At 38.1% G+C, this 57,671-nt stretch carries 56 protein-coding genes (1 of these 56 cut by a window edge); 41 read left to right on the forward strand and 15 right to left on the reverse strand.

From position 1 onward, the window contains the following. The 4 genes from FJR04_RS00060 to FJR04_RS00075 form a co-directional block, all read right to left on the reverse strand. A partial coding sequence (locus tag FJR04_RS00060) for a TolC family protein (RefSeq protein WP_168490674.1) occupies nt 1-1,995 on the reverse strand: 1,995 nt, incomplete at its 3' end. A gap of 109 nt (nt 1,996-2,104) precedes the next feature. Beyond that, nucleotides 2,105-3,664, reverse strand: a complete 1,560-nt coding sequence (gene kaiC, locus FJR04_RS00065; RefSeq protein ID WP_168490675.1) for a circadian clock protein KaiC — start codon at nt 3,662-3,664, stop codon at nt 2,105-2,107. A gap of 86 nt (nt 3,665-3,750) precedes the next feature. Then, the gene (gene kaiB / locus FJR04_RS00070; RefSeq protein ID WP_168490677.1) at nt 3,751-4,065 is read right to left on the reverse strand and encodes a circadian clock protein KaiB; all 315 of its coding nucleotides are present in this window, start codon (nt 4,063-4,065) and stop codon (nt 3,751-3,753) included. Nucleotides 4,066-4,168: 103 nt separating this feature from the next. Further along, nucleotides 4,169-4,741 carry a KaiA family protein gene (locus FJR04_RS00075; RefSeq protein ID WP_168490679.1) on the reverse strand — a complete coding sequence of 191 codons (573 nt, stop codon included), beginning with the start codon at nt 4,739-4,741 and terminating at the stop codon, nt 4,169-4,171. 604 nt (nt 4,742-5,345) lie between these two features. Here FJR04_RS00075 and FJR04_RS00080 point away from each other — a divergent pair. Continuing rightward, entirely contained in the window at nt 5,346-8,588 is a 3,243-nt protein-coding gene (locus FJR04_RS00080) for an ATP-binding protein (RefSeq protein ID WP_217359191.1), read from the forward strand. A gap of 215 nt (nt 8,589-8,803) precedes the next feature. Here the strand turns inward: FJR04_RS00080 and FJR04_RS00085 are convergent, their stop codons facing one another. After that, nucleotides 8,804-10,630: a glycosyltransferase family 39 protein gene (locus tag FJR04_RS00085; RefSeq protein ID WP_168490680.1), complete on the reverse strand. Its 1,827-nt coding sequence runs from the start codon at nt 10,628-10,630 to the stop codon at nt 8,804-8,806. 270 nt (nt 10,631-10,900) lie between these two features. After that, nucleotides 10,901-11,545 carry a hypothetical protein gene (locus FJR04_RS00090; RefSeq protein WP_168490681.1) on the reverse strand — a complete coding sequence of 215 codons (645 nt, stop codon included), beginning with the start codon at nt 11,543-11,545 and terminating at the stop codon, nt 10,901-10,903. Between the two features lie 179 nt (nt 11,546-11,724). On the opposite strand from FJR04_RS00090, the gene FJR04_RS00095 reads away from it, so the two are divergent. Together FJR04_RS00095 and FJR04_RS00100 are read left to right on the forward strand one after the other, a co-directional pair. Then, nucleotides 11,725-12,057, forward strand: a complete 333-nt coding sequence (locus FJR04_RS00095) for a DUF565 domain-containing protein (RefSeq protein WP_168490682.1) — start codon at nt 11,725-11,727, stop codon at nt 12,055-12,057. Between the two features lie 4 nt (nt 12,058-12,061). Further along, the gene (locus FJR04_RS00100) at nt 12,062-13,102 is read left to right on the forward strand and encodes a glycerate kinase (protein ID WP_168490683.1); all 1,041 of its coding nucleotides are present in this window, start codon (nt 12,062-12,064) and stop codon (nt 13,100-13,102) included. A gap of 88 nt (nt 13,103-13,190) precedes the next feature. On the opposite strand, the gene FJR04_RS00105 is transcribed toward FJR04_RS00100, so the two are convergent. Both FJR04_RS00105 and FJR04_RS00110 read right to left on the reverse strand, forming a co-directional pair. After that, a complete protein-coding gene (locus FJR04_RS00105) occupies nt 13,191-14,648 on the reverse strand; it encodes a YdiU family protein (protein ID WP_168490684.1) in 1,458 nt (485 codons plus the stop codon). A gap of 199 nt (nt 14,649-14,847) precedes the next feature. Further along, nucleotides 14,848-15,420 carry a GNAT family N-acetyltransferase gene (locus tag FJR04_RS00110; protein ID WP_168490685.1) on the reverse strand — a complete coding sequence of 191 codons (573 nt, stop codon included), beginning with the start codon at nt 15,418-15,420 and terminating at the stop codon, nt 14,848-14,850. Between the two features lie 84 nt (nt 15,421-15,504). Between FJR04_RS00110 and bioB the strand changes: the two genes are divergently transcribed. The 8 genes from bioB to FJR04_RS00150 all read left to right on the forward strand — a co-directional run bounded on the left by bioB (nt 15,505) and on the right by FJR04_RS00150 (nt 24,660). Continuing rightward, on the forward strand, nt 15,505-16,506 hold the full coding sequence (gene bioB / locus FJR04_RS00115) for a biotin synthase BioB (RefSeq protein WP_174763483.1): 1,002 nt from the start codon (nt 15,505-15,507) through the stop codon (nt 16,504-16,506). Nucleotides 16,507-17,164: 658 nt separating this feature from the next. Continuing rightward, nucleotides 17,165-17,677 (forward strand): flavodoxin FldA, encoded by a 513-nt coding sequence (gene fldA, locus FJR04_RS00120; RefSeq protein ID WP_168490687.1) that lies wholly within the window; start codon nt 17,165-17,167, stop codon nt 17,675-17,677. A gap of 91 nt (nt 17,678-17,768) precedes the next feature. Further along, nucleotides 17,769-18,521 carry an alpha/beta fold hydrolase gene (locus FJR04_RS00125; RefSeq protein WP_168490688.1) on the forward strand — a complete coding sequence of 251 codons (753 nt, stop codon included), beginning with the start codon at nt 17,769-17,771 and terminating at the stop codon, nt 18,519-18,521. 623 nt (nt 18,522-19,144) lie between these two features. Beyond that, on the forward strand, nt 19,145-19,906 hold the full coding sequence (locus FJR04_RS00130; protein WP_168490690.1) for a DUF502 domain-containing protein: 762 nt from the start codon (nt 19,145-19,147) through the stop codon (nt 19,904-19,906). 87 nt (nt 19,907-19,993) lie between these two features. Then, nucleotides 19,994-20,635, forward strand: a complete 642-nt coding sequence (nusB, locus tag FJR04_RS00135; RefSeq protein WP_168490692.1) for a transcription antitermination factor NusB — start codon at nt 19,994-19,996, stop codon at nt 20,633-20,635. 109 nt (nt 20,636-20,744) lie between these two features. Further along, on the forward strand, nt 20,745-22,229 hold the full coding sequence (ftsY, locus tag FJR04_RS00140) for a signal recognition particle-docking protein FtsY (RefSeq protein ID WP_168490694.1): 1,485 nt from the start codon (nt 20,745-20,747) through the stop codon (nt 22,227-22,229). 500 nt (nt 22,230-22,729) lie between these two features. After that, entirely contained in the window at nt 22,730-22,894 is a 165-nt protein-coding gene (locus tag FJR04_RS00145; RefSeq protein WP_168490696.1) for a hypothetical protein, read from the forward strand. Nucleotides 22,895-23,274: 380 nt separating this feature from the next. Next, nucleotides 23,275-24,660: a PP2C family protein-serine/threonine phosphatase gene (locus tag FJR04_RS00150; protein ID WP_168490698.1), complete on the forward strand. Its 1,386-nt coding sequence runs from the start codon at nt 23,275-23,277 to the stop codon at nt 24,658-24,660. Nucleotides 24,661-24,664: 4 nt separating this feature from the next. On the opposite strand, the gene FJR04_RS00155 is transcribed toward FJR04_RS00150, so the two are convergent. Then, nucleotides 24,665-25,114 carry a DUF29 domain-containing protein gene (locus FJR04_RS00155; protein ID WP_168490701.1) on the reverse strand — a complete coding sequence of 150 codons (450 nt, stop codon included), beginning with the start codon at nt 25,112-25,114 and terminating at the stop codon, nt 24,665-24,667. A gap of 183 nt (nt 25,115-25,297) precedes the next feature. Here FJR04_RS00155 and FJR04_RS00160 point away from each other — a divergent pair, with 183 nt between their 5' ends. Both FJR04_RS00160 and FJR04_RS00165 read left to right on the forward strand, forming a co-directional pair. Then, nucleotides 25,298-26,224: a hypothetical protein gene (locus FJR04_RS00160; RefSeq protein ID WP_168490703.1), complete on the forward strand. Its 927-nt coding sequence runs from the start codon at nt 25,298-25,300 to the stop codon at nt 26,222-26,224. 53 nt (nt 26,225-26,277) lie between these two features. After that, nucleotides 26,278-27,258 carry a protein rep gene (locus FJR04_RS00165; protein WP_371418249.1) on the forward strand — a complete coding sequence of 327 codons (981 nt, stop codon included), beginning with the start codon at nt 26,278-26,280 and terminating at the stop codon, nt 27,256-27,258. 6 nt (nt 27,259-27,264) lie between these two features. Here FJR04_RS00165 and FJR04_RS00170 read toward each other — a convergent pair whose 3' ends face one another. Continuing rightward, nucleotides 27,265-27,585, reverse strand: coding sequence for a hypothetical protein (locus FJR04_RS00170; RefSeq protein ID WP_168490704.1), 321 nt, complete (start codon nt 27,583-27,585; stop codon nt 27,265-27,267). A 569-nt stretch (nt 27,586-28,154) separates the two neighbouring features. Between FJR04_RS00170 and FJR04_RS00180 the strand changes: the two genes are divergently transcribed. The 8 genes from FJR04_RS00180 (at nt 28,155) to FJR04_RS00220 (ending at nt 35,961) form a co-directional block, all read left to right on the forward strand. Next, nucleotides 28,155-28,430, forward strand: a complete 276-nt coding sequence (locus FJR04_RS00180; RefSeq protein WP_168490705.1) for a hypothetical protein — start codon at nt 28,155-28,157, stop codon at nt 28,428-28,430. A gap of 134 nt (nt 28,431-28,564) precedes the next feature. Further along, nucleotides 28,565-29,362, forward strand: a complete 798-nt coding sequence (locus FJR04_RS00190) for an Rpn family recombination-promoting nuclease/putative transposase (RefSeq protein WP_168490706.1) — start codon at nt 28,565-28,567, stop codon at nt 29,360-29,362. 295 nt (nt 29,363-29,657) lie between these two features. After that, on the forward strand, nt 29,658-30,203 hold the full coding sequence (gene psbP / locus FJR04_RS00195) for a photosystem II reaction center PsbP (RefSeq protein ID WP_168490707.1): 546 nt from the start codon (nt 29,658-29,660) through the stop codon (nt 30,201-30,203). Nucleotides 30,204-30,278: 75 nt separating this feature from the next. Next, nucleotides 30,279-30,872, forward strand: a complete 594-nt coding sequence (locus tag FJR04_RS00200) for a nucleoside triphosphate pyrophosphatase (protein WP_168490708.1) — start codon at nt 30,279-30,281, stop codon at nt 30,870-30,872. A gap of 137 nt (nt 30,873-31,009) precedes the next feature. Further along, nucleotides 31,010-31,738 (forward strand): phycocyanobilin:ferredoxin oxidoreductase, encoded by a 729-nt coding sequence (locus FJR04_RS00205; protein WP_217359192.1) that lies wholly within the window; start codon nt 31,010-31,012, stop codon nt 31,736-31,738. A 774-nt stretch (nt 31,739-32,512) separates the two neighbouring features. Then, a complete protein-coding gene (locus FJR04_RS00210; RefSeq protein ID WP_168490710.1) occupies nt 32,513-33,931 on the forward strand; it encodes an HlyD family efflux transporter periplasmic adaptor subunit in 1,419 nt (472 codons plus the stop codon). Between the two features lie 65 nt (nt 33,932-33,996). Beyond that, nucleotides 33,997-35,151, forward strand: a complete 1,155-nt coding sequence (gene devC / locus FJR04_RS00215; RefSeq protein ID WP_168490712.1) for an ABC transporter permease DevC — start codon at nt 33,997-33,999, stop codon at nt 35,149-35,151. 90 nt (nt 35,152-35,241) lie between these two features. Continuing rightward, complete coding sequence (locus FJR04_RS00220) at nt 35,242-35,961, forward strand: DevA family ABC transporter ATP-binding protein (protein WP_168490715.1); 720 nt, start codon at nt 35,242-35,244, stop codon at nt 35,959-35,961. A gap of 90 nt (nt 35,962-36,051) precedes the next feature. Here the strand turns inward: FJR04_RS00220 and FJR04_RS00225 are convergent, their stop codons facing one another. Then, nucleotides 36,052-36,837, reverse strand: a complete 786-nt coding sequence (locus FJR04_RS00225; RefSeq protein WP_174763484.1) for a hypothetical protein — start codon at nt 36,835-36,837, stop codon at nt 36,052-36,054. 102 nt (nt 36,838-36,939) lie between these two features. Here FJR04_RS00225 and FJR04_RS00230 point away from each other — a divergent pair, with 102 nt between their 5' ends. From FJR04_RS00230 to FJR04_RS00245, 4 genes are all read left to right on the forward strand, one after another. After that, nucleotides 36,940-37,755: an HAD-IIB family hydrolase gene (locus tag FJR04_RS00230; RefSeq protein ID WP_168490716.1), complete on the forward strand. Its 816-nt coding sequence runs from the start codon at nt 36,940-36,942 to the stop codon at nt 37,753-37,755. A 471-nt stretch (nt 37,756-38,226) separates the two neighbouring features. After that, nucleotides 38,227-38,565: a Mo-dependent nitrogenase C-terminal domain-containing protein gene (locus FJR04_RS00235; RefSeq protein ID WP_168490717.1), complete on the forward strand. Its 339-nt coding sequence runs from the start codon at nt 38,227-38,229 to the stop codon at nt 38,563-38,565. A 23-nt stretch (nt 38,566-38,588) separates the two neighbouring features. Then, entirely contained in the window at nt 38,589-38,861 is a 273-nt protein-coding gene (locus FJR04_RS00240) for a cupin domain-containing protein (protein WP_168490718.1), read from the forward strand. Between the two features lie 57 nt (nt 38,862-38,918). Next, the gene (locus FJR04_RS00245; protein ID WP_168490719.1) at nt 38,919-39,191 is read left to right on the forward strand and encodes a hypothetical protein; all 273 of its coding nucleotides are present in this window, start codon (nt 38,919-38,921) and stop codon (nt 39,189-39,191) included. A gap of 1 nt (nt 39,192) precedes the next feature. Here FJR04_RS00245 and FJR04_RS00250 read toward each other — a convergent pair whose 3' ends face one another. From FJR04_RS00250 to FJR04_RS00260, 3 genes are read right to left on the reverse strand one after another with little or no spacing between them, the layout of a single operon-like run. Next, nucleotides 39,193-39,624, reverse strand: coding sequence for an NUDIX hydrolase (locus tag FJR04_RS00250; RefSeq protein WP_168490721.1), 432 nt, complete (start codon nt 39,622-39,624; stop codon nt 39,193-39,195). Nucleotides 39,625-39,632: 8 nt separating this feature from the next. Continuing rightward, entirely contained in the window at nt 39,633-40,085 is a 453-nt protein-coding gene (locus tag FJR04_RS00255; RefSeq protein WP_168490722.1) for a DUF3531 family protein, read from the reverse strand. A 52-nt stretch (nt 40,086-40,137) separates the two neighbouring features. After that, nucleotides 40,138-41,067 carry a Sll0314/Alr1548 family TPR repeat-containing protein gene (locus FJR04_RS00260; RefSeq protein ID WP_168490724.1) on the reverse strand — a complete coding sequence of 310 codons (930 nt, stop codon included), beginning with the start codon at nt 41,065-41,067 and terminating at the stop codon, nt 40,138-40,140. Nucleotides 41,068-41,188: 121 nt separating this feature from the next. Here FJR04_RS00260 and FJR04_RS00265 point away from each other — a divergent pair, with 121 nt between their 5' ends. The 16 genes from FJR04_RS00265 (at nt 41,189) to FJR04_RS00335 (ending at nt 56,919) form a co-directional block, all read left to right on the forward strand. After that, entirely contained in the window at nt 41,189-41,881 is a 693-nt protein-coding gene (locus tag FJR04_RS00265) for an ABC transporter ATP-binding protein (protein ID WP_254445171.1), read from the forward strand. Between the two features lie 26 nt (nt 41,882-41,907). Beyond that, nucleotides 41,908-42,663 (forward strand): 16S rRNA (guanine(527)-N(7))-methyltransferase RsmG, encoded by a 756-nt coding sequence (rsmG, locus tag FJR04_RS00270; RefSeq protein ID WP_168490726.1) that lies wholly within the window; start codon nt 41,908-41,910, stop codon nt 42,661-42,663. A 180-nt stretch (nt 42,664-42,843) separates the two neighbouring features. After that, the gene (locus FJR04_RS00275) at nt 42,844-43,893 is read left to right on the forward strand and encodes a bifunctional riboflavin kinase/FAD synthetase (protein ID WP_168490727.1); all 1,050 of its coding nucleotides are present in this window, start codon (nt 42,844-42,846) and stop codon (nt 43,891-43,893) included. A 178-nt stretch (nt 43,894-44,071) separates the two neighbouring features. Further along, complete coding sequence (locus FJR04_RS00280) at nt 44,072-44,980, forward strand: MoxR family ATPase (RefSeq protein WP_168490728.1); 909 nt, start codon at nt 44,072-44,074, stop codon at nt 44,978-44,980. Between the two features lie 46 nt (nt 44,981-45,026). Next, on the forward strand, nt 45,027-45,470 hold the full coding sequence (locus FJR04_RS00285; protein WP_168490730.1) for a hypothetical protein: 444 nt from the start codon (nt 45,027-45,029) through the stop codon (nt 45,468-45,470). Nucleotides 45,471-45,558: 88 nt separating this feature from the next. After that, entirely contained in the window at nt 45,559-47,664 is a 2,106-nt protein-coding gene (locus FJR04_RS00290) for an NACHT domain-containing NTPase (protein WP_168490732.1), read from the forward strand. 56 nt (nt 47,665-47,720) lie between these two features. Continuing rightward, nucleotides 47,721-48,260 carry a cytochrome C gene (locus FJR04_RS00295; protein WP_168490734.1) on the forward strand — a complete coding sequence of 180 codons (540 nt, stop codon included), beginning with the start codon at nt 47,721-47,723 and terminating at the stop codon, nt 48,258-48,260. 311 nt (nt 48,261-48,571) lie between these two features. Continuing rightward, nucleotides 48,572-51,364 (forward strand): preprotein translocase subunit SecA, encoded by a 2,793-nt coding sequence (gene secA / locus FJR04_RS00300; RefSeq protein ID WP_168490735.1) that lies wholly within the window; start codon nt 48,572-48,574, stop codon nt 51,362-51,364. Between the two features lie 138 nt (nt 51,365-51,502). After that, nucleotides 51,503-51,757 carry a type II toxin-antitoxin system Phd/YefM family antitoxin gene (locus tag FJR04_RS00305; protein WP_168490736.1) on the forward strand — a complete coding sequence of 85 codons (255 nt, stop codon included), beginning with the start codon at nt 51,503-51,505 and terminating at the stop codon, nt 51,755-51,757. A gap of 73 nt (nt 51,758-51,830) precedes the next feature. Beyond that, entirely contained in the window at nt 51,831-52,910 is a 1,080-nt protein-coding gene (locus FJR04_RS00310; RefSeq protein ID WP_168490737.1) for a DUF4238 domain-containing protein, read from the forward strand. A gap of 162 nt (nt 52,911-53,072) precedes the next feature. Further along, complete coding sequence (locus FJR04_RS26430) at nt 53,073-53,207, forward strand: hypothetical protein (RefSeq protein ID WP_256366785.1); 135 nt, start codon at nt 53,073-53,075, stop codon at nt 53,205-53,207. Continuing rightward, nucleotides 53,191-53,508: a helix-turn-helix domain-containing protein gene (locus tag FJR04_RS00315; RefSeq protein ID WP_168490738.1), complete on the forward strand. Its 318-nt coding sequence runs from the start codon at nt 53,191-53,193 to the stop codon at nt 53,506-53,508. Before FJR04_RS26430 ends, FJR04_RS00315 begins: the two co-directional genes overlap by 17 nt. 19 nt (nt 53,509-53,527) lie before the next feature. Then, nucleotides 53,528-53,863 carry a low molecular weight protein tyrosine phosphatase family protein gene (locus tag FJR04_RS00320; RefSeq protein WP_168490739.1) on the forward strand — a complete coding sequence of 112 codons (336 nt, stop codon included), beginning with the start codon at nt 53,528-53,530 and terminating at the stop codon, nt 53,861-53,863. Nucleotides 53,864-53,951: 88 nt separating this feature from the next. Continuing rightward, a complete protein-coding gene (locus tag FJR04_RS00325) occupies nt 53,952-54,416 on the forward strand; it encodes a hypothetical protein (RefSeq protein ID WP_168490740.1) in 465 nt (154 codons plus the stop codon). A 92-nt stretch (nt 54,417-54,508) separates the two neighbouring features. After that, complete coding sequence (locus FJR04_RS00330) at nt 54,509-56,389, forward strand: ABC transporter ATP-binding protein (RefSeq protein WP_168490741.1); 1,881 nt, start codon at nt 54,509-54,511, stop codon at nt 56,387-56,389. A gap of 314 nt (nt 56,390-56,703) precedes the next feature. Further along, nucleotides 56,704-56,919: a hypothetical protein gene (locus tag FJR04_RS00335; RefSeq protein ID WP_168490743.1), complete on the forward strand. Its 216-nt coding sequence runs from the start codon at nt 56,704-56,706 to the stop codon at nt 56,917-56,919. Nucleotides 56,920-57,045: 126 nt separating this feature from the next. On the opposite strand, the gene rnhA is transcribed toward FJR04_RS00335, so the two are convergent. After that, a protein-coding gene (gene rnhA / locus FJR04_RS00340) for a ribonuclease HI (RefSeq protein WP_168490745.1) crosses the window boundary here: on the reverse strand, nt 57,046-57,671 show its 3' portion. The gene runs 283 nt beyond the window's last position; the window shows 626 of its 909 coding nt (coding positions 284-909); its start codon lies beyond the right edge, outside the window — the gene reads right to left on this strand; its stop codon occupies nt 57,046-57,048.

Below are 57,671 nucleotides of genomic sequence, written 5' to 3' on the forward strand. Positions count from 1 at the left end.
CCTGTCACCTTCCCCCTCTAACTGATTCAAGCCTCTAGAGGTAACAAATCTTTGCAATTCGGTGAGAGCGCGGTTGTACTCTAAAATTGCTCTGATGCGATTACCTTCGGAACGGGTGAGGTCATTTTCTGCGTTAATAACATCAGTTTGAGTCCCTACACCAGCTTGGAATCTTAACCGGGCTAATCGTAGAGATTCTCTAGCTTGTTCTAAAGCTGCATTAGCAGTTTGTACATTCTCTAGGTTTGATGCCTGGGTGGAATATGCTTGTTCTACTTGGAAGCGGATTTGGTTGCGTTGTTCAGAAAATTGAGTTTCAGCGATCGCAATGTTAGTTTTAGATTGGGCTGCTCTTGCTCTTGCTGCTCCCCCGTCATATAAATTCAGGGTTGCTTGTACTCCTACTGAATAACCATCACTGACGCTAGTTCCATCATCAAACTGATCTAACAAGTTATATCTAGCCACTAAACTTACTTGTGGACCCAAAGTTGCTAATGCTTGTCTTCTTTGTGCTTCACTAATATTGCGTTGTGCTAAGTTTTGTTGTAGTTCAGGACGATTTTGATAGGCTAAGACGATACTTTTTTCTAGGGGATGTTGCCATAAACCTGCTAGTTTGACTGGATCAGCGGCGCTAATACTGACTGACTGCGGTAAATTTAATAGGGGTGCTAACCGACGGCGGGCAATTTGTTGTTGAGAAAAGGCGGTAGTTAAGTCTTGTTGAGCGTTGGCTAAATTTACCTGCGATCGCAACACATCAAAACGAGTTCCCACACCAGCCCGTTCTAAAGCCACTGCATCTCGCAAACTCGCCTGAGCATTCTCCACTGCTGACTGAGAAATCCTTACCTGCTCATCAGCTTGTTGCAAGTCATAATAAGACCTGGACACATTTAAACGAATTTCTTCAGACTGCCTTTCTACATCCAACTCCTGCACACGTATCCGTTCTTCAGCCTCTTTAATAGCCCCATTGCGTCTACCAGAAGTGTATAAATCATATCTTAACTGTGCAGTTCCACTGAATGCCGTATTAGATGGAGGATCACCTACCAGAGGATTTGTCTGCCTAGCTTGATCAAATTGTAGTGTACTACCAACACTACGACTATTTGTAATATCAGCACTCAAATCCACACTGGGCAATAAAGCCGCCTGAGCTTCACGGAGAACCGATTTACTCCGTTCCAGTTGCAATATAGACACCTGTAAATCATTATTATTTCGTTTAGCCAATTCCAAAGCCTGAGACAAACTAATTGGCTGATTTCCCTGAACCTTTACTTCTTCTGCCTGTGTCGGAAATAGTAGTGGATTAGGGCTAGGATTCAAATTATCTGGAATATTAGAGAAATCTACAGACTGATTAGGTGCAACTGGTACATTTTCCTCAGGAGTAGGTGCAACTGAATCTGATGTAGTCGGCACAGTTGTTTGCGCCAGCCAACCAGTAGTATTTTTAGATAGACAGCGATTAGAAGCCAGTAGCAAAGTTGCCTGACTCTTGTTTTGTGGACACTGATTAGCTTCTAGTAACTTTGTCACCATCACATCACTGCTGGCTAATTGCTGTTCACCTTCTGGGAGCGTGAGCCATTCAGAACTAACTAATTTTTGATCATTAACACTCGGTAAATTACTATTTGATAAAGCTGAAAAATTTACAAATCTGACTTCATCTTGTTTAGATAATTTTTTTTGCTCAATGCTGAGATTATTTTCAGCCATGACTATAGGTAAACTGTTGTTGGCAACAGGTTTTACCCTACCTTGACTGAAATAATTAGCAGGTAATAATGCTGGGTTACTTTTGGGTAAGAAGCTATTGTCTGTCAGGGAATTTTTACCATTGGTAGAAACCACCGCACTAGAAGAAGACACTAGCTGTACACCATTCACTTTCACAACATTAGCCCAAGCGGGCTGGGTTGTTAATACCGCTGCTGTAACACCAGGTAAAATACTATGGAATAATTGCTGTCCTTTCACCGCATCCCCTCACACAAAAAAAATCAATTTGGCGGCAGAATACTTGTCTTCACCACAGAATATAGCACGATACTAAGATTTGGGAAGGAATATCGCACCATACTCTATTTTAAACATCAGAACTCGATTTGTCTTCAAAACGTTTGACAATCCGAGAAAGTTCTGCCTTTTCATCTATACTAACGCGAGTAGGCGCACCACTGATAATTCGTTCATAGTTACGGAATGAATCTTTAATATCAGGTCCATCTGCCGTAATGTTATATTCACGAATTCCCTTATCATGCCAAGAACCCCGCATTTTAAATACGTTAATTGCCCGCGACATTTCGCCCCGAATCTCTACGTATTGCAACATCAAAATTGTGTCTGTAATTGTTGAAATATGGGAATCAGTAATAGAATGAGAACCCATAAATTGGTCTGTGGTATTAGTGAAGAAACCAGTAATTTCTTCTTGTTTGGCATAACCTGTAACACCAATTACAAACTGACGAAAAGCATTATTACTAACACCTCTAGCCATTGCTGACAGTGAATCAATTGCAATACGGCTGGGTTTAAAATGAGATATTTCTGATTTAATAATTTGTAAATGATCTTCTAAACCAGTAGATTCTGGATAGGTACAAATTATTTTCAATAACCCTTGATGTTCTAATTCTTCAAAATCAATCCCCCAGGAAGAAGCATTGCGCGAAAGTTGGGCGCGAGATTCTTCATAGGCAAATAATATTGCTCTTTCACCACCAATGCAGCCATCTTGAAGAAACTTACTTACTAATAAAGTTTTCCCCGTACCTGTTGCTCCTGTGGCTAAAATAATCGAGTCTTTAAAGAAACCACCGCCACACATTTGATCGAGAATTTTCACCCCAGAAGATACCCGCACATTGGAAGAACGCTGTGTTAAGCGCATTGCACCCAAGGGGAATATATTTACGCCTTCATTAGTAATAGTGAAGGGATATTCGCCTTTCATGTGAGTTGTCCCTCGTAATTTGAGAATCTCAATAGTTCGACGACGGCGTTCTCCTTCTAAAACGTTGCGAACAATGACTACATTATCGGAAACAAATTCTTCGACTCCAAAAGATGCTACTGCTCCATATTCTTCACCCCGTTCTGTTGTGATGATTGTCGTCACATTCAATTGTTTAAGACGTGCTACTAACCGAAAAATCTCGCGGCGGACTACTCCTACAGCTTCATATTGTTGAAATACCGCCGTCATGGAATCAATGGAAACCCGTTTGGCTTTATATTTACGAATGGCATACTGTAACCGTTCAATTAGGGCAGATAAATCAAAATTACCGACAATATCTTGACCTTCGGGATCAGGAGATGCGTCCAGAATAAATAATTTACCTTCATCAATTAAATGTTGTAAGTTCCAATCGAAACTACGAGCATTTTTAATAATGTCAGTAGGTGATTCTTCAAAGGTGACAAATACTCCTGCTTCATCAAAACAAGTGATGCCATTAAAAAGAAATTGAAGCGATAATAAAGTTTTGCCTGTCCCAGAAGTACCGCTGACTAAGGTAGTTCTACCAACAGGCAACCCGCCATGACTGATATCGTCAAAGCCCTCGATCATTGTGCGAATTTTTTCTACACCACCAATAGATATATTTTTTTGTTCAGGTTGCTCTTTTTTAGTCATGGTTTATCTAATATGGATATTCAACCCAGTTTTTTAAAATCAAGAAATTTTTTAATCATTTTTAATAATTAAATAAATATTTTATGCTAATCTTTGTCATCTTCTTCACTCAGTTCTTCATAAAGCAGATCCAATCCAATTAATACTCTTTCTCTATCTGTTAAATCACCAATAATTTTTCGCACCGGTGGGGGCAAAATTTTTGATAACGTTGGTGTGGCTAGGATTTTATCTTCTTCGGCTAATTGGGGGTTTTTCAGGACATCAATTACTTTTAAGGCATAAACACCTTGAAATTCTTGATCTAAGATATTTTTGAGTGTTTTTAATGCCCGCACGGAGTGAGGAGTATTTCCTGCTACATAAAGCTTGAGAACATAGGTTTTTTTGGCTTGATTCATATAAAATATAGACTCCTAAGAAAGATAAAAAAGCAAATGATTTGATATACACTCAGGTTGTTATTTACCATGAATGCAAATAGAAATTCTACTTTGCGGTATTTTAAGTGATTTTAGCAATAGAACACCGATAGATTTCACAAAGATGTGCCAAAATATCTATTAATGTCAAACGGTAATCTAGCAATGTTTCATCGCTTCTACCTTCTAGTCTTAGTTGCTTGGCAAATTCGTCAATGACTTCCATGTGCATTTCTATAATTTGTGGCATAGGAATACTAGCATAAAATAAGGCATTGATAAATTTATCAATTTTTTCTTTTAATGCTTTGTCACTGATAAAATAATTTATAATAATTTGACGGTAATCTGATTTAAGTTCTTCTAGAAGTTCCTTTTTTTCAGTAGCCGTCATATCTTGAAAAATTTGTGACTTCCTCTCCTGTCCAAAAGCAAATAAATCATCATCATTTTGATGAGAATTTTCTGGCTGACTGTGAGGCAAATAATATATGTTACTAGGTGTGGTAACAACTGGCTGCCAGTACCATTGAGTTACTAGGCTATCAATAAAATTCCACGTTTGAGAAACTAAATTTTTGCGCTTCTCTTGTGGAAATGGTCTATCAAGAATTTGTTTTATATTTGTTTGTAAAAGCAATATAGGTACTAACATCTACTATTTAGAGATCATGAACCGTTGAGAGTAAGATATATAAACCAATAACTAAGTCTAATTACTCAGGTAAGTAGAATGACTTATATATTCTTTTGTGTAGCATTTAATCCAGGAGAAGTATGGGTCATTGATAATGTGTATCAGCATATCTAGCGGAAGATAGATTATATTATTTCACTCCTTGATAAGATACTTAAACGAACTTAAAGAATTGTCGCAATTTAAATCATTATAATTCCTCAAGGTTCTAAAGCGAATCTTTAGCGCCATAATTGTTGTAGTTGTCACTATAAAAAATGATGACTTTCAATACCAGCACTAAGTTGGTGACAATGGTTACTTGCTGAGAATGGAAATAACAGTAAGCGCCATGAGGGTCGAAATTATTGGTGATTGGCTTTGAGACAGTTTAGGTCGAGACGAAACCCCTAGTTTGAGGGGTTTGTCAATTGTAACCAGAATCGCTGATAGCGTAGCGTGGCGTAGCCATTCTAAATATTCTTGGAGAATATTGCTTCAGGCTTGAAGACCATCTAAACCAAGTGCTGATGGTGATGCCGGAGTTGATCACAAGAAGAATGACCACCGAGGACTTATATCAATGCTACAGTATACGCTTTATGAACTTCTAGCAACTGTACCAATCTGCTTAGAAACGAATAATCTAGCAGCAGTGCTGGATATTTTTGCCGAAGAACAGTGCGATCGCTTGGTAGTAGTCAATTCACAACAACTTCCAATTGGATTGTTATACTCTGCTCGATTGTTACCACAATTATTAGCAGCCACGACGGATGACTATCTTCTAAATTTACAGCAACCACTCTCAACAGTGGATAAATCCTTAATAGAGCCAATACAAACCATACCAGCCGCACAGAGTCTGGAAGAATTTAGCTTATCTTTAAAATATCCAGAAACTCAACAACAAAGAAACTTAGATTGGGTGCTAGTTGACTCAGATGGTAAATATTTGGGAATACTGAATACTCTACATCTCTTCCAGTTGTTAGCTAAAAAGAAAATTCCCATTAACTCAACCAATGAAAAAGTAAATTGCACGCATAATAACGCTAATAAAAGCCAGCCAAAAATTCACAAATCTATAGTCCATTTATTGGCGCGATTACCCTGGCCAATGATGTTACAAACGAGTCATGGTGAGGTAGTTACCCAGAATCCCGCTTGGTGGCAACAACTAGGAGTATTAAAAGACCTAGAAGGAATTAGGAAACAGGTAGAAACTATACTTGCTCCGACCCATGTTCAACAATCGGCTTATGTTTATGCCAATGGTCAAGAAAATCAACAACTAAATACTTTCACAGCCCAGAGAAAAAGTATTTCCCCAACGGTTTTTTCACCCCATTCACCATCAGTTGTACCATTTCTCCAAGAACCGCCCCTAAGTATCAATAGTGGTTCTAATCGCTGTGTTTTAGATACAAAATTGGGCATTTGTACTTGTGTAGTCGAAATCAAAAATGGTCAAGAACGAGTTTGGCAGTTTGCAAAAGTTCCCTTGGATAGTAGTGAGTTGAAAATTTGGGTTTCCGAGTCAGAAATACCACCGAATACAGAAGAACTATGGCTAATATTAGCCACAGACGTAACTGAACAACAACAACTTTGCAAAGAATTGGCTGCCAAAAATGCCGATTTAATTCAACTCAATCGGTTAAAAGATGAATTTTTAGCTTGCATTAGTCATGAACTAAAAACACCGCTGACAGCAGTATTGGGACTATCTCGACTACTTATAGATCAACAATTAGGACAACTAAATGAACGTCAGGCCCGCTATGCTGGACTAATTCATCAAAGTGGCAGACATTTAATGAGCGTGGTCAATGATATTTTAGATTTGACTCGAATGGAAACAGGACAAATGGAACTCACCCTTACCCCCGTGCAAATTCAAGTAGTCTGTGAACGGGCTTTGTCAGAAGTTAACAACATTCATAATCAAACTAACAAAACTAAACAATTATCCAAATCAGAAAATCAAAATTTATCTAACCACCAATTTAGCCTGACTATTGAACCAGGTTTAGAGCAGATGGTAGCAGATGAATTACGTTTGCGGCAGATGCTGGTACATTTACTTTCCAATGCCTTTAAATTCACAGAAATATCTGGGGAAATTGGGTTAAGGGTAAGCCGTTGGGAGGGTTGGATTGCTTTTACTGTCTGGGATACAGGAATTGGTATTCCTGAACAACAACAACATTTAATTTTCCAAAAATTCCAGCAATTAGAAAATCCCCTTACTCGTCAGTTTGAAGGAACAGGTTTAGGTTTAGTCTTAACCAGAGCCTTGGCTCGTTTACATGGTGGAGATGTTAGTTTCTTATCTCGTGAGGGTAAAGGTAGTCAGTTTACCCTGCTGTTACCGCCAAGTCCACCAAAAACCAGTTTTACTGATTCTGAAGATATCGCACTAACAGAGAGAGAAATAGGCAATACTCCCAATTCTTCCCATCACAGTCTGAATAATTCCTTACAATACCAGCCTAAATCCTCCCAAAGATTGGTGTTGGTAGTGGAAGCGGTAGCCCAATATATTGAGGAATTAACTGAACAACTCAAAGGTTTAGGTTATCGTGTAGTCATTGCTAGATCCGGAACTGAGGCACTAGAAAAAGCTCGACGTTTGCAACCAAAAGCTATTTTTCTGAATCCTTTATTACCTTTACTATCTGGTTGGGATGTCCTGACTTTACTGAAATCTGATAGTTTAACTTGTCATATTCATGTCGTTGTTACGGCGACAGCAGCAGAAAAAGAGCAAGCATTTACTAAACAGGCGGATGGATTTTTAAGCTTACCAATCAAACATCAAATATTAGCATCACTCTTAGAACAATTATCAACATCTTCAGAAGTTCAGCTTTTGGAAATGAAAAATAATGATCTCAATCCCCAAAATATTCCCCTACGAATTCTGAGGTTGGTAAATCCAGAATTAGAGGCGATTAATCTCTATCCTTCCCTGCGAGAACATCGGGTGATTGAAGTAGATGATTTAGATCAGGCGGATTTGTTGGCAAGAGTTTGGCAGTTTGATGTGGTATTACTAGATATGCAGATTTCTACTGCTCACACTTATTTACAACAATTAAGCAAACACCAGCGATTGGCAACTTTACCCTTGGTAACTTGTGATGTTGCTACTACTTTAGCGGCTTCCCAAATACCAGGATTGTGTGTATTTCCTTGTTTAACTCCTTTGAATCAAGAAAATAATAGTCATAGTCATCAAGGAGATGCTTTGTCATCTGTATTACAAATTGCTGCTGGTATTCGTTGTCCACTAAATATTTTAGTGGTAGATGTAACTATGCTCAATGATTTACCCAAGATAAATCGCAGTCTCGGTAAAAATTATCAATCTATTAAAAATTCTGCTCTCAAGTTTGAAGATGAGCCAGGTAATCGAGGGTACGAGTGGTTTCAAGCTTTAATTCAATACTTACAAACTGCTGGGTTTAGAGCTTCTATTGCTAGTTGTTGGTCGGAAGTTTTGCAACAAGTTAGTTATAAAAGTGTTGATTTACTTTTAATTTGTTTGCACGAAACTGCAATTAATAATGAAGTTCAAAAAGCTTTAGAATCCTTGGCTGATTTACCATTGAGATTGCCTCCTATTTTGGTACTTGACCAAAAATTAAATCAGGCTAATTATGGAAATGGTGAAAAATCTCGTCAGAGGAAATATACATCTTCTTTAGGGACGGTATTGAATGGAATTGCTACCCAAGTATTACCCCGTTCTATTTCTATGGAAGAGTTATTAATTCAGGTGAATCAAGCGTTAGCTAATTATCAGCAGGGAAGTTCCTAAGCTTTACAGAGAAATTGTCAGAATCAGGATATCCAGGATTTAAGGATGTACAGGATGAGAACTCGTACCGCAGGGCGGAATTAAAAATTAAAAAAGCAGATAAAACAAGCTTTTTGAGAATTCTTAATGGTTGGTTGATTTACGCCGTTGTGTACTAGATTGTTATTACCAATTACCAATTACCTGTTCCCTGTTCCCTGTTCCCTTCTTATAGTTTAAGATATGTTTGATTTGTCCTTTTTAACTGTGTTCAGAGGAAAGCGGATGAGATGATAAGCTCCTTTACTATGTAGGCTTTTGTAATTATCGGGTGGTAATTCCATTTCTCGGAGTTTTTCCTGTTCAACTAAGATTAATAATGATTGTGGTCTAGTTTGTTGAGATGCTTGCTTTTGAATATATTCTAAAACTTGTGGGGACGATGGGATGTAATTAATTAGCTGTTGGGTGTAGAAAGTGACGGTGGGTTTTTTGAAACCAACCATAATTACTTCTTCATTGGGTTGTTTGGATTCAACAATTAGGGTTGATAATTCTCTTAAAGGTAACTGACGCTGTTGATCCATGATGCTGACAGCAGGCATTAAGGCAATAGCAATAAAGGCTATAAATCCGACTAAATTAATTGTGATGATCTGCCGATAACGGTAACTTAATATTAAGCTGGCAGTAATGATGGCAGATAACAACCAAATTATGCCTCCAAATTTCAGTATTCCTGATTTCTCCATTTGTACATATAATTCAGGTGCTGCGGGATCAGGTCCAGCGATTTGGGTGAGATTATATAGGGCGATCGCCACAACTGTCAAAAAGGCTACGTTTACCCAAGCACTGATGCGTAAAGATTTGAGAGGTTGTGAACTGGGAAAAAGATCACTCCAGAATAATGCTACGAGAATCGCCGCTGCTGGCATTAAGGGTAATACATAGCTGGGTAGTTTGGTAACAGCAATGCTGAAAAAGCCAAAAACACCCAGAAACCAAAAACAGGCAAATAAACCTAAATGTTGGGAACGTTCTTGTTTTAACCAGTGCGATCGCTGCCAAAATTTTACTCTAGCTAAAGCAGCGGGTATGTATACTGAATAAGGCGCAAAGCCCAGCAATACGACTAAAAAGTAAAAATACCATGGGGCTGAGTGGCCATTAACGACTTCGGTAAACCGTTCTATGTTGTGATAACCAAAAAAGGCGTTAATAAAATTCCAGCCATTGCGCCAAGTTACTAAGGCATACCAAGGAACTGAGAGGAATAAAACTATCCCTATTCCTAAAATCGGCCGCATTTCTCGCCAAAGTTCCCAAAATTTCCCTAAATATAAACCAAAGGCAATCATAATTAATCCTGGTAAGACTATTCCTACAGGACCTTTAGTTAAAATTGCCCCAGCCATTAAGACATAACAAGCTAAATACCATTGATTGGGTAGTCGAAAATTAGCAATGATGATGGGGGGATGATTTTGAGCATATCCCAGGAAAAAACATAATAAAGATGAACCTATACAGCCAGTGAGTAACATATCTGAGACACCGATTCTTCCCCAAACCATCATTTCGGGGTTGAGTGCCATTAAAGCTGCGGCAATGGCGGCTGTGAGGTAACGTCGGGGCAAATTTTTGACTTGTTCTAATTCGTCTTGTTTAGCAAAATGCCATTGGACGGTATAAAACGCTAAAGCAACTACGCCCATTGCTGCCAATGCTGAGGGAAGACGGACTGCCCATTCATTCACCCCTATGATATGGTAGGCGATCGCTTGACACCAATAAATTAAAGCAGGTTTATCAAACCGAGTTTCACCGTTAAAAAACGGAGTTATCCAATCACCTGTAATCAGCATCTGTCGAGAAGCTTCTGCAAACAGCGGCTCAGTTTCATCAATTAAGCCCATATTTCCCAAGTTCCAACCAAACGCTATCCAACCAATTACCAATAACCACAGGCTGGAAACAGTCACAGTCAGGGCTGGACTTTCTTCTAAATTCTTGAACCAATTGTCAATTACTTGACGAGGAACACTTAGTTTTAATCTCATGAATTCATACTTAGGGCTAGAAGAAGGTGACAGGTTACAGGTTACAGGTTACAGGTTACAGGTAAGAAGAAGGAAGGAAGAACGAAGAAGAAGAAGAATGAACCACGTTCGCGGAGCGTCCCGCAGGGATAGGAACGAAGGACACGTTCGCGTTCGCGGAGCGTGGCGTTAGCCATAGCGTCCCGTTAGGGATAGAAAGGAGGGTTTCAGAGATATTTTGCGTAAGTCCTCAAGGAGAAAAAAAGCCAAAAAATTACTTTCAATTACCCATTAGTTATCTTCTAACACCAACTGCCATTCTTGAGTTTGCGGATTCCATTGGGGAGAAGAAGTTTCCCCGACGACATAAGGTCCCCAATAGCGCCGAGAACCATCTTGAGCAAAGGCTACTAAAATATTACCCTTCTCTAGCTTTAAATTACCTTGAGGTAACGATAAAACTAGTCCAGTCTCACTTCCTTCTTCAGGAGCAAAATCCCAATGTGCAGGAATATGAGATTTAGTGTTATTGATAGTGGTACTTTTGAGGGATGATTGTCTGGCTAATAGTGCTAGACGTACTGGTTGAGTGGTTTTGTTGCTCATACGGAGTGATCCTGATAGCCCCGGATTTGCTTTAGCCATAGCCTTGGTTTTACTATCCGATTCCAATTGATAGGCTAAGACAGTAGATGCAATATTTTGGTTACTTGATTCTACTGATGCAGTTGGTGTACTATCTAAGTTAATTTCATCCTCATTAATTCTAGTGTTTGTAACTATAGTTGGGGTTTCTTCTGGGATTGTTAATCCTGTTTCGGGATTTGGAGAATCAAAGGATATGCTCCTATTTAGGCATCCTGTCATGATCCCCATCAATCCAAATACGGAAACAGCAACAATGAAGTAACGATCGCGGTACAGGGAGTTTTTCATAATGGTATAGATTTAGAAATAAGATTTTTTTAGGCTAAACCCAATGATTCCTGATGATCCCCGATGGGAATGAGATCAATTAATTGAGTTTCTCCTTCTGGAAAATGCAGCGAAATCGTGTATAACAGTTGTCAATAAAAGACTTTCAATTCTGTCACTTATCACCTGTCTCTTCACTCATGCAAAATACTCGTCTGAACAGCTTGTTAGAAACAATTTTCAGAAGATTGAGTCAATGGTTTCTTAATCCTTGGCGGCGGTTATCACTACTACTAATTAGTTTTTTGTTTGGGTTTTTTTTGGGATCGGCAGTATCAACAACCACTGGACAACAGGCAGTATTAGACATTGTGATAGCTGCATTTTTAGTTCTACTAACTGAAGTTACCAGTCGGATATTTTATAGCCGCAGCTTTTTTGCTAAACAAGCATTTTGGGTAGAAACTCTTAACTATCTCAAGGTTGGTTTTATCTACAGTCTATTTCTAGAAGCCTTTAAGCTGGGTTCGTAATTTTATGAGTAGCGAGTGGCTAAGTAAAATTTTGACTACAGATACATCTTGGCAAGTATTGGCGCAAGCAGAAGCTTTGGCTGATCCTTTCCGAGCTAAGGTGTTTAATATTACCCCTGAAAACGTAGCTGAAGTTATACAAAGGAGAGGAGATTTACTGAAGTTAGTTTTGCCTGATTTTAGTAAATTCTGTCAAACTAATCTCAAAACCCAACCCCAAGAAGTTTTGCAGGTATTGTGGGATTTGTGGCTACCTTTGGGGATCAAAATTGCCGCACAACGTCAACAGTTAGGGAAACCTTTGATCCAGGGGATTTTAGGCGCACAAGGTACTGGTAAAACTACGATGTCTAGGATACTGGGTTTGATTCTCCAGCACTTGGGATATCGAACGTTAAGTTTGTCTTTAGATGATTTGTACAAAACTTATAGCGATCGCTTGGCTTTAATGCAGCAAGATTCCCGTCTAGTTTGGCGTGGTCCGCCTGGAACACACGATATTCACCTAGCTTTAAGTGTACTCGATCAGATTCATCAAAGCAAGTGTCCTGTGATAGTTCCTAGATTTGATAAGTCTGCTTATGGTGGTGCAGGCGATCGCACTACTTCTGAAGTTATCACAAATCCTATAGATATTGTTCTGTTTGAAGGCTGGTTTGTGGGTGTGAAACCAATTGATCCCGGTGTGTTCATAACTGCACCACCACCCATTCTTACGGACGCAGATAGACAATTTGCTAATGATATCAATAATCAACTTAAAAGTTATTTACCACTGTGGGAAAGGTTGGATAGTTTAATAGTTTTGTATCCTTCAGATTACCGTTATTCCCTAATATGGCGGAAGCAAGCAGAAAGAGAAATGATTGCTGCTGGTAAATCAGGGATGACTGATTCGGAAATAGAAGAGTTTGTTAATTATTTTTGGCGTTCTTTACACCCAGAATTATTTATTAATCCTTTGCTTAATTCATCAGCGGTTGATTTGGTAATTGAAATTAATGCTGATCATAGTTTTGGTAATTTTAGATTCCCAATTTCTTGAAACGAACCGCAGAGACGCAGAGGGCGCAGAGGTAGAGAGAAAAGAGATGTAAGCATCTCTTTTATGAGCGATATAATATTTATTGCAATTATTTTCCTGTTTTTAGTGTTTCTACTAAATCATAAAAAGGTTGCCAATTATCATCTTCTGTGATTCGTTCCCAAACTGATTCAATTACAGGTCTTAATAATGCTGTTTTTGGGTTAGATTCAATCAGGGTTTTCCCAATTTTATCCATTTGATCTAGATCAAAATGATTGAGGATTTTATGATATAGTAAACACCAATTATCGAATGTTGCTGATTTTCCTAATGCGGGGATAATTTCTGAACCATCCATTACCAAAGCTGGATCATCTCGCCATTTACTAGAAAATGTACTAGCCATATCAGCAAAGAATTGATGATAACCAATTTGACTATCATGTAAAAAGGTGATAGTTAATCGCAAAAATTCATTAGTTTCTGCTAATTGTAAATCTGCAAAACCCAATTTTTTCAACATCAAAGCCCGATATTCAGCTTGATAATATTCAGCAAATTTAGATAAAGCACTATCCAAATCACTTTGATCAATTATCGCCTTTAACGGTTCTTGTAAAAGCTCTAAATTTAACTTACAAATTCCTGGCTGTTGACTATAACAATAACGTTTATAATGATCAAAATATGCAGCCGTAAATTGGAGATCGTAAGTAGGAATAAAAGCATAGGGTCCATAGTCAAAACTTTCCCCGGTAATTGACATATTATCAGTATTCAAAACTGCATGACAAAAACCCGCCCCCATCCATTGGGCTACTAATTCCGCGACACGCTGGACTAATTCGGCATAAAATAAGGCATATTTATCATTTTCAGCCTGTAAATGGGGATAATACTGTTCAATTACATGATCTAACAATTTTTGGGTTAAATCAGGCCTTTGAAAATAATTTAATCGTTCAAATGTACCAAAACGAATATGAGATTTACTCATGCGGATCATTACAGAAGAACGAGTTGGGGAAGGTTCATCACCACGCCACAGTCCTAAACCTGTTTCAATCATACTCAAACAGCGAGAAGTACGAACACCTAAACGATGAAGTGCTTCAGCGGCGAGAACTTCCCGTACTCCCCCTTTAAGTGTCAGCATACCGTCACCACCGCGCGAGTAAGGGGTTCTTCCAGAGCCTTTTGTGCCAAAATCGTATAATTCCCCATCAATACCCCGTACTTGTCCATAAAGAAAGCCTCTACCGTCACCTAATTGAGAGTTATATTGTCCAAATTGATAACCGTGATAACGTAGGGCTAAGAGGGGTTTTCGTCCTTCAAATTTACCAAAGGCGGTAATAAAATCTTCGTCTTTTACCGTTTGGGGATCAAGTCCTAACTGGGTTAATAGTGCATCATTGCGCCAACGGAGAATATGCTGGGGGAATTCCTCGGCTACAACTTCATCATAGTAATCATCACCTAGAGATTCTATGGCTGATTCATAATTGAGGGTAAGTAAAGGATTACTAGCATGGGTGTTATTGGCAGTTTCATCCAGAGTCATTATAATTACGCTTAATTGATATTTATTTTAGGACTTACGCAAGATTGAATTCAAAACCTGATTCTTGCGTAGGGGTAATTCATGAATTACCCCTACTTCCGTTCGGTTTTGCGTAAGTCCTGATTTAATAATAGACAAAAAGCTGGCGGACTAGGAGTATAGATTCCAGACTTTTCTAAGAAGTCGGGGATCTGAAGTATTATGAATGCGATCGCCAGTGGGGATTTGTTAAACTTGTCAGAATATGATCTTCCCATTGACCATTAATCATTAAATAATCTCTAGCATATCCTTCGACTACAAAACCAACTCTTTTGAGAACATTGCCGCTGCGGCGATTATGTGGCATATAATTAGCCATAATTCGGTGCAGATTTAATTCTTGAAAAATATACTCAGTAGAAACAGATAAAGCTTCTGTCATGTAACCATAACCTTGTGCAGATTCGGCTAAACTATATCCTAATTGACAAAATTGAGCAGCATTATAGACGAAGTTACTAAAATTAGCAGTTCCTAGAATTTTTCTCGGCTGGTGTTGAAGATAAATAAATAGTTTTAAGGAATAGTTGTGAAAAAATTCCCAGAAACTGGTTTCTACTTGATACTGCCAATATTCTTCAGTAAAAAAATTTTCATCCCAGATCGGATAAAATGGCGTAAAGTATTCTTTATTTTCAGTAAAATATGTGAGTATGTAGGGAATATCCTCCATAACTGCCATTCTTAATATTAAGCGATCGCTTGTCAGAATTGGTGGCTCTGAACTCATATACTTATATTCAAATTTAAATATTTTGTATCAGCTATACTAATTTGAACATTACACCCAAAGACTACAAAAAGGATCATCACTGTGGGAATACGCTACGATTGGCAACCAACAGAAATATTGACAATATATAATACACCATTCCTGGAGCTAATTTATCAAGCTGCTACTGTACATCGTCAATATCATCAACCGCAACAAATACAAGTTTGTAAGCTTATCTCCATTAAAACCGGTGCTTGTCCAGAAGATTGTGGTTATTGCGCTCAATCTTCACGCTACAAAACCGAGGTAAAACCCGAAGCATTGTTAGAAAAAGCAACAGTGATGAATATTGCCAAAACAGCTAAAGAAAGCGGTGTTAGTCGGGTTTGTATGGGTGCTGCTTGGCGAGAAGTGCGGGATAATTCCCAATTTGAGGAAGTCCTGGATATGGTCAAGGATGTAACTGGGATGGGTTTAGAAGTATGCTGTACCTTGGGAATGTTGACAGAAAACCAAGCCAAGCGTTTGGAAGATGCGGGATTATATGCTTATAACCATAATCTCGACACCTCAGAGGAATATTACAGCACTGTAATTACTACTCGAACTTATAGCGATCGCCTAAATACCATTGCTAATGTTCGTCAAACTAATGTTACCGTATGTTCGGGCGGTATTCTGGGTTTAGGGGAAAATGTCGCAGATCGGGTGGGAATGTTACATACTCTCTCAAATTTACAACCTCATCCCGAATCTGTACCCATTAATATTCTTTCCCAAGTTCCCGGTACACCTTTAGAAAATCAACCCGATGTCCCCATTTGGGATGTAGTGCGGATGATTGCGACTGCTAGAATTATTATGCCTAAATCTGACGTGCGATTAAGTGCAGGTAGAGCGAGACTTTCTCAAGTAGAACAAGCTTTATGTTTTATGGCTGGTGCAAATTCCATCTTCTCCAGCGATGATAACAAAATGTTGACGGTAACTACTCCCTGTCCTGATTATGATGCAGACAGAGAAATGTTGAATTTGTTGGGTTTGGAAATGCGTCCCCCATTCCAAAAACAGGAAAAAACTCCTACTGCTGTAACTGTGTAGATACACCTCCACAAGCGACTTGCTTCCCTTTTTAAGGGGAGCGAAAAATTAATTCTTTCTATATATTAATTACAAATTTTTCTTAAAAAAGAGCTACTAATTATTTATGCAACCCGTTATTAAGCATTTATTAACTGTTGAATGTTAATTCCTTTTTATGTTCAAAATGAGTCAGAAACAGCTAAAAATGGCGGTATCTACTCCATATAGAGGATAGTAATTTTTGACAATAGGATTGTCATAACTAAAATTTTACAAAAATTCATCTTTCACAAGTGATAATTTCTCTCAATAAATCTGATATGATCTGTTTAGAGCTTATTGAGTATCTATATCAATAAGTTAAGTAAGCATCATTACTATTTCCCCCCACCCACACAAAATTACACCATGACTAGTACAGTACGGCGGAAGTTAACCAACGATTAAAAATGCTAAAAGCCTGCTTAAGCTGCATTTTTAATTATTAACAGGACTTACGCAAAACAGGAAGTAGGGGTAATTCATGAATTACCCCTACACAAGAATTAGGTTTTAAGTTCAATCTTGCGTAAGTCCTAATTAATTTTGCCATGCGGTACTAATTGTGAGGTAACTTTGTGTCCTTTCTTGCTGTTAATTCATAGTAGTTTATTTTCGTAAATCAGTAGGTGTGAAAATGTCGAAAAAAATTGGTTTGTTCTACGGTACTCAAACTGGTAAAACAGAATCTGCTGCGGAAATGATTCGGGATGAATTTGGTAGTGTTGAGGTGACACTTGAGGATATTTCCCAAGCTGAAGCTGCTGATTTAGAAGCTTATCAATGTTTAATTATCGGCTGTCCTACTTGGAATATCGGTGAACTCCAAAGTGATTGGGAAGGCTTTTTTCCTGAACTTGATGAAATAGATTTTACTGGAAAATTAGTTGCTTATTTTGGTACTGGTGATCAGCTTGGTTATGGGGATAATTTTCAGGATGCAATGGGGATTTTAGAAGAGAAAATTTCTGAGCGTGGTGGTAAAACTGTGGGTTATTGGTCAAAAGATGGTTATGATTTTAATGATTCTAAAGCCTTAAAAAATGACAAATTTGTAGGTTTAGCACTGGATGAAGATAACCAATCTGATTTAACTGATCAACGAATTAAAGCTTGGGTGTCTCAGTTAAAGAAAGAATTTGGTTTGTAAAAGATTCTGTATTTGTTAGTTATCACGGTGTGGGTAATTTGATTACCTATACCTTCCTTATTATCCTCTATCCTATTCTGTGAGAATATTTATGTCTGATATTTTTGATGCTGTCTGGTTAAGTTCTAGTCCGGCTTTAGCAAGGTTTGATCAACCATTATTAAAATACTTATCTAAGTATATGAAGATTGCTCAATGGGAGTACCATCAAGATAAAGATGAAGGTAGTTCTCTAGATGAAGCGGTTGATTTACTCAATGAATTTTTGACACCTTGCACTGATTCTATCCATTTAATTGGTCATAGTTCTGGTGGTGTAATTGCTTTAGATTTTGCTCGTCGCTATCCCGAAAAAGTGCGATCGCTAACTTTATTATCTGTGTCTTCTCAACCTGCACATACTTGGCACACTCACTATTATGTCCAAAGAGATTTATTTACTATTAGTCGTGAACAAATATTAGCAAATAGTGTCCGCAATCTCTTTGGAAAACAACCTTATGATATTACTAAAAAGCTGATGACAGCTTTAGATAAAGATTTAGATCAAACCCCCTTGTCACATTCTCTATTCAAGTTGGTTGATTTGCCTAAAGGTGGAGTTTCTATGCCGATGATGGTATGTGGTAGTAAAGATGATTCCATTGTTGATTCACCTGCATTACACAACTGGTTAAAATATTTTAAACCGGAAGATCATCTTTGGGAATATCCTCAAGGACATCATTTCTTTCATTATTTCTATCCTCAACCAGTCGGGGAACAAATATTGAGTTTTTGGCAACTTCATCATTTACAACCAATGATGGTATCTCAACTTATGTCCCAAAATTTATACAATTAACTGAAGCCTGAATTATTACTTTTTTAGGGGCATATATAGGACTCCTATTCACTTTTTTTCGGCGACAAAATTACCTATTGTCGCCCATTTTCCGTTGCGATATTTATCTTAATTATTAATTGTTAAGGTTATACCGTAACAGTATAAGTAGGTGAACCAAAAAATTTAAAGGTATGTGAAGAAAAGTAAAATCGCCCAAAACTCTCTTCCTGTTCCCTGTTCCCTGTTCCCTGTTCCCTGTTCCCTGTTCCCTGTTCCCTTTTAAAAAACTACAGTTCTCAACTTGGACTAGGTTTAGTTGAATATTTGACTGGGCAATTATGAGCATTTGGTGATATGGCGCGGTAGGATGGATAATATCGCTAAGACTTGCAACCATAACTTACAAGTATTCAAAAGACAAGCAACACCTAAGAGTTTTACCATCTGCTATCACGGTAGAATTACGCCTATATTTACGTTGAAATAGGAAAATAGCTGGCTTTTCTAGCGGTAGTTTGACTAGTTAGCATTAAATATAGTTACTCAAGGCGCTTTCTGAGAATGAAAAATAGCCTGTAGTCAGATACTAACACCTGCTGTAATCAATCCTTCGATATTCGCAAGGTGACTAATTTGCTGATATGGATAATAATCACAACAGTGTTACTCAACTAAACAAGGAGAATCGGGATTTGGTAATGGAGCGGTTGAAACAGGACTTAAAAAATGATCTGATTGCTGGTTTGTTGGTGGTAATTCCCCTCGCAACCACAATCTGGTTAACGATTACCATAGCTACCTGGGTAATCAACTTTCTTACCCAAGTTCCTAAACAACTCAATCCCTTTGATGGCTTAAACCCAATTCTAGTAAATATACTTAATCTTTTTGTGGGACTAGCCGTACCACTACTAAGTATTCTTGTGATTGGGTTAATGGCCAGAAATATTGCAGGGCGGTGGTTATTAGATGTTGGCGAACGGCTATTACAGGCGATTCCTTTAGCAGGACAAGTATATAAAACCCTCAAGCAGCTATTAGAAACACTCCTAAAAGATTCTAATGGTAAATTTCGCCGTGTAGTCTTAGTAGAATATCCTCGTCAGGGAATTTGGGCGATCGCTTTTGTCACAGGAGCAATTAGTAATGAAATCCAAAATCAAATGTCACGCCCCGTCATCAGCCTATTTATCCCCACCACTCCCAACCCGACAACAGGATGGTATGCAGTAGTACCAGAAGAGGATGTAATCAACCTCTCTATCTCCGTTGAAGATGCTTTTAAAATAGTTGTATCGGGTGGTATAGTTGCCCCCAATATCCAGCCATCTCACCTAACTGCACTGACAGCCGCATCACCTCTAGAAATAAAACAACAGGTGATTTCAGCAGAAGAAATTTGACACAAATGTAGCAAAGTAATCAAGAAATAGATAAGCTAATTGTCTAACTGTGCCAGAACTCACATATTTATCATTATCCCCAACTGTATGCAACGTCGTAAACCCCAACAAATAGCCCGTGAATTGGCACTGTTAGCCTTGAGCCAGTTACCAATAAACCCTAAAAAACTAGAGACACTATCAGACGAGCAATTAGTATCTAAACTAGTCTTGGGTGCAGTCCGTACCCTCACCTTAGAAGTACAGGATACATTGAATAATGCCGCTGGAGAACTGCAACGGAGTAATGATCGCCTATTGACAAGCGAAACTAGAGCCGCTGACTTGAATACAGCTAGAACCATGCTCAAAGAGGCGATCTCCTACACCCAAACAGCAATCAATCAATTAGGTACATCCGTTGATTTTCCGGAACTAATTCAGTTAGCTAATCAAGATAAAGAAGTTCGCAATTACGCCAAAGCAATTATTATTACCGTCAACGAAAACCGTCAAGCGATCGAACAATTTATATCTGAAGCCTTAGTAGATTGGCAAGTGACTCGTTTAGCCCAAATTGACAAAGATATCCTGCAAATAGCTGCCGCTGAAATGAGATATATGCAAGTTCCCCACAGCATCGCCATTAATGAAGCTGTAGAGTTAGCTAAACGCTATAGTGGGGAAGATGGGCATCGTTTTATTAATGGTGTTCTCCGTCGAGTTAGTGAACACAAACAAACTGTTTAAATTGGTGATTGGTGATTGGTGACTTGCCCTGAGCGTAGCCGAAGGGTTGGTCACTGGTCTCTAACTTCTGACTGATAATTAAATTCTTATCTAAAATAAACTACAAACAATGGCTTTTAATTGGTTTCGTCGTCCAAATAATGAATCTGCTGAACTTCCTACTCCCGAAACTCAAGAGGAAACACCCGCAGTAGAAGCAACTCAGCCAGAAACAACAGCACCAGACACGGCTGATTTATTGGCATTTGCCAAAGCTGCTTATAAGAATATTCAGGAAAAACAACAAATTGAGACAGAAGCACCTGTAAGTGTTGAGGAAGATACTACTACAGCAGAAATAGTAGAAACTGGAGTTGAGGAAGTAACTGCACTGGAAGAAACAGAAACACCAGCCGCAGAAATTACTGAAGATATCCTGAGTGAATCACAACCAGAAATAGAAACAGCTAATTTATCTTTTTTAGAACGAGCGGCGGCGGAAAGAGAAGCCAAACAAGAGAAATTAATCGCTAGTGCGATCGCCACGGATGTTCCAGAGACACCGATAACAACGACAATAGAACCAGAAGTAGAAATTCCGGAACTGGTATTTGATGATGGGTTTAGGTGGTCAGCAGAGGTTTTAGCCGCCCAAGGCAGAAAAGCCGAAGATATTTCCATAGAAGAAATTACTTGGTTGAAAAAACTTCGTCAAGGTTTAGATAAAACTCGGCGGAATATTCTCAATCAACTGAAATCAATTGTTGGTCAAGGTCCTCTTAATCAAGAGGCTGTCAACGAAATTGAATCTGTGCTGCTACAAGCAGATGTAGGGGTAGAAGCAACAGACTATATTATTAGTGCTTTACAAAAAAAATTACTCGCAGAAGTAACTCCACCAGAACAGGCGATCGCCTATCTCAAAGAAATTCTGAGAGAAATGCTAGATGCACCATTGCAAAACAACTCAAAACCTAGTTTTGCACCAGAAAAAGACAGCCTCACCATTTGGTTAATTACCGGAGTTAACGGGGCTGGAAAAACTACCACCATTGGGAAAATTTCCCACCTGGCGCAAAAATCTGGTTATAAATGCTTAATTGGTGCGGCTGATACCTTCCGGGCGGCCGCGGTAGAACAAGTGAAAGTTTGGGGAAATAGAAGCGGTGTAGAAGTAATCGCCAATCCAGGGAAAAACACAGATCCAGCCGCAGTAGTATTTGATGCGATCGCTGCTGCCCAATCTAGAGAAACCGAACTGTTATTAATAGATACGGCTGGAAGACTGCAAAACAAAAAAAACCTCATGGACGAACTCAGCAAAATTCGCAGAATCATTGACAAAAAAGCCCCTAATGCCCGCGTTGAATCCCTTTTAGTGCTAGATGCGACTCTAGGACAAAATGGCCTGCGACAAGCTGAAGTATTTTCCCAAGCAGCCCAACTCAGCGGCGTTGTCTTAACCAAATTAGACGGAACAGCCAAAGGAGGCGTAGCCCTCGCCGTCGTCCAACAGCTAGGCTTACCAATTCGTTTTATTGGTGCTGGTGAAGGAATTGAAGACTTGCGTCCATTCTCTAGTTATGAGTTTGTAGAAGCACTATTGAGTAGTTAGCACCCAGACTGAGTTCAAAATTCAAAAAATTCATACAACAGGAGTCGGAGGGGCGAAGCATTTGGGCGATAAATTATCGGTTTTTTCCCAGTAGGGGCGAAGCATTCGGGCGACAAATTTTCGGTTTTTCCCCAAGTTTATTTTCCGAATGCTTCGCCCTTACACTTTTCCGAATGCTGATGCTTCCAGTCCCGTCAGGGATACGCCCTTACACTGAATGCTGATGCTTCCAGCACGCTTCGCGAACGCTCCTACTTGGACAAAAATGGATAATTTCTATAGTCAATAAACCTGTAAAGCTGATGGAATCAGGCTTTGAGAATCTCAAATCTCAAATTTCAACCCCAAAATGGTAGATTTCATCCTTCTGCTTTAAGATATTTTCACAAAAAATGGGGAATTTTTACATAAAAGAAATCTATCTAAGGAAACATTTCGAGAATTTATGGTATATAGGTTAAATGTTTGCAGCTAAAATTTGCACATTTTTGATTAAAAGCATGATTACAACTCTGTTTTTACCAAAACCCTATCAACTCAAAAACCAGATGGTGTTTGGTTTGATCATTACTAATACAGCAGAATTCACCCCATCAGTAGAGATGTTCCACCAAAACGTCTGTACAAGAAGCAGGAGTGAAAGTCGGTTGATGCTGAACTTTTGATTTTCAGTTTGTATCTTCTGCACTTGCAACCTGCTGTATCTATTCTCTAAGTTATAGAGGTAATTTTGTTGAGGACAAACTTTTATTTCTCAAGATATATGAATGGCTAATTCAGTTATGAAAAAATTGGAGGCTGCTAATTAATCATAAAAATCACTGATTGCCAAAGATTTATTTTTGACAACTCAGAAAATTCATTATCATTGAGAATCAACCCCAAAAATTTTTGTCAGCAAATATAATACTTGAAAAAATCCGTTCCCTAGTTCTGATACTCTTGCTAAAATAACGAATTTCGTTCAATATGATCTAACAATTTATCAAGAAAGAGTATTTATAGAGAACTACAAATTTGCTATTCTCAACTGCAATATTAACCTGTGTCCCAATTTCCCCCTCATCCTACTGATAGCAATAACAGTGCCACAACAGATGTCACTCCTGTGGTGGCGCTAAAAGAACTTGTGGCCAGGCTGCATCGAGAACAAAATAAAATTCAAGACTTGCTGAGTTCTTTGGGATTTGCCCTCAGAAGTTTTAATAATTTAAATCAGTTTTTGGAACTGATTCCCCTAATGGCTACAAGGGTTACAGATGCAGAAGGTAGCGCACTTTTTCTTTATAAACCCAACGGACAAATTAGATTAGAACAACTACATTGGCAAGATAGTCAGCAAAGAAAAAATATTAGAAAAGCCCTAGAAAACGCTAGTAGTCAAATTACCCTTTTACCTAATTCCTTTCCCCCAGCTATATCCACAGGAATTTTAGATGATCAAATGCACCGTTGTTTGGGTCCAGATGTGCAAATATTTGGAACAGCTATTTTAGTCAAACATACAGAACGGGGTTGGTTGTATGTTTTAAGTCGTGATCCAGAATATAGTTGGACAGAAACTAGACAAAAATTAGTGCGGTTAGTAGCGGATCAAACAGCAGTTGCAATTGAAAATGATGAACTTGCTGTAGAACTCAGAAAAAAAGAACGTTTAGATCAAGAGTTAGAAATTGGTGCGGAAATTCAACGCCGACTTTTACCGCGTCAATGTCCAAATATTCCTGGTTTATCTTTAGCAGCACGTTGTAAACCCGCTAATCGTGTGGGTGGTGATTACTATGATTTTATTCCTACTAGTCAAAACCAGTTAAAATCTCACCTCCAAGAATCTACAGAAAATGCTAGTTGGGGTTTGGTAATTGGGGATGTTATGGGTAAAGGTGTTCCCGCAGGTTTGATTATGACCATGTTGCGGGGAATGTTGCGAGGTGAAGTATTACACGGTAACTCTCCAGCCGGAATTTTACAAAATTTGAATCGCGTTATGTATGCGGATTTGGAAAATTCCCACCGTTTTGTAACTATGTTTTATTCAGAATATGACCCGCAAACGCGGATTTTATCTTATAGTAATGCAGCCCATAATCCGCCTTTATGGTGGCACGCAGCGACAAAAAGTGTCACCCGTTTGGATACATTGGGAATGTTAATTGGTTTAGATGCTAATAGTGAATATGAAGATGCTCAGGCACAGTTAGAATCTGGGGATACAGTTATTTATTATACAGATGGTTTAACGGAAGCGGCAGCGGCTGGAGGCGATCGCTTTGATGAAGATAATTTTGTTACATCCTTCAGAACAGCTTGTAAGTATTGCAATACTCCCCAGGAAATTGTGGAATATCTATTTGATCAAGTTGAGCAATTCATCGGTTCTGATAGGCAAAATACCGATGATATGACGTTGGTGGTTTTGCAGATTTTGTGATGGTTTATGGCAAAAATTCTATGTCCAGAATTTGAGTCACAGTGTAAGGTAAATCTGTTGGAAAGGTACTTTGGTTAATTCCAGTTTCGTTACTTGCGAGTTTTTTTCCTCTGCGGTAACACTCAACTAAAACTTCTTCTAGATAAGGGTTAAGACTGGGACTATCTTGGAGTAAATCTTCAATACGGTTTCTTTGTTCTGCGATCGTATTTTGCCAAGAGCTACTTCGCAAATTAGGCTGATATTGCCATTTTAGCAAATGCTGTAACAATACCTCCAATCGGCTTTTTAACTCTCGTCGCTCTGACCTTCCCAAGCTTTCAATCTCCTCAACAACGGCTTCCCAATCTACCCCTTCCCATTTCCCAGCACGAATTAATTCAGCCGTTTGCTGTGTCCATGCTACAAAATCAGTATCATACAACTGGATTGCTGTCTTGGAAATAGAAACCATGATATTTTTGCAATCTTGTTTGGATGGGTTATTAATAATCTTATTTTAACTCTAAGTCTGTAGAAAATAGATGTACGCAGATGAACTTGGATAACTTGGTGTGCAGTTGCGTATATTTGCGGTTTTGTTTTGAGACATTAAAATATAAACTGGCAATCAAAAATCTATTCAAAAATTAGGACTATGGGATTTATCGACGCAATTTTTGGAGGGTTTGGATCTTTTGTTATCAAGGGAATCAACACAGCTCATCAACTAGCAAAAAATTATATTGCTAGACTTGTTGATGAGGCTTTAAAAGAGAGAGTTGTAGAAAACCAGTCTGCATCAAATCCAACTTCTGTTACTGTCAATGTTTACAATGTTCAAAAGGTTCAAAATGATATCAAAAACATTGACCTTGAGCAAACAGAGATTGAGAAAAAGCGGGCGCATGATGGTTCTCTCAACTTAAGTGATAGAGAGAAATTAGAAGAACTCAAAAAGCAAGGTGAAGATAAATTTGAGCAGTGGCAAAAGGCTAAAACTCAGGAAGTTGTCACTGAACAGGCAAAAAATCCTGATTCCTATGAAACATCATTCTTGAATAATGATAAGGTTCATCTACTTCAGTTTCAGATGGGGCAAGTTGTCTTAGAAAAACGATGTGTGTGCGGTAGACCAATGATTTTACAGCATAGAAATCGCGCTGACGGTAGTATATTTCTATTGGGTGATTTTTTTTGGTCATGTGTTGGTTATTACAATAATCAATGTAGAGGTACACAGTCATTTCAGACGCAAGATATCGGGCTATTGCACAAAGCAAATATACTTGAACTTCAGTTATCAAATACCGAACTCAGTCAAAGTTTTACACGTCCATTAATTCAAACGACCGTTGTTCGTCTTAGACAACATTTAAGAGAGGAAGATAAGGATATACTCTGTCCAATACATCATGTACCTATGATTTTGCGAGAAAAAGACAAATCTAACCACTCAAACATTGTTCTAGATATGTTTTATCTAAAATGCCCACATTTTCAATGTCAGCAGATGGTGAAGTTGAAATCACTTGCACAAATTGCAGCATTTTTACATCGGAAAGAAGAACGTGGAATCTTTTAATAACTGCAAGTTAAGCATTTTCTAAACTTATCAAAAAGCCATTCAGTAAATTTGTGTCTACTCCAAAATCAGATAAAAGCTGTAATTTTTCTCCTCCCAAAAAATATCAACAAATTCAAAATACACCAAATTTAACAGATGTTGATCCTAAAGGTAAAACTTGGGAAAAACATCGAATTAATGCTGATAAAGTTGCTGAATATTACGCAAAATCAGATAATGACAGTTTTAATGCGTATGCTTGGCGGGTGAAAAGCTGTTCTGAGTGGCTAGAGTTTCGTTTAATTCCAGAAGAATCAGCAGATATTCTCAAGTTAAAATTAACAAATGCGAGATTCTGTCGAGTGCGTCACTGTCCGGTTTGTCAGTGGAGACGTTCTATGATGTGGAAAGCAAAAGCTTATCAGATTCTCCCTCAAGTTGTCACAGATTACCCTAAATACCGTTGGTTGTTTATCACTCTGACGGTAAGAAATTGCAACATTGAAGAACTCAGAGAAACCTTAGATGAAATAAACAAAGCTTTTAAACGTTTATCCGAGTTGAAAGCTTGGCCAGCTAAAGGTTGGGTAAAGTCTATAGAAGTCACCAAAGGTAAAGATGGAATATCAGCACACCCGCATATACACTTTTTAGCGATGGTACAGCCTTCATATTTCAGTCATGGCTATATTTCTCAAGCTAAATGGGTATCATTATGGCAGCAGTGTTTAAGGGTTAATTATCAGCCAGTAGTTGATGTCAGAGCGATCAAAAAACATCATGATCCAAAGGTGGTAATTCCTGAAATTCTGAAATATCAGGTAAAAGAGTCTGATTTATTGGATGATAGGGAATGGTTTCTAGAGTTAACCCGTCAACTACACAAAACTAGAGCGATCGCAGTTGGGGGAGTTCTCAGACATTATATGCGAGAATTAGAAGAGAAAAATCAAGACCTCATTGGTGAGAGTGAAGAGATAGATGAGGTTGAAGATAATAGTATATATTTCGGATGGAATAGAAGATTACATAAGTACATAATAGAGGGATAACTAAGATTAGTCAAAATACTGACTATCGGGTAAATGAGGAGGTTTCAGCCCTCTGAAAAAAGTAGATGTATTTCTCAGAAGATACAGAGTATAAGCGGCAAACCTGGGATTAGGATATCGAGAAGCAAGGGAATAATACAAAGAAACAGGTGCAATAAACCAGATACACTTAGTATGTATATAGGAACGTTCACCAATAACATGAAATAAAGGAAGCCAAGAAAGAAAAAGAGGATGTGTAAGGAAAGAGTGAGAAACATAAAGTCTGCCAACAGGAATACCCTCAAACTTGGGATAACGGGTAAAAATAGAAAACTCAACAATCATTGAAAAACCTCAAATAAACAAAATGATTTTTAAACTAGAGTCATTTATCCTCACCACCAAACAGGCGATAGCCTTGTAGATGAATGGGAGAACAAATAATATCCAAAAAAACAAATGTGCGCTACGCGCAAATAAAAACAGCTTTGTCTTTCACATTGAGATTAATGACAAAGTAAAAACTCCCAATTACATAGTGTTGTAGTAAATGGGAGTTTAAAATAGCCTTCACTTGAAACTAATAAATATCTTCCAAAGAATTTCATGAAATAAAAATGATCTCACCAAAACAATGGCGGATCGGTTTCATTTGGGAAAATGGAAATGCTTATAATGTAGAAATAGTGGATTAGCATTAGGAGAAAATGTCATAAAAAACAACTTATTACATATATAGATTTGCGCCTTTGTCGCTATTTTAGACTTTCAGATGGTTATTTTTTAAGACTGCAAAATGCTTATGAAATAATGGAAGCCAAAAGAAATTTAGGAGAAATTTTAAATCAAATTATTCCTCATTCTTTACTTACGACAGATTAACATAAATACGTTATATCTTCTTATCTGTTATAATGGTAAATAATAAAGTTACCAGCAAAGTAATGATTAAATTACAAGAATTGCAAGAACAGGTATTAGAATTACCAATCAAAGAACGCTGGACTCTTGCACAAACCTTACTAGCATCAATTCAACAAGAAACACTATCTTCTATTCCTACTCAACCCACCCTAGAAACCTTATCTGAACTTGACCCCTGGACACAAAGCCTCATAGGTGTAATTCGCTTAGAATCAGAAAATTCAGAGGAAAGTTATGTTAATTACCTAGAGGAGAAATATAGTTAAAAAATGACATTTTACAAAATTAGTTTAACTCAACAATTGGGTAAATTAGAAGCAGAATTACTAGAACAGGCGCAAAATATTCTGCGGCAATACCTGAGCTTAAATAACAATTAATCATATTTTTTCAAATCCTCATGTATGACAACATCTGCAAATTCTTAGCCGAAAACTTCAAAGACGATTTAGCAACATGGTTACTAGGTTCACCAATTAAATTAACGGAAATTAGCCCCACAGAATTATCAAACGAACCAATTCGCGCTGATTCATTAATTTTATTACAATCAGAAGAATTAGTTTTACACATCGAATTTCAAACCGACCCCGACGAAAATATAGCATTTAGAATGTTAGATTATCGAATCAGGGGATATCGTCGCTTTCCTCACAAAAAAATGCGTCAAATAGTCATCTATTTGCGAAAAACAGGATCAGAATTAGTCAATGAAAACAGTTTTAAATTAGAAAGAACCTATCACGAGTTTGATGTCATCCGCTTGTGGGAACAACCAACAGAGAAATTTCTCACAGTTCCCGGTTTATTACCCTTTGCGGTGCTAAGTCAAACAAAAGATCCTACAATGGTATTAACCCAAGTCGCCCAAGCTGTTGAAACAATTACCAATCAACAGCAACAAAGAAATATAGCTGCGGCTAGTGGAATCTTAGCAGGTCTGGTGTTAAAGCAAGATGTAATTAGGAAAATTTTCAGGAGTGAGATTATGCGCGAATCAGTCATTTATCAAGAAATCCTAAAAGAAGGTAAAGCTGAAGGTAAAGCTGAAGGTAAAGCTGAAGGTAAAGCTGAAAAAGCCAGAAATGTGGCTTTAAACTTGTTACGAATTGGTATGAGTTTAGAACAAATTTCTCAAGTTACGGAATTATCTCTTGAGCAAGTTCAAGCTTTACAAAAGGAGATTCTGGAGTCTTAATTTTAACTATAGTGATTCTCCTGGGGATGAAATACACTTTGGCCTCTTTCCTAAAAAGAAAGAGGTTTTGAATATTACTTCCTGGCTAGAGAATTGGTTTGGGGTTAGGTCAGCCATAATTGCTAAGGAATGTTCTGCAAATTTTAGACAAAAATAAAGCAGTTGCTTGGGTTGAAGTATCGCTTAAAAATCAAGACGATCGCCATACTCCAAAACGTACCTAATTAATGGGAGAATAAAAATTTGCAATCATCCTTGACTTATTATTGCTTTCAGCCCAAAGGAATTTTGAAAAATGTGGAAACGAATTACTTTAATCTTGTTACTGGTATTGAGCTTCAGCCTAAGTAGTCCTAGTGTAGCTGCTGCGGCTGGACTAAAAAGCTTTGTTGATAGTGCTGATGGTTATCAGTTTGCTTATCCTAACGGTTGGTTACAGGTTAAAGTTGCCGATGGTCCAGATGTGGTATTTCACGATTTAATTGAAGTATCAGAAAATGTCTCTGTGGTGATTAGTCCTGTTCCCGAAGGTAAAACTTTACCAGAATTGGGAACACCTTCAGAAGTTGGTTATAAATTAGGTAAGGCGGCTCTTGCTCCTGTAGATTCTGGCCGTACTGCTGAATTAATCAATGCTGCTCAAAAAGAAGTAGATGGTAAAATTTACTACTTACTAGAATATGAAGTTAAACTTCCTAATAACCAAGAAAGACACAATATATCTAGTGTAGCTGTGAGCCGTGGTAAGCTTTTTACCTTTAATGCTTCTGTACCTCAAAGACGATGGAAAAAACTGCAACGCATGATTGATGAAGTCGTTAGTTCTTTCTCTGTCTATTAATTAAGTAACTGGGGATTGGGGACTGGGAACAGAATTTTTTGGTGAGCAATTACCTATTACCCGATATTTTTGATTATGACTATTCCTCAATTTGTACTTGCTTCTGCTTCTCCAGCGCGTCGTCGTTTGCTGCAAACTGTGGGTATTGAAGCAATAATTTGTCCTAGTGATTTTGATGAATCACAAATACAATTAAATGAACCAGGGGAATTAGTAAAAACTTTGGCTCAGTGTAAAGCTGAAACTGTAATTTCTCAGTTTCCATCGGCTTTGGTAATGGGTTGTGATTCTGTTTTGGCTATGGATGGCGAAATTTATGGTAAACCTGGAAATGCGAATGAAGCGATCGCTCGTTGGCAATTAATGCAAGGTAATTTTGGTGATTTGTATACAGGCCATGTTTTGATTGATACGACTAAAAATCAGACTCTAGTTAAATGTCAAGTTACTAGGGTTTATTTTGCCAAGATGAGCGATCGCGCAATTCAAGCTTATGTAGCTACAGGTGAACCCCTCCAATGTGCTGGAGCATTCGCTATTGAAGGGTTTGGAAGTTTATTTGTGGAAAAAATCGCAGGTTGTCATAGCAACGTCATTGGTTTGAGTTTACCATTACTGCGGCTGATGATAGGGGAATTAGGATATGAAGTTACGGATTTTTGGCAATAATCTATTCTGCTTACTGTTTTGATCTAAAAAATTACTTTTCAATCACAATTTTCAGTTAACCAATTACTATTTCCAAACACAACAGAATAGTACAGATAGTTGTAAACTAAACAATAAATTGTATTTTCCAAATAATTATGTCTTCTACACCTTCCCTGCGTGAACAACAACATCCCCTAATTTGTCAACTAGCTGATTGCATTGAAGCAGTTTGGCATAAACACCTAGACTTATCACCTTACAATTTACCAGCGGAATTGGGATATGTGGAAGGGAGATTAGAAGGAGAAAAACTGATTATAGAAAATCGCTGTTATCAAAGTACTCAGTTTCGCAAAATGCACTTAGAACTGGCCAGAGTGGGGAATATGTTGGATATTCTGCACTGTGTAATGTTTCCCCGTCCAGAATATGATATACCCATGTTTGGCTGTGATTTAGTCGGAGGTAGAGGTCAAATTAGTGCGGCTATCGCTGATCTTTCTCCTGTCAACTTGGAGCGGATTTTACCAGATGGTTATAATTCTGCTTTGGGTAATTTAACCAAGTTTAATTTTTCCCAACCCCGTGAATTACCTGAATGGGGAAACATCTTTTCAGATTTTTGTCTCTTCATTCGTCCTGCTTCCCCAGAAGAAGAAACAATGTTTCTCACACAGGTTCAATCATTTTTAGAAATACATTGTACACAAGCGATCGCATCTAGTCCAGTTGCACCAGAAAAAGTAGCCTCGATTAGAGCCGGACAATACAATTACTGTAGCAAACAGCAACAAAATGATAAAACCCGTCGAGTCCTAGAAAAGGCATTTGGTATAGATTGGGCAGAAAATTATATGACTACAGTTTTATTTGACTTACCATAATTACTGGTGGAACTTCAGAAAAGTTCCCAGCAAATCATGACATATTCTGATTACTAAAAAGCAGCTACATTTTTGATACACCATCAAAAATAAAAAGCTGCTATTACTATATCTGTAAGCTGCGTTACGTTTTCTCTCAACTGATAAATGTAGAATTTACATGAAGTAATCACCACCGATACTTTCCTAAGAGAGAACTAACGTTAATTACCCAAATTGCCAAGCTAATTTACCTATCCCCCGCGATATGCTCATTTGTCAACTTTAAACTTTCTTAATTTTCCTGATCAAAAGTAATCAATTAACCGGATATTTTAAAAATTGCTAGGAATGTACACAAAACTCTCAAATTCCTCTCAATCAACCATAAGCATGGGAGTTGGAAACTGTTATTTATTACTCAGATAAATCAAGGTGAAACTTGATATAGATTAGCTTTATCACTACCAGAAACTATCAATTATCATCCTTTTTACCCATCTCCTCAATCATGAAATGGGAAATATTGATGATTGATTCAATTTGCCAATTTTAGACCAGGTGGACTTGAGACAAAAATTTTCATTTCAGTAGACGACATCGAAGCAAATTTTAAATTAGGGATTTTGGATTGAATAATTCAAAGTCTTCAATTTACACACTTATTTCCATACTCACCCGCCTTATCACTGAGTCCTAATTTAAAGACTCAGGGTGATTAATTCCACTACAGCTAATTTACTTTTTTAGTTTTTTAGTTTTATCACCAAAATTCAGATAAATAGGTCACATATCATGTCAAGGGTGAATGAACAGTCAAAATTTAAAGAAAAGTCACTTGAACAACCTAAAATTTGGTTGAGTATTGCCGTAGCCCTACCAGTAGCGATCGCTGCCGGGTTACTAGCTACAGCCAGAATGGAACAATTGAAAAAACTGACTTCTGCTGTATCCATAGCACCAGTTCCTAATACTGTTACTGCCATAGGACGCTTAGAACCAAAAGGAGAAGTAATTAAACTTTCTGCCCCAGCAGGGTTATCAGGCAGTTCACGAGTCCAACAACTTTTAGTTAGAGAAGGACAACGAGTTCAACAAGGGCAAGTTGTGGCTATTTTAGATAGTCGAGACACTAGCATGGCAGTTCTCGAAGAAGCCAAAGCCAGACTTCAAGAATCCCGCGCCAATTTAGCCCAAGTCAGCGCCGGTCCACCAAGAGACGCTCAAGCCCAAAGATTTATTGTTGCTCGATTACAAGCCCAGTTAGCGGGAGAAAAAGAAGCTCAACAAGCGACAATTAGCAGAATTGCCGCCCAGTTAAGTGGTGAAAAAGTTGCCCAGCAAGCAACAGTCAACCGCTTAGAAGCAGAACTAGTAGGGCAACGAGGTTCTTTAAAAGCTAACATGGAGCGCATTCGAGCCGAACAACGCAATGCTCAAGTAGATTATGGACGCTATGAATTTTTATACAGTCAAGGTGCTATTTCTCAACAAGAACGCGATCGCCGGAGACTAAGTGCAGTCACAACAAATCAACAATTAATAGAAAGTCAAGCCAGTTTAAAACGGGCAATAGAAACCATCCAACAACAAGTTTCTGAAGCTAGAGCAACTCAAATTCAAACCCTCGCTACCTTGCAGCAGCAATTAATTGAAGCTACAGCCAACCGTAACAAAACTATCAGCACATTACAAAGACAAATAGATGAAGAAAGAGAGAGATTAAGCAGAATATTAGTAGTTAGTCCCTTAAATATTCAAGTAGCTCAATCCCAAGTTACTAATGCACTTGCCATAGTCAGAAAAGCTCAAGCAGAACTTCAACAAAGCTATGTCAAAGCACCTAGTTCTGGTGAAATATTAAAAATTCACACCAAATCAGGTGAAATAATGAGTGCCAATGGTATTGCCGAAATTGGCCAAACTGATCAAATGTTTGTAGTTGCAGAAGTTCCTGAAGATAGCATTAGTAAAATCCGTTTAGGTCAAACAGCTACTATCTCTAGTCATAACGGCGCATTTGATGGTGAATTAAAAGGCATGATTACGGAAATCGGTAGAAAAATTGGTAAGAAAGATGTCCTCAATAACGATCCAGCCGCAGATATTGATGCCAGAGTTATCGAAGTAAAAATTGCCCTATCTCCAGAATTTAACAAGCGAGTTTCAGGTTTAACTAATGCAAAAGTTACGGTGGAAATTAATTCAAATTAATTTCCTGTTGTCCTGAAAAATATTGATGTTCAACTATTTAGTATCAAGATTCAAAAGGCTAGAACATGACAGGAAAAATACCTTTATCTTGGCTACAACTGACAAGAGAAAAAACTCGCCTAGCGGTAGCTTTGTCAGGTATTGCTTTTGCTGATATTTTAATGTTCATGCAGCTCGGTTTTCGAGATGCTCTCTATTACAGTAACGTTAGAATGCACACCAGTTTAGTAGGTGACATAGTTTTAATTAACAGTCAATCTAATGCTGTGCTGTCAATGAAAAGCTTTTCTCAACGACGCTTATATAAAGCCTTGGATTTACCAAGTGTTCAATCAGTACATCCTCTTTATTTAGACTATACAAGCTGGAGTAATCCCGTCACAGGTCGTCCCAGAAATATCTTAATTTTTGGGATGAATCCAGAAGTTAATTTATTTGATTTACCTGGAGTTGAGGAAAATCTTAATAAACTCAAACTTCCTGATGTCGTTTTATATGACCGTTCTTCTAGGGTGGAATATGGACCTATTGCTGATACTTTTAATGAAGGTAAAATTGTTACAGCCGAAGTGCGAAGAAGACGAATTAAGGTAGCTGGTTTATTTACTTTAGGTGCATCTTTTGGTGCAGATGGAAATTTAATTACCAGTGATGTTAACTTTTTACGAATTTTTAATAACCGTCAACCGGGATTAATTGATATTGGCATCATTAAACTAAAACCAGGTGCAGATTCCATTCAAGTAGCTCAACAATTGCGGAGTTATCTGCCTACAGATATCAATGTTTTAACCAAAGAAGAATTTATTGCATTTGAAAGAAATTATTGGGCAAGTAGTACGGCTATTGGCTTTATTTTTACGTTAGGAACAATTATGGGTTTTATTGTAGGAACTGTAATTGTTTATCAAATTCTGTATACAGAAGTCAACGATCATTTATCTGAATATGCTACTCTCAAAGCCATAGGTTATACTCAAAACTATTTACTAACAGTGATTCTTCAAGAAGCTTTTTTATTAGCTGTTGTTGGTTATTTACCTGGATTTGCCTGCGCTCTTGTTCTTTACAATGTTGCTAGAGATGCTACACTTTTGCCCATATTTATGAGTTATAATCGCGCCATTATGGTAATCATGTTAACTATTTTAATGTGCTTTATTTCGGGAATGATTGCTATTCGTAAATTAAGCTCTGCCGATCCAGCAGATATTTTTTAATAGTTTGATTTATAACATATTCTTTCAACTTTCTTTCCTACCTCCTAAATGGGCGCAGACCCTGCGCCCCTACCTCCTAACTTCTTAATTATGATCAACAAAGAACCTGTAATTTCTATTAAAAATATTAATCACTACTATGGTAGAGGAACTCTGAGAAAACAGATTTTATTTGATATTAGTTTGGAAATCTATGCTGGTGAAATTGTGATTATGACGGGACCATCAGGTTCAGGGAAAACAACATTATTGAGTTTAATTGGTGGATTAAGATCGGTACAAGATGGCAGTCTCAAATTTTTAGGCGAAGAACTATGTGGTGCTAGTCAAAGTAAACTAGTACATATGCGACGAAATATTGGTTACATTTTCCAAGCTCACAATTTATTAGGTTTTTTAACTGCTAGACAAAATGTGCAAATGGCCGTGGAATTAAATAATAGTATTTCCCAATCAGCCGCTATTTCTCAGTCAGAAGCAATGTTAACATCTGTAGGTTTGCAAGAACGCGTTAATTACTATCCAGATAACTTATCTGGTGGACAAAAACAAAGAATAGCGATCGCTCGCGCACTAGTCAACCATCCCCCCTTAGTCTTAGCAGATGAACCAACAGCCGCTTTAGACAAACAATCAGGAAGAGATGTCGTAGAAATCATGCAGCGTCTAGCTAAAGAACAAGGAACTGCTATTTTATTAGTAACCCATGATAACCGGATTTTAGATATTGCCGATCGCATTGTAGAAATGGAAGATGGTCTTCTTACCCGTGATGCTCAAAATATAACCCCAAAGTCCCCAAACAAATAATCACAACTCGTTATCTATTTGAGCTTGGTAATTAGTAATAGGTAATTGGTGAGTAAATTTCTGTTTTCATCCTCTAAAATACGAATTTGCTTACTGCCGTCTTGTCGCCACAGGGGTTTGACGACTAGTTCTAAATGTCACATTAACTCCTTCATTTGACTGTTCCAGTACCAGCAAAGGAGTTGGTTTAGCCTTTTGATCCCAGTGCATATAAACAATCCGACCTTGAATAGTGGGTTGCCAGGTATCATCTTCTTCTCTAGGACTCAAATAAGTTTCTATACAATCAATGATTTGACTGATAGTAGCCGAAGTCGCTTGAGTTGGTAACTTCATTAACCGAATTTGTACTCGGAATAACACCCGCTTAACAATATTTGGGGCTACACCAGTTTCATGTTCGACATCGAACGTTTCATCTACCTGTTTACCAGTGCTACTAGCAACCCCTACTGCACCTTGGCTAGATTGACTAGGACGCAATGCTTGAGAGATCTTATCTTTAACCTTGAGTTTAATTTGATTAACCAGCGCAAAATGGAATACCTCCTCTGACATCCGCATTCGTAGATAATCGAGGTTAAAATCCCGTGAGTGAACTAAATCCGGATTAGTTTCCATTTTGCGAATAGTTTCTAAAGCTAACTTCAGTTTTTTCTCTAATTCGCGCGTGCGGAATTTTTCAAACTTCAGTTTTTTCTCATCCTTTTTGATCAAAATTTTGCCATACACAATTAAAGCAACTAGAGCTATAAGCAGTCCTCCACTCGCAAAGAGTAGTAAAGGTGGACTTTGGGACTCATTAGCGGGTACGACTTTATTTGTTTTTATTGTCTTTGACCCAGAAGATTGAGCCAGAAAAATTGTACTGACCATAATTTACAACCTGAAACCATTAACTCTGATGTTTAGGATGCCCCAATCTTGCCTAGTAATGTACTGTGTTATAAATATTTTTTACACTGTCCTGATAATTTTATGTACAGACCCATTAGTGACTTTGGCAAGCATCTCATAAATATACAGCAGTTGTCTGATAGAACATCTACGCATTTATACCAAATTTGCCTTTTAGCCACAGACATGGATGGTACATTGACTAAGTATGGCAAATTTACATCTAAACTGCTAGATACTTTAGAGAATTTAGCAGCAGTGAAAGTTCCGGTACTAATTGTCACTGGACGTTCCGCTGGGTGGGTAAGTGCCATCAGTAGCTTAATGCCCATTGTCGGTGCTATAGCTGAAAACGGCGGGTTGTTTTATCCATCCAGTAATTCTGAACCTGTAACATTAACACCTATTGCTGATTTAACCAGCCATAGAGAACATTTAGCTAGAACCTTTGCCAACTTACAAACGTATTTTCCACAAATCCAAGAATCTGCTGATAATCGGTTTCGAGTCACTGACTGGACATTTGATCTTACTTCATTGACAACCGATGAACTCAAAAATATAGGTAATCTTTGCGAACAGATGGGTTGGGGATTCACTTATAGTAATGTACAGTGCCATATTAAACCCCAAGGACAAGATAAGGCGATCGGTTTATTAAAGGTATTACGTCAATATTTTCCTACATACTTCCCAGAACAGGTGATTACTGTTGGTGATAGTCCTAATGATGAAAGTTTATTTAACCAGCGTTATTTCCCTATTTCCGTAGGTGTGGCTAATATACGAGAATACGCAACTCAGTTACAACATCAACCTACTTATATCACTACAGCAGCAGAAGGAGATGGATTTTGCGAATTATGTAGTTATATTTTGCAAAGCTGTCAGCATTAAGAAAAAACCATTGATAGCAAAGAAAGAATATTACATCACTAACTAGCAAGATTCGACTCAAAAGCTGGTGGAATCTGCTTTTTTGATTCTGCTTTGTGGCAAATCTCGATTATGTCCTCTTGGAATCGAGATTAAGTAACTTATATAACATTTTTATTGATCTTTGATCACCTAAAATTAATTGTCATCGTTTCCTAATGCTTGGTTTCTAAACCATGACTGGAGGCTTTTTATATGAGATTACTATATGAAATATCAGGAATCTATAAGCTGAGGCTATACCATTTTTATATTTTCTTTGTTATTTTGTATTTAACAGGACAGTTATTTCACATAAAGCCAGTTTAAATAAAAATTAGTTCAACTACTTTACCTTTCCTCAAGTCCAGGACAAATTGTAGAAATAAGTTGTAGTATAAACTGCCAACTTGGTAAAATTTTCTCCAAATCGCCAACACAGGATTTACAGTCATGCTAAAAACAAATAGTCAGCCGATAATTCTCCATACTTTCATTAACCAAATTGCAGAAAATCATCAAGTTAGGTCTAAGTTTGATTTATTAAGAAAAGTACGTCAATGGTTTGATGCGATCGAAGTTGATAATCCTGAATTCGCTAAATTTATTGCTAAACTAATTCCTGCCCAATGTCCTTTTGAGCGTGATATCATCCTTTTCGGTCGAAAAATTGTTCACATTCCCCCTTTATGCAAATTTAACCCACTATATGACCAGTTTGTGGGCTTGCGTTTTCGGGCATTATGTTATTTAGTAGATGAGTGTGGAGAAGATATTCAATCTTACTACTAAAATTCAACTCTATTAAATGGCACATGGAAATTCAAGTCGCATATCAAGCTAGTCAAGTACATCTCAATGAGTTAGGTGTATTCAAATGGCCGATTTGGCAAAAGGAAATATCCAAATTCCCTTGGACTTACATTGAAGAAGAAACTTGCTACTTTTTAGAGGGTAATGTTATTGTTACTCCTGATGGCAAAGAAGCAGTCCACATGGGTAAGGGAGACTTAGTAACTTTTCCGGCTGGGATGTCTTGTACATGGGAAATTACTAGCGAAGTAACTAAACATTATTGCTTTAATTAATAATTCTGCAATCCAAATAACCTATCTTTAAAGATGTAAAATTGCTGTTATCTGGAAATGCACTATGAAAGTATTAATCCTAAAATATCTTCTACAACTAAATTAATTTCGGGAAAGGATGGGATTGACAATTTGACAATTTCTCTCCTCGACTTAGTGATTGAACGTCGCTATAACTATCTTCACCAGGATAGCGATAAACAACATAGGGCGGGAAAACCCCACCCCTACAGGTTTTGCGATTTAATGACTGTATCTCACAAAGAAAGAGTGCATACCGCTATAACCAATGCTACTATAGCAATCTTATGGAGAATTGCTATACTTTGATTTACAAATAATCAAAGAATATTTCGGGAACTAATCTTAATTCACCAGATTTAAATTTGGATATATCTATCCATAAGGCGCGATGTTGACGTTCTGGTGTTTCTGAAAAAGTTAAACTTTCAATTTGATAAAATTTAGGATCTGCAAAATCGCATTCATAAAGTTGAATTATTTCATGTCCTTGTTTACCGTTAAAAGTAAATAGGTTTTCAATACAATTCAAATAGCGAATATTGGTTAATTCAGCTTGAATTTCTTCTTGGAATTCTCTAGCTAAGGCTATACGGCTAGTTTCGCCAAATTCTACGCCACCACCTAAAGCCCGATAAAAGATTGATTGTTTGGTAGGATCATAACCTTCCGAAACAAATATTCTATTACCATCTCGAATTAGTGCGAGAACAATTACCCGAATTTTACCTTCTTTATTCATGGTTGCAATTAATTATCGTACATTGAAGAGGGGCGACTTTCACTATCTTCTATCGGCCAATCTGGATTTTCGCCACCAATATATAGTTCTTCAATAGTGACATACTCTTCTGTTAGTTGAGTTAGGGCGTTGATGAGAATGTCTAAGGCGATCGCATCACTTGTTCCTAAATCAAACCAACAACGCCCCCATTCTCCTTCATATTCAAATTCACCCATGTTGTGCATCAAAGCTAGTAAGCTTTTGTCATAACCTTTGGCATCATAATCCATGTAGCTGATATCAAGTCCTGTATCTTGGATTTGCAGATTTTCGGCATTAAATGCACCCAATTTACCTAGATAAAACCAAGAATTAAAGACTTCTTCTACATATTGTTTTTCCTGTTTTGAGGGAATGGTACTGAATTTCAACCAAATCCAAGCATCAAAAGGATTGAACTCGCGGAATTGAATTTGCATTTTTGTAATTGGTAATAGATAGAACCAGTAGTTTTCAACAACTGACTAATGACTACTGACTAATGACAGCATAAGCTTGATTGCGTTCATGTTCAATTTGTTTAACTAAATTGGCAGGAAGTTGGGATTTTTTGGTTAATGCTTTGTCAAAATGAGATATCGCTTCCTTAATTAAATTCTGGCTTTTTTCCTTTTTACCCTTTGCATAAAGAATTTGGGCTTTAAGATAATAAAGTTCTGGATTGTCAGCAGTGGTTTTTAAAGAACGATTGACATAATCTAAAGCCGGTGGGTATTGTTTCAAATCCCGGTATGCGATCGCAATACCTCTATCCACCAAATAACTAGGGGCGGCGTTTTTCTGTAATCGTTGAATGACATCATCAGGACTAGAAAAAGGCAAATTCACAGCTAACATTAAATCCATATAGCCGCGAATTAAGTTTAATTCTGGATCATTAGCAGAAATGCTTTCGGCTTTGTCAAGATACATATAGACTTTTCGTAACCGACTAAAGGCTTGAGATGCACCGTTTACAGTTCCTTCCCGTCTCAGAATTACCGCCCCTTCTAAAAAATGACCAACAGAACTGTATAAATTACCACGTAATGGGTCAATAGCAATGAGATTTTGTGCAGTTTCCAGGGTTTTTTTGCTGTTTTTGTCTAAACTAGTCCAATCTCCATTTTGATATGCTAAAGAAGCTTGGATTGCATAAATTAAAGGTTCATTGGGTTCGCTAGAGATAGCTTTTTGGAGATAATCTTTAGCTACGGGGTAATTTCCCTGCTGAAAAATCGCCTTAAAAGCGGCTTCTGTGCGATCGCCAATATTATGAGGATTTCGACTCCGAAACGGATCACCCGCAAAGGATGGATTTACCAAAAGATTTAAAAGTATTGACGTAGTAACCGTCACCTTTAAAAATGCAGGAACTCGACTGAATCTCATGAATGGAGACATAAAAAACTGTTTAAACATGATCATCCTCAGAATAATTACTGTTGAAATTGTTGTATCTATTACCTAGAATGCAAAAATAGTCAACTATAAATTACGTTTATTTCCAGCAGAATTTTCCATAACTTGGTAATCTTAACAAATGCTCTATCTCAAAAATCTAACTTATCACCCCACAGCCTGTCCCCAAGCAATTCTCCAATCCATTAATTTAGAATTACCACCCCAAAAACTGGGTTTAATAATTGGTCCTAGCGGTTCAGGTAAAAGCACCTTATTAGAAATTTTATCTGGATTAGCTGAACCCACATCTGGTGGAGTTTTCTGGAGAGAACAGGGACTCATAGCCGAACAATTACAACAACTAGCAGGTTTAGTATTTCAATTTCCAGAAAGGCACTTTTGTGGTGGTACAATTTTAGAAGAATTGCGTTTAGGACATCCAGAATTAGGAACAGAACAAGTTAAACAAGCATTAATAGAAGTTGGATTAGAGCATTTATCTTTGTCTACACCACCCCACGCTTTAAGCGGTGGACAACAACGGCGTTTAGCTTTAGCAGTGCAATTAATTCGTCAACCAAATTTATTATTATTAGATGAACCTACAGCAGGCTTAGACTGGTCAATGCGTCGCCAACTGGTAAATTTATTAGCCAAACTCAAAAAAGATTGGACACTATTAGTTGTAACACATGATGCTGGTGATATGTTACCGATAGCGGATTATTGTTGGAGACTAGATCATGGTGTCTTAAAATCAGGAGTCGTAGGGGCGCAGGGCCTGCGCCCATTAATGAGTGAGTCAGAAAGTAAATTAACCAATTACCCATAAAAACGTCAAAAATTTATTAAATACCAATGGATATAGAATCTTTACCTATAAACAGTTTGCCAGACATGGGGGAAATATGGCAAAAAACTCTGAATTGGCAACCTACAAATTTACAACAAAATCAATTTCAACAACTTTATCAATTAATCATTACTGGAAATCGTCAACTAAATTTAACTCGCATTACTGAACCGGACGAATTTTGGGAAAAACATCTTTGGGATTCTTTGCGGGGAATTGCACCAAAACAACAATTTATTCCCGGAATTGAAAAGGGTAAACGGATAATTGATATTGGTACAGGTGCAGGTTTTCCTGGTATCCCCATTTCTCTAGTTTTCCCGGATTCTCAAGTTACGCTTTTAGATTCTACACGCAAAAAAATTACTTTTATTGAGGAAATTTTATCTACACTTGCTCTCAGTAATACTCAAACTCTCCTGGGAAGAGCAGAAGAAATTGGTCAAGAAAATAAACACAGACAACATTATGATCTAGCTGTAATTCGGGCAGTAAGTAATGTTTCGGTTTGTGCTGAATATAGTTTACCTTTAGTGAAAAAAGGTGGTTTAGTAGTAATTTATCGTGGTAATTGGACAGAAGCAGAAAATCAAAGTTTAGAAGATGCTGTGATCCAATTGGGTGGAGTAATTGAATTAATTGAAGAATTTTCCACTCCATTAAGTAATAGCATTCGTCATTGTCTTTATTTACGAAAAGTAGCTAATACACCAATTAGTTTTCCCCGTGCAGTTGGGATACCTACTCAAAAACCAATTTAATTTTTCATTGTGCTATCAATCATCAATCCCTATAAACGCTAGAGTCACAAGGTTAATTAACGGATTCCTTGATTTTAGATTAGATTGGTGATTAGAGAGCTAACAGCGTGAGAGCATCAACATCGTTATCGAGTAGCTAAACGCTAATAGCAATAATAAACCTAAAATCCCAAAATCCAAGTGTTAAATTTGTCTCAAAATGGGTGTTCTGTATGGGTTGCTTCTTCGACAGAAGGGCTACTGACACCGACTGCTGTTGCTCTTGGCAAATTTGATGGTGTTCATCTTGGTCATCAAAGAGTAATTCAGCCAGTATTGCAGTCTGCATGGGGTGGAGAGAAGTGGAGAGATGGGGAGAAAGTAGTAGAAGATTTATCCTTTCCGTCTACCAACCTACCACGCCCCTACCCAACCGTTGTCACCTTTGATCCTCATCCCCAGGAGTTTTTTACCGGACAACCCCGGACTTTGTTAACACCACTGGATGAAAAAGTTCAACAATTGCGATCGCTTGGGGTAGAGCAATTGGTATTATTACCCTTTGATAGAGAACTATCAGCCCTCACTCCTGAAGAATTTGTAGATAAAATCCTTGTCGAACAACTGCAATGTCAACAAATTAGCGTTGGACAGGACTTTTGTTTTGGACAAAAGCGCATGGGTACTGCTCAAGATTTGCAAATCCTCGCAGGCAAATACAATATACCCGTTACCATAGTCCCTATAAAAACTGATACAGACAACTTAGCCGCCACAGATGATACTCGCATCAGTACCTCATTAATCCGGGACAATTTGGAAGCAGGTGATATTCAAAAAGCAAATCGCCTCTTGGGAAGACCTTATACCCTTACAGGCGTAGTAGTAGCAGGTCAAAAACTAGGTAGAACCATCGGCTTCCCTACCGCTAACATCCAACTACCAAAAGACAAATTTTTACCTCGTCATGGGGTTTATGCGATCGCCGCCACCATTCATAACCAAACACCAGATATCCCTCCCACTCAGCAATTAGGAGTAATGAATATTGGCAACCGTCCCACAGTTAACGGTATAGATACCCGTGTAGAAGTACATCTATTAGACTGGTCTGGTGATTTATACGGAAAAAATTTAGTAGTACAGCTAGTCAACTTTTTGCGCCCCGAACAAAAATTTGACTCCTTAGCAGCCCTGAAAAACCAAATTCAACTTGACTGTACAGCAGCCCAAGAAATTTTTAACTCCTAATGTTGGATTAGTAATCTTCAGTGGGAATACTGTAGGAAAGGCTAAAGTATTAATAAGTTTTTGAGTAGGGGTTGAGTATTGTGCTTTACCCCCTACAGAAGTGCAGAATAACTTTTCTGGTTTCTCACATCCTTTTTTATACTCCATAACTACTTTTATATTTCCCCCCTGGTACTGCATGAGAGAAAAAATTGACGCTTTAACACAAAATTTGGCTCGTACCATCGTTGGTAAACACGAAGCCATCCGCTTAGTTATAGTAGCTTTACTCGGTGGTGGTCATGCTTTACTAGAAGATGTCCCTGGTGTCGGTAAAACCCTCCTCGCCAAATCTCTAGCCCGTTCTGTAGATGGCAGATTTCAACGGCTACAATGTACCCCTGACTTACTCCCTACAGATATCACTGGTACAAACATTTGGAATCCCAAAAGCGGCGAATTTACATTTCTCCCCGGTCCCATATTTGCTAACGTCCTCTTAGCTGACGAAATCAACCGCGCCACACCCCGTACCCAGTCAGCTTTGCTGGAAGTGATGGAAGAACATCAGGTAACTGTTGATGGTGTCTCCCGTCTAGTTCCTCAACCATTCTTTGTGATTGCTACCCAAAACCCCATTGAGTACCAAGGGACATTTCCTCTTCCAGAAGCACAAATGGATCGGTTTATGCTGTCTTTAAGTTTGGGCTATCCTTCTGAATCAGACGAATTACAAATGCTGCAAAATCTGCAAGTAGGTTTTAAAGTTGCTGATTTACAACCTTGTATTACTTTAGAAGAAGTCCAAGCATTACGCCAAGCTTGTTCCCAAGTTAAGGTAGAAGCATCTTTGCAACAATACATTTTAGAATTGGTGCGAACCACCAGACAAGATGAAGAAATCACTCTCGGTGTGAGTCCCCGTGGTACGGTGGCATTACAAAAAGCTACTCAAGCTTTAGCTTTTATTTTAGGTAGAGAATATGCTCTTCCCGATGATATTAAGTTTCTTGCACCTCATATTCTTTGTCATCGTCTCATTCCTAGAGGGGGACGGAATGCCAAAACTATAGTTGAACGTTTATTGCGATCTGTGCCTATTCCTTAAAATATAATTGTTGCAAAGTATAAAAATATCTCGGCAGGAAAAATTCATGATTGGTAAAAAGCAACCGGAACAACCCAGTCAATCCCAAAGTATGAGCGATGTAAAAGTTAATGGTGGTGTGGTTCAACAAGGACAAGCAGGGCGTGATCTCCAGCTAAGTCAATCAGGAACACTGGAAACACAACAGCAAATCACTAATACGGATGTAGTTAAGCAATTAGAAAATCTGGAAATAGCCGTAAAAGCTGCAACACTTACTCAAGATGAGAAAGATGAACTGCTGGACTATTTGCGACCTGCCAAGCGTGAAGCAGCAAAGGATAGTGTGAATAAAGATATGGTGGGGCAGTACCTAAAACCAGTTAGTGAGACGCTCACAATCATGAAAGACACTACAGAAGCCGGAAAGAGCCTGTGGACAACTGGACAGGAAGTTTTTAAGGCGATCGCCCCTTGGCTAGGAGTAGCAGCAAAATTAATCGGAATGTAGAGACATTTAGTTAAAATTGCGACACAATATAAACAGATTTCTCCACTGGTAATTAAGACGCTGGTGGAGTTCTTTATGGGTGTGGGTAATGGGGCAAAATCAGGATATTGGCAATAGCTCACTTGCAAATAGTGAAGTTCAGCAAACTCAAACAGGGCGAGATGCAGTTAGTTTTCAAAATAGCCAAGATAACCAAGTCACTATTAATAATATTATCTTGCGGATGTTTGGCAAATCAGAGTCACCGCAGGTTAATTGGGAATGGGGAAAGTTATTACTAGAAAAAAAGCAGTTACCTGATATTCGTCAACGCTTAACTGATACCTTGGGACAGAAACGCATTTCTATAAATGTATCTTTTGCGGAACAACTATCTTGGGTCAATCGCACTTTACAGATTGATGGCCAAGATTGCGGAAATCTTGATGCTAATAAACTACTGATTGAGACTTATGGACGGGATGATATTGCCGGGAAATTGCTGATTTTAGGAGCGCCAGGAGCAGGAAAAACTACAGCATTGTTGAGTTTAGCAGAGCAGTTAGTGTGTGGTGCGCTGAAAAATCCGAAAACCGTAATTCCCGTTATCTTTGAGCTTTCCACATGGCGTGATGATAAACAAAGTATTGAAGAATGGCTAATTGAGCAACTTTATGAACTACATGGAGGAAACCGCAAACATAAAATTTATGAATGCTGGCTAGAGCAACAGATATTATTACCTCTGCTAGATGGGTTAGATGAACTGGGACTAGAAAGACAGAAAAAATGTACCATTAAACTCAGAGAATTTGCCCAAAATTATCCTCATGTCGTTGTCTGCTGTCGTCTGAAGGAATTTGAAGAGGTAAATCTAAAGCTAAAAACCCTTAGAGGTGCAGTGTGTCTCCAGCCTTTATCAGATATACAAATTCAGAATTATCTCAATGACCTAAATCGCTCAGAATTATGGTCAGTGATTCAGAAAAATCCTGATTTGGGAAAGTTATTAGAAGCAACTTCAGAGGGTGAACCAGGTTTGTTGCGAGTGCCTTTGTTCGTTAAGCTAGTTGTTGATGTATATGACCCACAGCAACCTATTAGCAGTAAAACAGACTTATTAGATAAGTATATTGATCGTCAGTTGTTGAGAGATACCCGTGAACAAGATCGCCGCAAAGAGAAGGAACGAGGTAAATGGGCATACAAAAAAGTGGAAGATGAACCCCACTGGAGACAAACCCGCAATACTCTTAGTTGGATAGCAAAGCGATTGCAAAGTAACAACAGTGTGGAGTTAATCATTGAGCAAATGCAGCCGAGTTGGATTGGGTGTATACCCTTACTGCATCGCTATCGGCTAATTTATAGGCGTAATTTCCACTTAATTTACGGGCTGATTATCGCGTTGATTATTATTGCGCTGATTAATGAGCCGATTTATGGGCTGATCGGACTTATTTATTCGATTGGTGGATTGATTACCGATCAGATTCTTGAAAAGAGTGGGGAAATATATAAGATTGATATATATAAAATTGAACCTTTAGAAGCATTTGAAATTCCGATTTCATACGCCAAGGGAAGAAAAATTTTCAAGTATTCAATCTATTTACTGAATTCACTCATTTTGGGATCAATTTTAGGATTAATTTTAGGATTAATTTTGGGATTAATTTTGGGATCAATTTGGGGATCAATTTTCATACTGATATTTGGATTAATGCTTGGTTTCATGCTAATTTTCGGGCTAATTATTGGGGTGATTTACGGATTAAAACAGGAATTAAAGGAGCGATCACGCCCTAATCAAGGCATCTGGAACTCATTCCAAAATATGCTGTGGACGACCGCCTTAAGCTGTCCTTTCGGTGTGATTTTTGCCATGACAATTGTAGTGGTTCTTAAAGGAGTAGAAAAAAGACAGAACTTGCTGGATATGCTCGGTATTGTTTTCCGCAATTTGCCCCATTTGTTACTTCCCGGACTGTTAATATCGCTATTATTATTTGGCTTCCTTGCTGGCGGTGGACAAGCTTGTTTACAGCACCTTTCGCTGCGTTTAGTCCTTTGGCAAAGTGGCGCTATCCCCTGGAATCTTGCCCAATTCCTTGACTACTGCGTTGAGCGGCGGTTACTGTTGCGCGTTGGTGGGCGCTACCGCTTCCTGCACCGGGAACTCCTCGACCATTTTGCTCAGTCCAGTAATCCCTGAGCTTGCATATTATGATTAGCCAATAAGCGTGACATTTATTTGTGAGTGTGAGGTGTATGTCAAATCTGGTTAAAAGTAAATCATCCCACCGCCGCCTAAAACGCCAACTGCTTATTGTCATGCTGGTGATTTTCGCTTGGAGTGTGGCTATTGGTTGGTTATTGGGATTTGCTACTAGCGCCCACGGCGCAAATCCTGCCACTCCAATTGGTACTGTTGATGTCGTACCGGCACAATACCAACTAGGACAACAACTGTATTTAGAAAACTGCTCATCTTGTCATATAGCCTTACCACCGGCTGTGTTTCCCACTCAAACTTGGAAAAACCTTCTGGAAGACTCCCAGCACTATGGCGCACAAATTCAGCCTCTAGGGAAGTTTCAAAATCTTCTAGTATCAAGATATCTATTTACCTTCTCCCGTGTGCAACTGCAAGAAGAATCAACACCCTATCGCCTCAAGGACTCCCGTTATTTCCGGGCTTTACATCCTGGTGTACAATTCCCTAATCCTGTAAATATGGGTAGTTGTGTTAGTTGTCATATTGGTGCAGAAAAATATGACTTCCGCAGCCTCACGCCAGAGTGGGAGTAGGGGAACAGGGGCAGGGGGGCAGGGGGGCAGGGGGGCAGGGTACAGGGTAAACTTTTAACAACTGACAACGGACAACTGACAACTAACCATTGACAACTGACAAAATGATACGATGAAGTAGTTTCAATATTAAGATAATAATTAAAACCTATCATTATATAAAGGCGACTGGTTTGTTTTTATTCGGTTTTTGAGTTAATTCTCATTTTTCACCCATCCATAAGCAAAATGGGTGGGTTAGATTAAACGTCTATAATCATATAGCCAAAGCTTTAATCTCCATCCTCCTTGATTTAGTTCTATAAACTGCCATGCTAAAACTTTTGTTGGGCGATCCCAACGCTCGTAAACTTAAAAAATACCAACCTTACATTACAGAAATTAACCTCTTAGAGGAAGACATTCAGCCGCTTTCTGATGAACAGTTAAAGGGTAAAACCACCGAGTTTAGGCAGCGACTGGCTAATGGTGAGACACTAGATGATATTTTGCCAGAAGCTTTTGCTGTTGTCCGGGAATCGGGTCGGCGTGTCTTAGGGTTGCGACATTTTGATGTGCAATTACTAGGTGGAGTAATTCTGCACGCTGGGCAAATTGCGGAAATGAAAACCGGTGAGGGAAAAACTTTGGTAGCTACTCTACCGAGTTATTTAAATGCCCTGACTGGTAAGGGTGTCCACGTTATTACTGTTAATGATTACCTGGCGCGTCGAGATGCGGAATGGATGGGTCAGGTACATCGCTTTTTAGGGTTGAGTGTGGGGTTAATTCAGTCCACTATGACCCCGACAGAACGAAAGAAAAACTATGACTGTGATATTACTTACGTTACTAACAGTGAAATAGGTTTTGATTATCTGCGGGATAATATGTCCACCTCAATGGCTGAGGTGGTGCAACGCCCATTTAATTACTGTGTTATTGATGAAGTAGACTCGATCTTAGTTGATGAAGCCCGGACTCCGCTGATTATTTCTGGTCAGGTGGAAAGACCGACAGAAAAATACTTACAAGCGGCGGAAATTGCCTTTACTCTTCAAAATGAGGAGCATTATGAGGTTAATGAAAAGGATCGTAACGTTTTATTGACAGATGAAGGTTTTGCAGAGTCGGAAAATCTGTTGGGTGTAACAGATTTGTTTGACCCCGAAGACCCTTGGGCGCATTTTGTCTTTAATGCGATTAAAGCTAAGGAGTTATTCCTGAAAGATGTAAATTATATTGTCCGCAATGATGAAGTTGTGATTGTGGATGAATTTACAGGTCGGGTGTTACCAGGACGACGGTGGAGTGATGGATTACACCAGGCAATTGAAGCCAAGGAACACGTAGAAATTCAGCCAGAAACCCAAACTTTGGCGACAATCACCTATCAAAACCTGTTTTTGCTGTATCCCAAATTGGGGGGAATGACGGGAACTGCAAAGACGGAAGAGGTGGAGTTTGAGAAGATTTATAAACTAGAAGTGACGATTATTCCCACTAACCGAATTAGAAAACGGGAAGACCTGTCTGATATGGTCTTTAAGACTGAACCTGGTAAATGGAGAGCGATCGCTAGAGAATGTGCAGAAATGCACGAAAATGGTAGGCCTGTGTTAGTGGGTACAACCAGCGTCGAAAAATCGGAACTTCTCAGTCGGCTTCTCAAGGAAATGGAGATTCCCCACGAATTACTCAACGCCCGACCCGAAAACGTGGAACGGGAAGCAGAAATTATTGCCCAAGCTGGACGGAAGGGGGCTGTAACTATTGCCACTAACATGGCGGGAAGAGGTACGGATATTATCCTTGGTGGTAACTCCGAGTATATGGCGCGGTTAAAACTACGGGAATACTTTATGCCCCGCATTGTTAGCCCAGAAGATGAAGATAGTTTTGGTATGCAAAGGGCTTCTGGTCTACCTATAGCTGGTAGCGGTGGTGGTCAAGGTTTTGTACCTGGAAAAAAGGTAAAAACTTGGCGGGCTTCTCCAGAAATTTTCCCTACCAACTTAACAAAAGAGACGGAACAGCTTTTAAAAGACGCTGTAGAAGTGGCTGTAAAAGCTTATGGCGATCGCAGTTTACCAGAATTGGAAGCAGAAGAAAAGGTAGCTGTGGCGGCTGAAAAAGCCCCTACTGACGACCCTGTAATTCAGAAATTGCGGGAAGCTTACCAGCAGATTAAGCATGAGTATGAAGAGTTCACCAGCACTGAACATGATGATGTAGTGAATCGAGGCGGTTTGCACGTGATTGGTACAGAACGCCATGAGTCACGGCGGATTGATAACCAATTACGCGGACGGGCAGGAAGACAAGGCGACCCAGGAACCACAAGATTTTTCCTCAGTTTAGAGGATAACCTATTACGGATCTTTGGGGGCGATCGCGTTGCCGGCTTGATGAATGCCTTCCAAGTAGAGGAAGATATGCCCATTGAGTCGGGAATGTTAACCCGCAGCTTAGAAGGCGCACAGAAAAAGGTAGAAACCTATTACTACGACATCCGTAAACAGGTGTTTGAGTATGACGAAGTGATGAATAATCAACGTCGGGCTATCTATGCGGAACGTCGCCGCGTTTTGGAAGGTCAAGACCTCAAGGAACAGGTAATTAAATACGCTGAAAAAACGATGGACGACATCGTTGATTATTACATCAACCCTGATTTACCTTCGGAAGAATGGGAATTAGATAAGCTGGTAGATAAAGTCAAGGAGTTTGTTTATCTGTTGGCTGATATGCAGTCTAGCCAGTTGGAGGATATGGGAGTTGTGGAAATTAAAGCTTTCCTCCATGAACAAGCGCGGATTGCTTATGATATGAAAGAAGCGCAAATTGACCAATTTCAACCGGGTTTAATGCGTCAAGCGGAACGGTTCTTTATTCTCCAACGCATAGATACTCTGTGGCGGGAACATTTGCAACAAATGGATGCTTTGCGCGAGTCGGTTGGTTTGCGTGGTTATGGACAAAAGGACCCGCTGATTGAGTATAAGAGTGAGGGTTATGAGTTGTTCTTGGATATGATGGTGAATATCCGCCGTGATGTGGTTTATTCGCTGTTTATGTTCCAGCCTCAACCCCAGCAGACTGTGCAGACTTCTGAGATGGTTTAAGAGTTTTTTCACGCAGAGACGCAGAGGCGCAAGAGTGGCGTTTTCTGCGTCTTTTTTGTTTCGCGCAAAGGCGCTAAGGAGCAAAGACGCAAAGGAAGAAAGAGATATGAGTTAAAATAGGAGGAAAAGGGGTTTTTTATGATTTATCTTTCTGCTAGTGAAGTGAAACAGAATTTTACAGAATTTTTAGATCAAGCTCAGAAAGAACCTGTTACTATTCAGGGTCAGAATGAAGATTTGGTGGTTGTGCTTTCTGTTGTTGAGTATCAAAAACTTAAAGGGTTGTTGAAAAGAGAGTTTCAGGAATTTTGTGATCAAGTTGGGAAAGAGGCTGGAGCTAAAGGAATGACTGAAGAAAAGCTTAATGAGATTATATTCAATGATCTTGAATAGCTTATCAATTTGATTAATATATAATTATCATCTAAATTTTGACCATAGTAGTAGTTAATCTATATTTTAAAATATGAACAATATAACTAAAAATCAACATTATGTGCCTCAATTTCTTTTAAGAAACTTTGGATGGAAGGCAAATAAAGGAATATTTAGAATCAATATTTTCGATACAAAAAACTTTAGTATTAGACCTAATCAGAACATTTCACAAGTATTTTCACAAAATTTTTTCTATGATCAAGATAATTCAATTGAAAAATTTTTAAATGAGATTGAAACACCTGCATCAACATTAGTTGAGCAAGTTATTAATGGAAACTTTAAGATTTTAGAAAATGAAAATAATAAGTCATTAATAATGGCATTTATTTCATCCCTATTGCAACGAACACCTAGCGCATTAGAGAAAGCAAACGAATTCATTAATACAAATTTAAATGAGGGAATAGTAAGACAATTACTTAGCTTAAATGGGTATGATCCAAATGAGGCTAATAACGGTTATTTTGAATTTTCTCAGCTAGTATCAGATATAACTCTAGAAGGAGTTATAAATTCTATGCTGATACAAGATTTAAACTTTCAAATTATCAAGAATGAAACTAACTTAGAATTTTGCATATCAGACCATCCCGTTTTTGCTTACAATTGGCTATACAGAGATTTAGATCATCCCTCTGTTACTGGTATTACCGCAAGAGGTTTTCAGATTTTTCTCCCATTTTCACCAAGTATTACACTGTGTTTATATGATTCTCATGTATATAAATATGGACATAAAAACCAATTAATAACTCATGTTTACAATGTAAATGATATAGAAATTATGAATTCATTTCAAATTATAAATTCATACTCAATCATAGGATTTCATTCCATAACCACTGAATCACATTTAAAGCACTTGTATGAGAAAAACAAGAAAATTCAACTTTATAAACATGAAAATACGATTTTCGATTATAAAGAAACTGAGGAAGGAGAAATTAGATATAAAACTCTTAATTTTACACGGCAAACAAAACTGAAAAAAATGCCATCATTTATAAGTATTAAGAGGAAAGCTAAAATTTATGCTAACTCATTCTCGTACAGAGATCCAGAACTTATTGCTCAGTACCTAGCAGTTAAGGATTTATATGAATAAAAACAATGTAAGTCTTCATCTAGTGACGACTTTAAAATTTGTCAGTAAATCTTTATTCTAATTTTGGAGTAACACACCTCTCTAAAAGTTTGTTTGTCTCTCCCAGTAAATTATAACTAATAATACGTGCTGTTATCGCCCCATCTTGATTATCATAAAAATATGAAGAGCAGTTTGACCAATTCAAAAATCCAAGGTGTTCCTGGTAAAGAATTACTAAGGTTTGCAGGTTCAATACCCAAAGAAGACTTACAGCTAATGAGTGAAGCAATAAAACAAGATGACAGAAAAGATTGAAATAAAAACCAGTAGCGGTAACGTATTTGCTGATTTAGATTTACCCAACCCAGAGGAAATGCTAGTAAAAGCTGAACTAGCACGGAAAATCAGTATCGCTATCACTGCACGTCATATTACCCAAGCTGAAACGGCTGAATTATTAGGAATTGATCAGCCAAAGGTTTCTGCTTTAATGAGAGGAAGACTTACAGGTTTTTCTCTAGAAAGAATGTTTAGATTTCTAAATACATTAGGAATTGATGTGGAAATTACTGTTAAACCTAAATCTAGAAATAATGCACGGATAACTGTAGTTTAATTTGCACTCCTTAAAAGTCATGAAAAAGCTATTATTCCTCTGTAGCCAAAATAGACTGCGTAGCCCCACCGCTGAAGCTGTATTTTCAGAATATCCAGGACTGGAAGTAGAGTCCGCAGGTTTAGACAGAACCGCCGAAAACAGAGTTTCTACAGAAGCGATCGCATGGGCTGATATAATCTTTGTAATGGAACAATCCCATAAAAGTAAGCTATCTAAAAACTTTCAACCCTTTCTCAAAAATAAAAGAATTATTTGTCTAGATATACCTGATGAATATGAATATATGCAAGCAGAATTAATTGAATTGTTAAAGCATAAAGTTTTTCCATTATTGGGAACTATCTCCTCTTGAATCAAATATCTGTTAATTTATTTATAGGCTTATGGCTAACACCACGCTTACGCTATCAGCAAGCCCTAATTAAAGGAGAATTTACAACATGAATAAATTATTAGATCAAACTCTGTCCAATGAACTTGCTAAAACCATCAAAAGTAAAGCAAAAAAACCTTTTCATAATGCTTATAAAGCAGTTTTAGTCACAGAGGGAGCAAAGTATGTCCAAGGCTTTTTAGTATTTGTAGGTCAGCCATATAAACCAGTTGAACATGGTTGGATTGAAGTTAATGATGTGATTATTGATCCGACACTGCCTTATCTACAAAAAAATCCCCAGGAATTTTATTATTTTCCTGCCCAAACTCTAAGTGCCAAAAAGGTGAAAGCTATTGTTGAAGAATCTAAAGAAGACTATCCAGAAGATGATCCTCTACCTATTTATGGTGAAGCCCCCTATGATTATTATGGTGATGTCATGTTAGGTGGTCAAGAATATTTGATAGCCTATCAAGCCGCAGAAGCAAAATGTCAAGAAATCAATGGATTAAATTCTGAAAAAAATTAATTTAGTATTCAGCTATAGCAGAGTTCACCGAATCTAAAACCTGTAAGTATAACTCTTTTAAATTTAAAATTTTGCATTTTGCATTGTTAATTATGAGCATCTCACCATCCCCCACTAAATCTGATCCAGAATACCATCGTCGGGACAATGACTGGCGATTATTTTTGCGCTTAGTACCTTATGGTCGTCGTCATGGCAAACTATTAACAGTATCTATGTTGCTGCTTGTTCCTATCGCTATTTCTAGTGCTATCAAACCTATGTTGGTAGGACAGGCAATTTCTTTAATTCGCAAAGAACCTAGCACCTATCAATTCCTTCAGAATATGCCTCTTGCAGAAGGCTTAAATATCCTCTTAGGAATGCTACTAATAGCAATTACTATTCGGTTAGTATTGGTAGCTATACAAGGTTTTTTAGTACAGAAACTGGGACAAAAAATTACAGCCGCTATTCGTGAGGATTTATTTCATCATGTGACATCTTTAGCTGTACGTTTTTTCGATCGCACACCTGTCGGTAAATTGATTACAAGACTAACCAGTGATGTAGAAAGTTTGGGTGATGTCTTTTCAACTGGGGCTGTAGGCATTGTTTCTGATTTATTATCTATGCTGGTAATTATTGGATTGATGTTTTCAATTCAATGGCAACTTGCTTGTTTGTTAATATTCCTTCTTTTCCCTGTGACGTGGTTAATGATTTATTTTCAACAGCAATATCGAACGGCTAATTATAAAACCAGGGAAGAACTTTCTAAACTCAATTCTCAACTCCAAGAAAATATTGTTGGTATTAATGTAGTCCAATTATTCCGCCGTGAAAAATTTAACGCGGAGTTATTTCGGGTGACAAATCAACGTTATGTACAGGAAGTAGATACTAGTATTTGGTATGATTCAGCAGTTTCTTCAACTTTGGAATGGGTTGGTTTAATTGCTATTGCTGGTGTGTTATGGATTGGTGGTTGGTTGTTGTTAGGTGAACAAATCACTTTTGGGATTTTATCGGCATTTATTTTATATGCCCAACAATTTTTTGAACCGTTGCGGAATTTTGCGGAAAAGTTTACTGTAATTCAATCTGGTTTTACGGCTATTGAACGGGTAGTTGATATTTTAGATGAACCCATTGAAATAAAAGATTACTCTCGTCCACAAATTTCTAATGTAGATTTTGAGTTTGGTTATATTAATGAGATAGTCTCTAAGTTAGAATCTCAAGATTTTACTCCTGTGCCGGCTTTGGGAGAAATCAAGTTTGAAAATGTTTCTTTTGCTTATAAAGATGATGATTACGTTATTAGAAATTTAGACTTTACTATTCACCCAGGGGAAAAAATAGCTTTAGTCGGTCCTACAGGTGCGGGGAAAAGTTCAATTATTCGGCTGTTGTGTCGTCTTTATGAACCAACTCAAGGACGTATTCTCGTTGATGGTGTGGATATCCGCGAAATTCCCCAAGTGGAACTACGTCGTTATATGACGGTGATTTTGCAAGAAGCATTTTTGTTTGCTGGTGATGTAAAAAGTAATATTACTTTAGGTGATCATTACAGTTTTGCAGAAATTCAACAAGCGGCAGAAAAAACTAATGTAGCCGAGTTTATTAACCAACTTCCCCAAGGTTATGATACTCAATTGCGAGAACGAGCAACAAATATTTCTAGTGGTCAAAAACAACTTTTAGCTTTTGCTCGTGCTGCTATTCGCAACCCCCAAATTTTGGTATTAGATGAAGCTACAGCTAGTTTGGATGTGGGAACGGAAGCTTTGGTTCAAGAGGCTTTAAATCAGTTGTTGATACAACGGACATCTATTATTATTGCTCACCGTTTATCTACAATTCGCAATGTAGACAGAATTTTTGTGTTGAAACGGGGAGAATTAATTGAACAGGGAAGTCATGACGAATTATTACAACAAGAGGGATTTTATGCTACCTTGCACAATTTGCAAATGTTAGGAACGTAGGGGCGCAGGGTCTGCGCCCAGTCAGGAGTCATTACATTCTCTGGAGTCCTATTTAGGACTTCCAAGAAATAAATTACCCAAATAACTAACCGCAGAGGCGCAGAGGACACAGAGGAATAAGGGTTTGAGAGATTTTTGCGTTAGGTGGTTGAGAGTTTTTTTATTTGGAGTTCTCTTAATCAAATGTGTGCAGTATTTATGTGATATAAATCACTAATTTATGACTGCTGTAATCACTATTGTTTTCGCTAGTTAATCACTGAAATAAAATCAATTATAGGCGATATTAAAGTTGTAGAGTTCAGTTTTAACAAATGCCAAAAATCAATCTTCTCCCTGGTGCTGTTGCGGAAATTATGGCTGCTACTGCTGATACTGGTTCTCTTTCTTTAGCAGATCGTTATGGTTTAATGGCGGCTATTTTAAATGAATCTTTAGCAGAAGAAGAAATAGAATCTATCAATAGATTGCTACGTTTTGTCATCAAAGGTCGTATTAAGGTGACAAACGATATTTCTACTGATGTCTAATTTTGATGAGGATATGATATTTAAGATTTTGACTATATTTTGTTTAATTTATGAATACCATAATTTATCATTTATCAAGTTTTCAAGTATTTCCCCTTACCTATTCCCCTTCCCGTAATTGATTGTTTAATCTGCTTCGGTTTCTATTTTGTCGCTACGTTCAAGTTCCCAGAGAATTTGATTACCTTCCCGTCTGACACGCGAAACTATCCAATTTCGCCAGCGCCATTCATCTCCTCGACTGGTGACGGCGCTAGAGTGGACACTCATTAAGTCTGCTAATTCTGAACTGGTAATTAGGTAGCCTTTTTCGGCAATTTCGTCCGCAATACGCAAAGTTTCTACCAAGTTGCGAAGTTGTGAAACCCTGATTTCGGTGGGTTGTTCGTTGGTTGTAGTCGCAGTTGAAGCGGTAGATGGTTCCATAGTGGTTATATCTGATGCAGACGGACTGCTTTCCAGGGTATTTTTATTAATTATTGTAGAGTTTATTGGATAATCAGATACTTTTGCTACGCTTATTTCCCTAATTTTAGGTAAAGTTTCATGAAGCCGTTCAGGTAATAACTCTTGTAGATCAGGGATTTTGCCATTTGCGAAGGAGCGAGCGATCGCATCACAACGTTCATTGCCAATGTTACCAGAATGTCCCCGGACGTGCTGCCATTGTATGAGTCGGTTATTAAGTTGATCGAGGGTTTCTAAGAGGTCTTGATTTTGGACAGGATTCCCATCTGATTTTTTCCAGCCTT

This window comes from Anabaena sp. UHCC 0204 (assembly GCF_009711975.1).
In the GTDB taxonomy this organism is placed as follows: Bacteria; Cyanobacteriota; Cyanobacteriia; order Cyanobacteriales; family Nostocaceae; genus Dolichospermum.

Excerpts from the sequence above, each read along its gene's own strand:
- kaiC (WP_168490675.1), bottom strand. The coding sequence starts at position 3,664 with ATGACTAAAAAAGAGCAACCTGAACAAAAAAATATATCTATTGGTGGT.
- kaiB (WP_168490677.1), bottom strand. The coding sequence starts at position 4,065 with ATGAATCAAGCCAAAAAAACCTATGTTCTCAAGCTTTATGTAGCAGGA.
- FJR04_RS00075 (WP_168490679.1), bottom strand. The coding sequence starts at position 4,741 with ATGTTAGTACCTATATTGCTTTTACAAACAAATATAAAACAAATTCTT.
- FJR04_RS00080 (WP_217359191.1), top strand. The coding sequence starts at position 5,346 with ATGCTACAGTATACGCTTTATGAACTTCTAGCAACTGTACCAATCTGC.
- FJR04_RS00085 (WP_168490680.1), bottom strand. The coding sequence starts at position 10,630 with ATGAGATTAAAACTAAGTGTTCCTCGTCAAGTAATTGACAATTGGTTC.
- FJR04_RS00090 (WP_168490681.1), bottom strand. The coding sequence starts at position 11,545 with ATGAAAAACTCCCTGTACCGCGATCGTTACTTCATTGTTGCTGTTTCC.
- FJR04_RS00095 (WP_168490682.1), top strand. The coding sequence starts at position 11,725 with ATGCAAAATACTCGTCTGAACAGCTTGTTAGAAACAATTTTCAGAAGA.
- FJR04_RS00100 (WP_168490683.1), top strand. The coding sequence starts at position 12,062 with ATGAGTAGCGAGTGGCTAAGTAAAATTTTGACTACAGATACATCTTGG.
- FJR04_RS00105 (WP_168490684.1), bottom strand. The coding sequence starts at position 14,648 with ATGACTCTGGATGAAACTGCCAATAACACCCATGCTAGTAATCCTTTA.
- FJR04_RS00110 (WP_168490685.1), bottom strand. The coding sequence starts at position 15,420 with ATGAGTTCAGAGCCACCAATTCTGACAAGCGATCGCTTAATATTAAGA.
- fldA (WP_168490687.1), top strand. The coding sequence starts at position 17,165 with ATGTCGAAAAAAATTGGTTTGTTCTACGGTACTCAAACTGGTAAAACA.
- FJR04_RS00125 (WP_168490688.1), top strand. The coding sequence starts at position 17,769 with ATGTCTGATATTTTTGATGCTGTCTGGTTAAGTTCTAGTCCGGCTTTA.
- FJR04_RS00130 (WP_168490690.1), top strand. The coding sequence starts at position 19,145 with ATGGATAATAATCACAACAGTGTTACTCAACTAAACAAGGAGAATCGG.
- nusB (WP_168490692.1), top strand. The coding sequence starts at position 19,994 with ATGCAACGTCGTAAACCCCAACAAATAGCCCGTGAATTGGCACTGTTA.
- ftsY (WP_168490694.1), top strand. The coding sequence starts at position 20,745 with ATGGCTTTTAATTGGTTTCGTCGTCCAAATAATGAATCTGCTGAACTT.
- FJR04_RS00145 (WP_168490696.1), top strand. The coding sequence starts at position 22,730 with ATGATTACAACTCTGTTTTTACCAAAACCCTATCAACTCAAAAACCAG.
- FJR04_RS00155 (WP_168490701.1), bottom strand. The coding sequence starts at position 25,114 with ATGGTTTCTATTTCCAAGACAGCAATCCAGTTGTATGATACTGATTTT.
- FJR04_RS00160 (WP_168490703.1), top strand. The coding sequence starts at position 25,298 with ATGGGATTTATCGACGCAATTTTTGGAGGGTTTGGATCTTTTGTTATC.
- FJR04_RS00170 (WP_168490704.1), bottom strand. The coding sequence starts at position 27,585 with ATGATTGTTGAGTTTTCTATTTTTACCCGTTATCCCAAGTTTGAGGGT.
- FJR04_RS00180 (WP_168490705.1), top strand. The coding sequence starts at position 28,155 with ATGGTAAATAATAAAGTTACCAGCAAAGTAATGATTAAATTACAAGAA.
- FJR04_RS00190 (WP_168490706.1), top strand. The coding sequence starts at position 28,565 with ATGTATGACAACATCTGCAAATTCTTAGCCGAAAACTTCAAAGACGAT.
- psbP (WP_168490707.1), top strand. The coding sequence starts at position 29,658 with ATGTGGAAACGAATTACTTTAATCTTGTTACTGGTATTGAGCTTCAGC.
- FJR04_RS00200 (WP_168490708.1), top strand. The coding sequence starts at position 30,279 with ATGACTATTCCTCAATTTGTACTTGCTTCTGCTTCTCCAGCGCGTCGT.
- FJR04_RS00205 (WP_217359192.1), top strand. The coding sequence starts at position 31,010 with ATGTCTTCTACACCTTCCCTGCGTGAACAACAACATCCCCTAATTTGT.
- FJR04_RS00210 (WP_168490710.1), top strand. The coding sequence starts at position 32,513 with ATGTCAAGGGTGAATGAACAGTCAAAATTTAAAGAAAAGTCACTTGAA.
- devC (WP_168490712.1), top strand. The coding sequence starts at position 33,997 with ATGACAGGAAAAATACCTTTATCTTGGCTACAACTGACAAGAGAAAAA.
- FJR04_RS00220 (WP_168490715.1), top strand. The coding sequence starts at position 35,242 with ATGATCAACAAAGAACCTGTAATTTCTATTAAAAATATTAATCACTAC.
- FJR04_RS00225 (WP_174763484.1), bottom strand. The coding sequence starts at position 36,837 with ATGGTCAGTACAATTTTTCTGGCTCAATCTTCTGGGTCAAAGACAATA.
- FJR04_RS00230 (WP_168490716.1), top strand. The coding sequence starts at position 36,940 with ATGTACAGACCCATTAGTGACTTTGGCAAGCATCTCATAAATATACAG.
- FJR04_RS00235 (WP_168490717.1), top strand. The coding sequence starts at position 38,227 with ATGCTAAAAACAAATAGTCAGCCGATAATTCTCCATACTTTCATTAAC.
- FJR04_RS00240 (WP_168490718.1), top strand. The coding sequence starts at position 38,589 with ATGGAAATTCAAGTCGCATATCAAGCTAGTCAAGTACATCTCAATGAG.
- FJR04_RS00245 (WP_168490719.1), top strand. The coding sequence starts at position 38,919 with ATGCACTATGAAAGTATTAATCCTAAAATATCTTCTACAACTAAATTA.
- FJR04_RS00250 (WP_168490721.1), bottom strand. The coding sequence starts at position 39,624 with ATGAATAAAGAAGGTAAAATTCGGGTAATTGTTCTCGCACTAATTCGA.
- FJR04_RS00255 (WP_168490722.1), bottom strand. The coding sequence starts at position 40,085 with ATGCAAATTCAATTCCGCGAGTTCAATCCTTTTGATGCTTGGATTTGG.
- FJR04_RS00260 (WP_168490724.1), bottom strand. The coding sequence starts at position 41,067 with ATGTTTAAACAGTTTTTTATGTCTCCATTCATGAGATTCAGTCGAGTT.
- FJR04_RS00265 (WP_254445171.1), top strand. The coding sequence starts at position 41,189 with ATGCTCTATCTCAAAAATCTAACTTATCACCCCACAGCCTGTCCCCAA.
- rsmG (WP_168490726.1), top strand. The coding sequence starts at position 41,908 with ATGGATATAGAATCTTTACCTATAAACAGTTTGCCAGACATGGGGGAA.
- FJR04_RS00280 (WP_168490728.1), top strand. The coding sequence starts at position 44,072 with ATGAGAGAAAAAATTGACGCTTTAACACAAAATTTGGCTCGTACCATC.
- FJR04_RS00285 (WP_168490730.1), top strand. The coding sequence starts at position 45,027 with ATGATTGGTAAAAAGCAACCGGAACAACCCAGTCAATCCCAAAGTATG.
- FJR04_RS00290 (WP_168490732.1), top strand. The coding sequence starts at position 45,559 with ATGGGGCAAAATCAGGATATTGGCAATAGCTCACTTGCAAATAGTGAA.
- FJR04_RS00295 (WP_168490734.1), top strand. The coding sequence starts at position 47,721 with ATGTCAAATCTGGTTAAAAGTAAATCATCCCACCGCCGCCTAAAACGC.
- secA (WP_168490735.1), top strand. The coding sequence starts at position 48,572 with ATGCTAAAACTTTTGTTGGGCGATCCCAACGCTCGTAAACTTAAAAAA.
- FJR04_RS00305 (WP_168490736.1), top strand. The coding sequence starts at position 51,503 with ATGATTTATCTTTCTGCTAGTGAAGTGAAACAGAATTTTACAGAATTT.
- FJR04_RS00310 (WP_168490737.1), top strand. The coding sequence starts at position 51,831 with ATGAACAATATAACTAAAAATCAACATTATGTGCCTCAATTTCTTTTA.
- FJR04_RS26430 (WP_256366785.1), top strand. The coding sequence starts at position 53,073 with ATGAAGAGCAGTTTGACCAATTCAAAAATCCAAGGTGTTCCTGGTAAA.
- FJR04_RS00315 (WP_168490738.1), top strand. The coding sequence starts at position 53,191 with ATGACAGAAAAGATTGAAATAAAAACCAGTAGCGGTAACGTATTTGCT.
- FJR04_RS00320 (WP_168490739.1), top strand. The coding sequence starts at position 53,528 with ATGAAAAAGCTATTATTCCTCTGTAGCCAAAATAGACTGCGTAGCCCC.
- FJR04_RS00325 (WP_168490740.1), top strand. The coding sequence starts at position 53,952 with ATGAATAAATTATTAGATCAAACTCTGTCCAATGAACTTGCTAAAACC.
- FJR04_RS00330 (WP_168490741.1), top strand. The coding sequence starts at position 54,509 with ATGAGCATCTCACCATCCCCCACTAAATCTGATCCAGAATACCATCGT.
- FJR04_RS00335 (WP_168490743.1), top strand. The coding sequence starts at position 56,704 with ATGCCAAAAATCAATCTTCTCCCTGGTGCTGTTGCGGAAATTATGGCT.